Source organism: Saccharothrix luteola (assembly GCF_020859565.1).
Taxonomy (GTDB): Bacteria; Actinomycetota; Actinomycetes; order Mycobacteriales; family Pseudonocardiaceae; genus Actinosynnema; species Actinosynnema luteola.
This window is the reverse complement of the sequence record NZ_JAJHUO010000008.1, coordinates 230,622-287,108: the sequence shown is the minus strand read 5'-3', so window position 1 is coordinate 287,108 and position 56,487 is coordinate 230,622. Positions and strand designations below refer to the sequence as shown.

General features: G+C 72.3%; 58 protein-coding genes, 1 tRNA gene and 1 pseudogene (2 of these 60 running past the window's edge). 33 read left to right on the top strand and 27 right to left on the bottom strand.

Annotated elements, in window-relative coordinates:
* The 5 genes from mfd to LNK82_RS14135 all read left to right on the top strand — a co-directional run.
* On the top strand, window positions 1–784 hold the end of the coding sequence (mfd, locus tag LNK82_RS14155) for a transcription-repair coupling factor (protein ID WP_230567417.1). Its footprint begins 2,780 nt before the window's first position; only the last 784 of its 3,564 coding nucleotides appear in the window; the start codon falls outside the window, past its left edge; it ends in the stop codon at window positions 782–784.
* Window positions 785–797: 13 nt separating this feature from the next.
* Window positions 798–1,733, top strand: a complete 936-nt coding sequence (locus tag LNK82_RS14150; protein WP_230567416.1) for a SurA N-terminal domain-containing protein — start codon at window positions 798–800, stop codon at window positions 1,731–1,733.
* Window positions 1,730–2,644 carry a nucleoside triphosphate pyrophosphohydrolase gene (locus LNK82_RS14145; RefSeq protein WP_230567415.1) on the top strand — a complete coding sequence of 305 codons (915 nt, stop codon included), beginning with the start codon at window positions 1,730–1,732 and terminating at the stop codon, window positions 2,642–2,644. Before LNK82_RS14150 ends, LNK82_RS14145 begins: the two co-directional genes overlap by 4 nt.
* Window positions 2,645–3,024: 380 nt before the next feature.
* Window positions 3,025–6,195 (top strand): S41 family peptidase, encoded by a 3,171-nt coding sequence (locus tag LNK82_RS14140; protein ID WP_230567414.1) that lies wholly within the window; start codon window positions 3,025–3,027, stop codon window positions 6,193–6,195.
* An 813-nt stretch (window positions 6,196–7,008) separates the two neighbouring features.
* On the top strand, window positions 7,009–7,860 hold the full coding sequence (locus LNK82_RS14135) for a lytic transglycosylase domain-containing protein (RefSeq protein WP_230567413.1): 852 nt from the start codon (window positions 7,009–7,011) through the stop codon (window positions 7,858–7,860).
* 57 nt (window positions 7,861–7,917) lie between these two features.
* On the opposite strand, the gene LNK82_RS14130 is transcribed toward LNK82_RS14135, so the two are convergent.
* The 3 genes from LNK82_RS14130 to LNK82_RS14120 all read right to left on the bottom strand — a co-directional run bounded on the left by LNK82_RS14130 (window position 7,918) and on the right by LNK82_RS14120 (window position 9,409).
* Entirely contained in the window at window positions 7,918–8,253 is a 336-nt protein-coding gene (locus tag LNK82_RS14130) for a DUF6968 family protein (protein WP_230567412.1), read from the bottom strand.
* Window positions 8,250–8,627: a tetratricopeptide repeat protein gene (locus LNK82_RS14125; RefSeq protein ID WP_230567411.1), complete on the bottom strand. Its 378-nt coding sequence runs from the start codon at window positions 8,625–8,627 to the stop codon at window positions 8,250–8,252. The genes LNK82_RS14130 and LNK82_RS14125 overlap by 4 nt, the downstream gene beginning before the upstream one ends.
* 68 nt (window positions 8,628–8,695) lie before the next feature.
* Window positions 8,696–9,409: an alpha/beta fold hydrolase gene (locus LNK82_RS14120; protein ID WP_230567410.1), complete on the bottom strand. Its 714-nt coding sequence runs from the start codon at window positions 9,407–9,409 to the stop codon at window positions 8,696–8,698.
* Between the two features lie 206 nt (window positions 9,410–9,615).
* Here LNK82_RS14120 and eno point away from each other — a divergent pair, with 206 nt between their 5' ends.
* From eno to LNK82_RS14090, 6 genes are all read left to right on the top strand, one after another.
* Window positions 9,616–10,902, top strand: coding sequence for a phosphopyruvate hydratase (gene eno / locus LNK82_RS14115; protein ID WP_123744164.1), 1,287 nt, complete (start codon window positions 9,616–9,618; stop codon window positions 10,900–10,902).
* Window positions 10,902–11,489: an FtsB family cell division protein gene (locus LNK82_RS14110; RefSeq protein WP_230567409.1), complete on the top strand. Its 588-nt coding sequence runs from the start codon at window positions 10,902–10,904 to the stop codon at window positions 11,487–11,489. Before eno ends, LNK82_RS14110 begins: the two co-directional genes overlap by 1 nt.
* Complete coding sequence (locus tag LNK82_RS14105; protein ID WP_230567463.1) at window positions 11,486–11,977, top strand: DUF501 domain-containing protein; 492 nt, start codon at window positions 11,486–11,488, stop codon at window positions 11,975–11,977. Before LNK82_RS14110 ends, LNK82_RS14105 begins: the two co-directional genes overlap by 4 nt.
* Before the next feature lie 166 nt (window positions 11,978–12,143).
* Entirely contained in the window at window positions 12,144–13,469 is a 1,326-nt protein-coding gene (locus LNK82_RS14100) for a lytic transglycosylase domain-containing protein (protein ID WP_230567408.1), read from the top strand.
* Between the two features lie 471 nt (window positions 13,470–13,940).
* Window positions 13,941–15,680, top strand: a complete 1,740-nt coding sequence (locus LNK82_RS14095; protein ID WP_230567407.1) for a cellulose-binding domain-containing protein — start codon at window positions 13,941–13,943, stop codon at window positions 15,678–15,680.
* 693 nt (window positions 15,681–16,373) lie between these two features.
* Window positions 16,374–17,324 carry a Ppx/GppA phosphatase family protein gene (locus tag LNK82_RS14090; RefSeq protein ID WP_230567406.1) on the top strand — a complete coding sequence of 317 codons (951 nt, stop codon included), beginning with the start codon at window positions 16,374–16,376 and terminating at the stop codon, window positions 17,322–17,324.
* Window positions 17,325–17,351: 27 nt separating this feature from the next.
* Here the strand turns inward: LNK82_RS14090 and LNK82_RS14085 are convergent, their stop codons facing one another.
* Together LNK82_RS14085 and LNK82_RS14080 are read right to left on the bottom strand one after the other, a co-directional pair.
* Entirely contained in the window at window positions 17,352–17,612 is a 261-nt protein-coding gene (locus LNK82_RS14085; RefSeq protein ID WP_230567405.1) for a hypothetical protein, read from the bottom strand.
* Window positions 17,613–17,701: 89 nt separating this feature from the next.
* Window positions 17,702–19,186, bottom strand: coding sequence for a S10 family peptidase (locus LNK82_RS14080; protein ID WP_230567404.1), 1,485 nt, complete (start codon window positions 19,184–19,186; stop codon window positions 17,702–17,704).
* Between the two features lie 30 nt (window positions 19,187–19,216).
* On the opposite strand from LNK82_RS14080, the gene LNK82_RS14075 reads away from it, so the two are divergent.
* The 13 genes from LNK82_RS14075 to LNK82_RS14020 all read left to right on the top strand — a co-directional run bounded on the left by LNK82_RS14075 (window position 19,217) and on the right by LNK82_RS14020 (window position 29,021).
* Window positions 19,217–19,918: a uracil-DNA glycosylase gene (locus LNK82_RS14075; protein ID WP_230567403.1), complete on the top strand. Its 702-nt coding sequence runs from the start codon at window positions 19,217–19,219 to the stop codon at window positions 19,916–19,918.
* Window positions 19,919–19,921: 3 nt separating this feature from the next.
* Window positions 19,922–20,353, top strand: coding sequence for a hypothetical protein (locus LNK82_RS14070; RefSeq protein WP_230567402.1), 432 nt, complete (start codon window positions 19,922–19,924; stop codon window positions 20,351–20,353).
* Window positions 20,311–20,766: a hypothetical protein gene (locus LNK82_RS14065; protein ID WP_230567401.1), complete on the top strand. Its 456-nt coding sequence runs from the start codon at window positions 20,311–20,313 to the stop codon at window positions 20,764–20,766. Before LNK82_RS14070 ends, LNK82_RS14065 begins: the two co-directional genes overlap by 43 nt.
* Window positions 20,763–21,425 (top strand): DUF4129 domain-containing protein, encoded by a 663-nt coding sequence (locus LNK82_RS14060; RefSeq protein WP_230567400.1) that lies wholly within the window; start codon window positions 20,763–20,765, stop codon window positions 21,423–21,425. Before LNK82_RS14065 ends, LNK82_RS14060 begins: the two co-directional genes overlap by 4 nt.
* Window positions 21,422–21,889, top strand: coding sequence for a hypothetical protein (locus LNK82_RS14055; RefSeq protein WP_230567399.1), 468 nt, complete (start codon window positions 21,422–21,424; stop codon window positions 21,887–21,889). Before LNK82_RS14060 ends, LNK82_RS14055 begins: the two co-directional genes overlap by 4 nt.
* Window positions 21,886–22,857, top strand: coding sequence for an AAA family ATPase (locus LNK82_RS14050; protein ID WP_230567398.1), 972 nt, complete (start codon window positions 21,886–21,888; stop codon window positions 22,855–22,857). Before LNK82_RS14055 ends, LNK82_RS14050 begins: the two co-directional genes overlap by 4 nt.
* Window positions 22,854–24,248, top strand: a complete 1,395-nt coding sequence (locus LNK82_RS14045) for a DUF58 domain-containing protein (RefSeq protein ID WP_230567397.1) — start codon at window positions 22,854–22,856, stop codon at window positions 24,246–24,248. The genes LNK82_RS14050 and LNK82_RS14045 overlap by 4 nt, the downstream gene beginning before the upstream one ends.
* A 94-nt stretch (window positions 24,249–24,342) precedes the next feature.
* Window positions 24,343–24,873 (top strand): hypothetical protein, encoded by a 531-nt coding sequence (locus LNK82_RS14040; protein WP_230567396.1) that lies wholly within the window; start codon window positions 24,343–24,345, stop codon window positions 24,871–24,873.
* Between the two features lie 170 nt (window positions 24,874–25,043).
* The gene (locus LNK82_RS14035; RefSeq protein WP_230567395.1) at window positions 25,044–26,369 is read left to right on the top strand and encodes an NAD(P)/FAD-dependent oxidoreductase; all 1,326 of its coding nucleotides are present in this window, start codon (window positions 25,044–25,046) and stop codon (window positions 26,367–26,369) included.
* 195 nt (window positions 26,370–26,564) lie between these two features.
* The gene (locus tag LNK82_RS46720; RefSeq protein WP_267935188.1) at window positions 26,565–26,687 is read left to right on the top strand and encodes a hypothetical protein; all 123 of its coding nucleotides are present in this window, start codon (window positions 26,565–26,567) and stop codon (window positions 26,685–26,687) included.
* Between the two features lie 3 nt (window positions 26,688–26,690).
* Window positions 26,691–27,809 carry an ATP-grasp domain-containing protein gene (locus LNK82_RS14030; RefSeq protein WP_230567394.1) on the top strand — a complete coding sequence of 373 codons (1,119 nt, stop codon included), beginning with the start codon at window positions 26,691–26,693 and terminating at the stop codon, window positions 27,807–27,809.
* Window positions 27,790–28,860 carry a SagB family peptide dehydrogenase gene (locus LNK82_RS14025; protein ID WP_230567393.1) on the top strand — a complete coding sequence of 357 codons (1,071 nt, stop codon included), beginning with the start codon at window positions 27,790–27,792 and terminating at the stop codon, window positions 28,858–28,860. The genes LNK82_RS14030 and LNK82_RS14025 overlap by 20 nt, the downstream gene beginning before the upstream one ends.
* Before the next feature lie 87 nt (window positions 28,861–28,947).
* Window positions 28,948–29,021, top strand: a tRNA-Leu gene (locus LNK82_RS14020).
* 193 nt (window positions 29,022–29,214) lie between these two features.
* Here LNK82_RS14020 and LNK82_RS14015 read toward each other — a convergent pair.
* From LNK82_RS14015 to LNK82_RS13965, 11 genes are all read right to left on the bottom strand, one after another.
* Window positions 29,215–30,843, bottom strand: a complete 1,629-nt coding sequence (locus tag LNK82_RS14015; RefSeq protein ID WP_230567392.1) for a DUF885 domain-containing protein — start codon at window positions 30,841–30,843, stop codon at window positions 29,215–29,217.
* Between the two features lie 53 nt (window positions 30,844–30,896).
* The gene (locus LNK82_RS14010) at window positions 30,897–31,544 is read right to left on the bottom strand and encodes a LuxR C-terminal-related transcriptional regulator (RefSeq protein ID WP_230567391.1); all 648 of its coding nucleotides are present in this window, start codon (window positions 31,542–31,544) and stop codon (window positions 30,897–30,899) included.
* On the bottom strand, window positions 31,496–32,773 hold the full coding sequence (locus LNK82_RS14005) for a sensor histidine kinase (RefSeq protein WP_230567390.1): 1,278 nt from the start codon (window positions 32,771–32,773) through the stop codon (window positions 31,496–31,498). Before LNK82_RS14005 ends, LNK82_RS14010 begins: the two co-directional genes overlap by 49 nt.
* Before the next feature lie 59 nt (window positions 32,774–32,832).
* On the bottom strand, window positions 32,833–33,708 hold the full coding sequence (gene pqqB, locus LNK82_RS14000; RefSeq protein WP_230567389.1) for a pyrroloquinoline quinone biosynthesis protein PqqB: 876 nt from the start codon (window positions 33,706–33,708) through the stop codon (window positions 32,833–32,835).
* A gap of 203 nt (window positions 33,709–33,911) precedes the next feature.
* Window positions 33,912–34,967, bottom strand: a complete 1,056-nt coding sequence (gene pqqE / locus LNK82_RS13995) for a pyrroloquinoline quinone biosynthesis protein PqqE (RefSeq protein ID WP_230567388.1) — start codon at window positions 34,965–34,967, stop codon at window positions 33,912–33,914.
* On the bottom strand, window positions 34,960–35,229 hold the full coding sequence (pqqD, locus tag LNK82_RS13990) for a pyrroloquinoline quinone biosynthesis peptide chaperone PqqD (RefSeq protein WP_230567387.1): 270 nt from the start codon (window positions 35,227–35,229) through the stop codon (window positions 34,960–34,962). Before pqqD ends, pqqE begins: the two co-directional genes overlap by 8 nt.
* The gene (pqqC, locus tag LNK82_RS13985; RefSeq protein WP_268996393.1) at window positions 35,226–35,897 is read right to left on the bottom strand and encodes a pyrroloquinoline-quinone synthase PqqC; all 672 of its coding nucleotides are present in this window, start codon (window positions 35,895–35,897) and stop codon (window positions 35,226–35,228) included. The genes pqqD and pqqC overlap by 4 nt, the downstream gene beginning before the upstream one ends.
* Window positions 35,898–35,998: 101 nt before the next feature.
* Window positions 35,999–36,094, bottom strand: a complete 96-nt coding sequence (pqqA, locus tag LNK82_RS13980; protein WP_077008179.1) for a pyrroloquinoline quinone precursor peptide PqqA — start codon at window positions 36,092–36,094, stop codon at window positions 35,999–36,001.
* A gap of 78 nt (window positions 36,095–36,172) precedes the next feature.
* A complete protein-coding gene (locus LNK82_RS13975) occupies window positions 36,173–37,342 on the bottom strand; it encodes a polysaccharide deacetylase family protein (protein ID WP_230567386.1) in 1,170 nt (389 codons plus the stop codon).
* A 61-nt stretch (window positions 37,343–37,403) separates the two neighbouring features.
* The gene (locus LNK82_RS13970) at window positions 37,404–38,105 is read right to left on the bottom strand and encodes a class F sortase (protein WP_230567385.1); all 702 of its coding nucleotides are present in this window, start codon (window positions 38,103–38,105) and stop codon (window positions 37,404–37,406) included.
* Window positions 38,106–38,119: 14 nt separating this feature from the next.
* Entirely contained in the window at window positions 38,120–39,541 is a 1,422-nt protein-coding gene (locus tag LNK82_RS13965) for an MSCRAMM family protein (protein WP_230567384.1), read from the bottom strand.
* 249 nt (window positions 39,542–39,790) lie between these two features.
* Between LNK82_RS13965 and LNK82_RS13960 the strand changes: the two genes are divergently transcribed.
* Window positions 39,791–40,591 (top strand): Bax inhibitor-1/YccA family protein, encoded by an 801-nt coding sequence (locus LNK82_RS13960; RefSeq protein ID WP_230567383.1) that lies wholly within the window; start codon window positions 39,791–39,793, stop codon window positions 40,589–40,591.
* A gap of 132 nt (window positions 40,592–40,723) precedes the next feature.
* On the opposite strand, the gene LNK82_RS13955 is transcribed toward LNK82_RS13960, so the two are convergent.
* From LNK82_RS13955 to LNK82_RS13945, 3 genes are read right to left on the bottom strand one after another with little or no spacing between them, the layout of a single operon-like run.
* Window positions 40,724–40,936, bottom strand: coding sequence for a hypothetical protein (locus LNK82_RS13955; protein WP_230567382.1), 213 nt, complete (start codon window positions 40,934–40,936; stop codon window positions 40,724–40,726).
* 55 nt (window positions 40,937–40,991) lie between these two features.
* Complete coding sequence (locus LNK82_RS13950; RefSeq protein WP_230567381.1) at window positions 40,992–42,212, bottom strand: acetyl-CoA C-acetyltransferase; 1,221 nt, start codon at window positions 42,210–42,212, stop codon at window positions 40,992–40,994.
* Window positions 42,213–42,268: 56 nt separating this feature from the next.
* A complete protein-coding gene (locus LNK82_RS13945) occupies window positions 42,269–43,048 on the bottom strand; it encodes an SGNH/GDSL hydrolase family protein (RefSeq protein ID WP_230567380.1) in 780 nt (259 codons plus the stop codon).
* A gap of 98 nt (window positions 43,049–43,146) precedes the next feature.
* Between LNK82_RS13945 and LNK82_RS13940 the strand changes: the two genes are divergently transcribed.
* From LNK82_RS13940 to LNK82_RS13930, 3 genes are all read left to right on the top strand, one after another.
* On the top strand, window positions 43,147–44,517 hold the full coding sequence (locus LNK82_RS13940; protein WP_230567379.1) for a cystathionine beta-synthase: 1,371 nt from the start codon (window positions 43,147–43,149) through the stop codon (window positions 44,515–44,517).
* Between the two features lie 161 nt (window positions 44,518–44,678).
* Complete coding sequence (locus LNK82_RS13935) at window positions 44,679–45,764, top strand: RDD family protein (RefSeq protein ID WP_230567378.1); 1,086 nt, start codon at window positions 44,679–44,681, stop codon at window positions 45,762–45,764.
* 86 nt (window positions 45,765–45,850) lie between these two features.
* A complete protein-coding gene (locus LNK82_RS13930; protein WP_230567377.1) occupies window positions 45,851–47,002 on the top strand; it encodes a cystathionine gamma-synthase in 1,152 nt (383 codons plus the stop codon).
* A gap of 224 nt (window positions 47,003–47,226) precedes the next feature.
* On the opposite strand, the gene LNK82_RS13925 is transcribed toward LNK82_RS13930, so the two are convergent.
* From LNK82_RS13925 to hppD, 3 genes are all read right to left on the bottom strand, one after another.
* Complete coding sequence (locus tag LNK82_RS13925; RefSeq protein WP_230567376.1) at window positions 47,227–47,499, bottom strand: DUF2277 domain-containing protein; 273 nt, start codon at window positions 47,497–47,499, stop codon at window positions 47,227–47,229.
* Between the two features lie 31 nt (window positions 47,500–47,530).
* Window positions 47,531–47,761 carry a hypothetical protein gene (locus LNK82_RS13920; RefSeq protein WP_230567375.1) on the bottom strand — a complete coding sequence of 77 codons (231 nt, stop codon included), beginning with the start codon at window positions 47,759–47,761 and terminating at the stop codon, window positions 47,531–47,533.
* 194 nt (window positions 47,762–47,955) lie between these two features.
* On the bottom strand, window positions 47,956–49,137 hold the full coding sequence (hppD, locus tag LNK82_RS13915; RefSeq protein WP_230567374.1) for a 4-hydroxyphenylpyruvate dioxygenase: 1,182 nt from the start codon (window positions 49,135–49,137) through the stop codon (window positions 47,956–47,958).
* Between the two features lie 75 nt (window positions 49,138–49,212).
* Here hppD and LNK82_RS13910 point away from each other — a divergent pair, with 75 nt between their 5' ends.
* Complete coding sequence (locus LNK82_RS13910; protein WP_230567373.1) at window positions 49,213–49,707, top strand: Lrp/AsnC family transcriptional regulator; 495 nt, start codon at window positions 49,213–49,215, stop codon at window positions 49,705–49,707.
* Between the two features lie 222 nt (window positions 49,708–49,929).
* Here the strand turns inward: LNK82_RS13910 and greA are convergent, their stop codons facing one another.
* Window positions 49,930–50,424 carry a transcription elongation factor GreA gene (gene greA / locus LNK82_RS13905; protein WP_053719387.1) on the bottom strand — a complete coding sequence of 165 codons (495 nt, stop codon included), beginning with the start codon at window positions 50,422–50,424 and terminating at the stop codon, window positions 49,930–49,932.
* Window positions 50,425–50,609: 185 nt separating this feature from the next.
* Window positions 50,610–51,020: a DUF4307 domain-containing protein gene (locus LNK82_RS13900; RefSeq protein ID WP_230567372.1), complete on the bottom strand. Its 411-nt coding sequence runs from the start codon at window positions 51,018–51,020 to the stop codon at window positions 50,610–50,612.
* A gap of 110 nt (window positions 51,021–51,130) precedes the next feature.
* Between LNK82_RS13900 and mca the strand changes: the two genes are divergently transcribed.
* On the top strand, window positions 51,131–52,012 hold the full coding sequence (mca, locus tag LNK82_RS13895) for a mycothiol conjugate amidase Mca (RefSeq protein WP_230567371.1): 882 nt from the start codon (window positions 51,131–51,133) through the stop codon (window positions 52,010–52,012).
* Window positions 52,009–52,296, top strand: a complete 288-nt coding sequence (locus LNK82_RS13890) for a hypothetical protein (protein WP_372470485.1) — start codon at window positions 52,009–52,011, stop codon at window positions 52,294–52,296. The genes mca and LNK82_RS13890 overlap by 4 nt, the downstream gene beginning before the upstream one ends.
* Here LNK82_RS13890 and LNK82_RS13885 read toward each other — a convergent pair.
* On the bottom strand, window positions 52,293–52,889 hold the full coding sequence (locus tag LNK82_RS13885) for a trypsin-like peptidase domain-containing protein (RefSeq protein ID WP_230567370.1): 597 nt from the start codon (window positions 52,887–52,889) through the stop codon (window positions 52,293–52,295). The genes LNK82_RS13890 and LNK82_RS13885 overlap by 4 nt on opposite strands.
* 11 nt (window positions 52,890–52,900) lie before the next feature.
* Window positions 52,901–53,673: pseudogene (locus tag LNK82_RS13880) on the bottom strand (metallophosphoesterase); the annotation flags it as partial.
* Between the two features lie 68 nt (window positions 53,674–53,741).
* Here LNK82_RS13880 and LNK82_RS13875 point away from each other — a divergent pair.
* Window positions 53,742–55,709: a thioredoxin domain-containing protein gene (locus LNK82_RS13875; RefSeq protein ID WP_230567369.1), complete on the top strand. Its 1,968-nt coding sequence runs from the start codon at window positions 53,742–53,744 to the stop codon at window positions 55,707–55,709.
* 75 nt (window positions 55,710–55,784) lie between these two features.
* Window positions 55,785–56,342: an ATP-binding transcription factor AbmR gene (gene abmR, locus LNK82_RS13870; RefSeq protein ID WP_230567368.1), complete on the top strand. Its 558-nt coding sequence runs from the start codon at window positions 55,785–55,787 to the stop codon at window positions 56,340–56,342.
* A gap of 52 nt (window positions 56,343–56,394) precedes the next feature.
* Here abmR and trhA read toward each other — a convergent pair whose 3' ends face one another.
* On the bottom strand, window positions 56,395–56,487 hold the final stretch of the coding sequence (trhA, locus tag LNK82_RS13865) for a PAQR family membrane homeostasis protein TrhA (protein WP_230567367.1). It continues 579 nt past the right edge of the window; only the last 93 of its 672 coding nucleotides appear in the window; the start codon falls outside the window, past its right edge; it ends in the stop codon at window positions 56,395–56,397.

Sequence of the window (56,487 nt, the reverse complement as noted above, 5' to 3'; positions counted from 1 at the left end):
CGGCCGCGGCCGGGAACGCGGCTACGCCTACTTCCTCTACCCGCCCGAGGCGCCGCTCACCGAGACCGCGCACGACCGGCTCGCCACGATCGCGCAGAACACCGAGCTCGGCGCGGGCATGGCGGTGGCCATGAAGGACCTCGAGATCCGCGGCGCGGGCAACATCCTCGGCGCCGAGCAGTCCGGGCACATCGCGGGCGTCGGCTTCGACCTGTACGTGCGGCTCGTCGGCGAGGCCGTCGAGGCGTTCCGCAAGCACGCCGGCGCCGACGGCGAGGTCGAGGAGGAACTGGCCGAGGTCCGCGTCGACCTGCCCGTCGACGCGCACATCCCGCACGACTACGTGCCCGGCGAGCGGCTCCGGCTGGAGGCCTACCGCAAGATCGCCGCCGCGAGCGACGCCGAGGCGCTGCAGAGCGTGTGGGACGAGCTGAAGGACCGCTACGGCACCCCGCCGCTGCCCGTCGAACGGCTGCTCGCGGTGGCCCGGTTCCGGCAGACGTGCCGCGCGCACGGCGTCACCGAGGTCGCCACCCAGGGCCAGACGATCCGCTTCGCGCCGCTGGAGCTCAAGGACAGCCAGCTCGTGCGGCTGCGCCGGCTGTTCCCCAAGGCGGTCCACAAGCCGGCCGCGCACACCGTCAGCGTGCCCCGGCCGACGGAGGGAGCGGCCGGCGGCCGGATGGGCGCACCCCAGCTGCGTGACCAGGAATTGCTGGATTGGTGCGCGCACTTCCTGGAGTCTTTGGCGGGGACTCCCGTGAGCGGCGTCACGAGGACGTGAGAAGGTACTGGTCGTGAGGACTGTGCAGAGGCGCTTCACCCTGATCGGCGCGGCGGTGGCACTCCTGGTCGCGGGCTGCGGCACGGGGCCGAGCCACGTCGGCTCGGCCGCGATCGTCGGCGACACCGTGCTGCCGCTGGAGCAGGTGCAGCAGCGGCTGGACGTCGTGCTCAAGAAGGAGCCCGAGGCCCAGAAGCTGCACGACCAGCGCAAGCTCGACCAGGTCGCCCGGCAGCTGGTGACCCTGGGCGTGCAGCACGAGCTGATCGAGCAGGCGGCCCGGCGCGAGGGCGTGACCGTGTCCGAGGAGGCCGTGACCGAGTCGGTCGAGCAGGCCGGCGGGGCGGAACTGGCCTCGCAGAACACCGTGTACGACGCGGCGACGTTCCGCGAGCGGGCCAAGGACCAGCTGCTGCTGGTCGAGCTGGCGCGCAAGTACGTGGACCGGATGGAAGTCACGTTCGACTACTTCTTCACCAAGGACAACGCGGACGCGATCGCGAAGGCCAAGCAGGTCGCGGCCGACCCGGCGAAGATGGCCGAGTTCGTGGCCGACGCGCCGGCAGGCACCCAGGGCCAGACCCTGTCCAAGGAGGGCCAGCGGGTGCGGTCGGCCGAGTCGCCGCAGGCCGCCCAGTCGCCGCTGTTCGGCGTGCCGGCGGGCACCGTGGTGGCGTTCGCGCCGGACCCGAGCAGCGCGCAGTGGATCGTGGCCTACGTGACCGACCGCAAGACCGACGTGCGGGCGTCCGGCGAGTCGTCCACCGAGCAGTTGACGCCGCAGGTGCTGGAGCAGATCGGCCTGCGGCTCGTGCAGACGCTGGCCGGCGACCCCGAGATCCAGGTCAACCCCCGTTACGGCCTGTGGGACGGCACCGCCCTCTCGCTGGCGGCGAGCGAGGGCGAGCTGAGCGGCTACCAGGCGACGGTGCGGCAGAAGTCGTCGTGACCGTTGTCGTCGTAGGCGCCACCCCGGTTCTGCCCGCCGCCGCGCTACCCGCTCTGCGGGGCGCGGCGGCGGTGTACGCGGGGGAGGGCGTGGACGCGGCGCTGTGGTCGGCCGAGCCGGTGTCGGAGCTGGTCGCGGGCCCGTCGCTGGTGTTGATCACCACGAACCCGGACGAGCCCGCCGCGCGGGAGCTGATCTCGGCCGGGTCCGACGTGATCCGCACACCGGCCGTGCCGCTGCTGGACGCGGCGGCCGTGATGGACCGCCTGCGCTCGCCCGGCGGGTGCCCGTGGGACGCCGAGCAGGACCACAAGTCGCTGCGCCAGTACCTGGTCGAGGAGACCTACGAGCTGCTGGAGGCCATCGAGGACGGCGACCGGGCGGCGTTGCGCGAGGAGCTGGGCGACGTGCTGCTCCAGGTCCTGTTCCACGCGCGGATCGCGGCGGAGGACGCCGAGGAGCCGTTCGGGATCGACGAGGTGGCGGGCGACCTGGTGGCCAAGCTGGTCGGACGGCACCCGCACGTGTTCGCCGGCCACGACCCGGCCGTGCACGACGCGACGTCCCAGCAGCACCGGTGGGAAGAGCTCAAGCAGGTCGAGAAGCAGCGCGAGTCCAGTGTGGACGGCGTGGCGAGCGGGCAGCCCGCGGTGGCGCTGGCGGGGAAGCTGGCGCAGCGGGTGGCGCGGGCCGGGTTCCCGGTGGACCTGCTGCCGGAGGGCGACGACACCGGCACGACGCTGTTCGCGGTGGCGGCGCTGGCGAAGCTGGCCGGTGAGGACCCGGAGACGGAGCTGCGCGCGGTGGCGCGGCGGTTCGAGGCGAACGTGCGCGCGGCGGAGCGGTCGGCCCGCGCGGCGGGTCTCACCACCCTGACCGCCGCGGACTGGCGAGCCCACTGGCCAGCCTGAGGCCACTGGCCTGCCTGAGCCTGCCTGCTGAGCCCACTTGCCCGAGCACACTGGCCCACCCGAGTCTGCCTGCTGAGCCCGGTGGTGGCCCACCTGCCCGCCTGAGCCTGCTTGCCTGCCCGCCCGAGCCGGCCCGGCCTGAGCTCACCCGCTCCCAGCTCACTCACCCGAGTGCTTCCTCCCGCCCGCCAGTCCTCCCCGCCGCCGTGGCCGCCGTTTTTCCCGGCTAACGTGAGAAATGCGATTCGGGTTGTCCTGGGTTGCACGATTCGCCTGTCCGAGTGATCCGGGCGCCCCCGTGCCGACCGTTGATCTCGATGCCGCAGCGACCTGCCCGGGGCGGGTCGGGTGTGGATGATCCGAGCGCTAACGTCGAAGAGGTGACCGAGGCCTACCTCCGCTTCCCGCACCTGCACGGCAACCTCGTGACCTTCGTGGCCGAGGACGACGTGTGGCTCGCCCCCCTCGACGGCGGCCGGGCCTGGCGGGTGACCGCCGACCAGGTGCCCGTCTCCTTCCCGCGCTTCGACCCGACCGGAACCCGGTTGGCCTGGACCAGCCGCCGCGACGGCGCGCCCGAGGTCCACCTGGCCCCGGCGGACGGCGGCGAGGCCACCCGGCTCACCTACTGGGGCGACTACTCCACCGGTGTGCGCGGCTGGACGTCCGACGGCGAGGTCGTCGCCGTCACGTCCACCGGCCAGGCGACCACGAACCGGCAGTGGGCGCACGCCGTGCCCACCGACGGCGGCCCGCCGCGACGGCTGCCGTACGGCTGGGTGGACGACGTGGCGTTCGGTCCGTCCGGGCAGGTGGTCGTGACCTCCGTGTACGGCCGCGACCCGGCCTGGTGGAAGCGCTACCGGGGCGGTGCGGCGGCCAAGCTGTGGGTCGACGTGGACGGTGACGGCGAGTTCGCGCGCATCCTGCCCGAGCTGACCTCGTCGTTGACCTCGCCGATGTGGATCGGGGACCGGATCGCGTTCCTGTCCGACCACGACGGCGTCGGCAGCCTGTACTCCGCGCTGCCCGACGGGTCGGACCTGCGGCGGCACACCGAGCAGGAGTTCTACGCCCGGGTCGCGTCGAGCGACGGCGAGCGGATCGTCTGGCAGCACGCGGGCGAGTTGTGGGTCCTGGACGGCCTGGAGGCCGAGCCGCGGCGGTTGGAGATCGCGCTCGGCGGGCCACGCACGGCGCGCAGGCCGCGGCCGGTGCCGTCGCGGCCCGACGGCTTCCACCCCGACAAGACCGGCCGCGGGAGCGTGGTCGAGGTGCGCGGCACCGTGCACTGGGTGACCCACCGGGACGGTCCGGTGCGCGCGTTGGCCGAGCAGCCCGGCGTCCGGGCCAGGCTGCCGCGCGTGGTCGGCGACAGCGTGGTGTGGGTGACCGACGCGGACGGCGAGGAGGGCCTGGAGTTCTCCCCGATCGGCGGCGTGGAGCCGGGCAACGAGCCGCGCCGGGTCGCGGTCGGCAAGGTCGGGCGGGTGCTGGAGCTGGCCGTCTCACCGGACGGTCGCAGGCTCGCCGTGGCCACGCACGACGGTCGGCTGCTGCTCGTCGACGTCGAATCCGGCGAGGTGCGCGAGGTGCTGAAGGGGGCGAACCCGCACGTCAGCGACCTGGCGTTCGCCCCGGACTCGAACTGGCTCGCCTGGTCGCACCCCGGTCCGCGCCCGTTGCAGCACATCCGGATGACCAACACCACCGACCTGTCCGTGGTGGACGTGACGCCGCTGCGGTTCTCCGACTTCTCGCCGACGTTCACCGAGGACGGCCGCTACCTGGCGTTCCTGTCGGTGCGCAGCTTCGACCCGGTGTACGACGCGCACGTGTTCGACCTGTCGTTCCCGACCGGGTGCCGGCCCTACCTGCTGCCGCTGGCCGCGACCACGCCGTCGCCGTTCGACCCGCTGCGCCTCGGCCGACCCGTGGGCGACGACTCGTCGGACAAGGACAAGGAGAAGGACGACGAGAACCCGATCACGGTCGTCGACCTGGACGGGCTGGCCGACCGGGTGGTGACGGTGCCGGTCGCCGCCGCCCGCTACGCGGGCCTCACCGCCGCCAAGGGCGGGCTGCTGTGGCTGCGGTCGCCGTTGCGCGGGGTGCTCGGCGACAACCAGGCGAGCCCGACGGCCCGACCGCCGAGGTCCGTGCTGGAGCGGTTCGACCTGGTCAAGTCGCGCACCGAGACGCTGGTGGACGGCGTCGACGCGTTCGACGTGACCGGCGACGGGCAGCGGGTGGTCGTGCAGGACGGCGGTGACCTGCGGGTCGTGCCGGCGGACCGGAAGGTCGACTCCGACGACCACGACTCGGTGGACGTCGACCTGTCCCGGGTGCGGGTGGTGGTGGACCGGGCGGCCGAGTGGCGGCAGGCGTACGCCGAGGCCGGGCGGCTGATGCGCGACCACTTCTGGCGCACCGACATGGGCGGCGTCGACTGGGCGGGCGTGCTGGAGCGCTACCGGCCGCTGGTGGACCGGCTCGGCAGCTACAACGACCTGGTCGACCTGCTGTGGGAGGTGCAGGGCGAGCTGGGCACGTCGCACGCCTACGTCATCCCGGCGCACGGGTCGCGCGGGCGTGCCGTGGGGTTGCTCGGGGCGGACCTGGAGCGGGACGAGGCGGGCGCGTGGCGGATCACGCGGGTGATCCCGGGCGAGACGTCGGACCCGGCGGCGCGGTCGCCGTTGGCGGCTCCCGGTGTCGCGGTGCGGGTCGGTGACGCGATCGTGGGGGTCGACGGGCGGCAGGTGGACCCGTTGACCGGGCCCGCGCCGCTGCTCGTCGGCACGGCGGGCAAGCCGGTGGAGCTGACCGTGCGGCCCGGCGGCGGTGGCGAGCCGCGCCGGGTCGTGGTCGTGCCGCTGGAGGACGACGAGCCGTTGCGCTACCACGCGTGGGTGGCGGACCGGCGGGCGCGCGTGCACGAGCTGTCCGACGGGCGGGTCGGGTACCTGCACGTGCCGGACATGACGGGCGCGGGCTGGGCGCAGCTGCACCGCGACCTGCGGGTGGAGCTGGCGCGTGAGGCCGTGGTGCTGGACGTGCGGGAGAACGGCGGCGGGCACACGTCCGAGCTGGTGGTGGAGAAGCTGGGCAGGCGGATCATCGGCTGGTCGGTGGCGCGCGGCTACTCCACGGCCGACAGCTACCCCGGCGACGCGCCGCGCGGGCCGGTGGTCGCGATCGCGGACGAGTTCGCCGGGTCCGACGGCGACATCGTCAACGTGGCGATCAAGGAGATGGGCATCGGGCCGGTGGTCGGCACCCGCACGTGGGGCGGGGTGATCGGCATCGACATGCAGTACCACCTGGTCGACGGGACGTTGGTGACGCAGCCCCGGTACGCGACGTGGTTCGCCGGGCCGGGGTGGGGCGTGGAGAACCACGGCGTCGACCCGGATGTCGAGGTGGTCGTCACGCCGCAGGACCGGGTGGCGGGGCGCGACCCGCAGTTGGACACGGCGGTGCGGCTGGCCCTGGAGGCGTTGGAGGAGCGGCCGGCGGCCGTTCCGCCGGAGCTACCGCCCCTCGCCTGATCGAGTTCACCCGGGCGTGTGACGGCGTGGTGGTTGCGGCCGGTGGTCCGAAACCGACCAATGGGTACCACGCAAGATCGGGTCCGGGGGGCGGGATAACGGGTGAGTCATCGTGAGACGCCGCGCAGTGGGCGCGGGTGCCTGACGGCGGTCGTGGTGGTGCCGCTGGCGGCGGTGGGCGGGGTGGCGGCGCTGGTGCTGACGTTCGGTCAGCCGGCGCCGCCACCGTCGGGCCAGGCGCCCCCGACCGGCCGCCAGACCTTGGTCAGCGTCCGGACCCAGGCCCCACCCGTCCCGTTGCCGGACTGGACCGAGACCATCACCTCGGAGCCTCCGTCGACGCCGGCCCCGTCACCGGACCCCACCCCGTCCGCGGACCGCCGCGCCCTGCCCCAACCACCGCTCCCACCGCCCACCACGACGCGCGCCATCACCGCCCGCGCTCGAACGGGCGCCGAACTCCTCCCACACCCGTCCCCATCACCGACTCCCACCAGCCCGACCCCCACCTCTTCCTCACCCGACCCCACCACCACCTCCTCCTCACCCGACCCGACAACCCCAACCCCACTCCCACCGGACCCGACCACCACCATCACCGCACCGCCGCCGCCGACCACCACCCCGGCGTGAGTCCTACGTTCAGAACGCGTGTGTCCTACGTCCAGGACCCCCGAATTCAACGCTCAGCACACGCCGAACCGGCCCCGCCGGTTGGAATCCCGGCGGTCTCAGGGCGTCTGACCGGCGGTTTCGGGCTGTGCCGGTGGCGAGCACGCCCGAGCACTCGTGTTCAGCACGTAGCCTGGGGCGGTGGTCGTTCCGCCGCCGTCCAAGACCGAGTCGCGCCCGCCGTCGCGCGGCCGTGCCGGCAACCTCGCCGGACGCCTGGCGCTGGTGTTGCTGCTGCTGGCGTTCGTGGCCGGGGGAGCCTGGGCCCTGAGCACGTTCAACCGCCCCGCGCCCCGGACCGCCGCGGACCCGCCGTTCCCCGTGCCGTTCCTCGAAGTCGAACCGGGCGCCGCCGCGCCGGGCTCGGCGGGTGACGTGCCGGCCGGCGAACCGCAAGCGTCACCGGCCGCCGCGGGCGGCGCCGAACCGCTGACCGCGTGGGCCACGGCGTTGTCGGAGAAGACCGACATCCCGGTCCGCGCCCTGCGCGCGTACGCCGTCGCCGACCTGGTGATGCGGTCGCAGAACCCGGCGTGCCGGGTGTCGTGGGCGACGCTGGCCGGCATCGGCCGCATCGAGTCGCACCACGGCACGATCGGCGGCCTGCGCCTCGGCGAGGACGGCCGGCCGTCACGCCCGATCATCGGCATCCCGCTGGACGGCTCACCGGGCGTGAAGGCGATCGCGGACAGCGACGGCGGCGCGCTCGACGGCGACACCCGCTGGGACCGCGCGGTCGGCCCGATGCAGTTCATCCCGACCACGTGGGCCCGCTACGCGGTGCGCGCGAACGGCGACGGCCGGACCCCCGACCCGCAGAACATCGACGACGCCGCCCTCGCCGCCGCCCGCTACCTGTGCTCGGGCGGACGTGACCTGGGCACGGGCGAGGGCTGGTGGACGGCCGTGCTGGCCTACAACAACTCGACCGAGTACGGCCAGAACGTCTACAGCGGAGCCGACGCCTACGCCCGCGCCAGCATCGGCGGCTGAACAATCAGGGTGGCCGGTCAGCTCGACCAGTCACACTGGCCTGTCAGATCGACCGCGTCAGGCGCGCACGGGCGGGTCGACGGTCAGGCCCAGCTCCGGCAGGCCGAGCCAGTCGAGCTCGACCGACGCCTCCGCCGCGCGCGCGGCCAGGTCCAGCCGCACGCGGTACACGCTGAGCAGCAGGGCCTGCAGGGAGTCGACGCCGAACGCCGCGCCGACGGCCTCGTCGCCGAGCCCGAGGACCTGGTGGGGGCAGCACCAGTCGCCGTTCGAGCTGAGCGGGTCCGGGTGGGGCGTCCCGATCCTGATCACGACCACCGCGCGGGCGCCGTCGCGGGCCACGCACTCCAGCCGACGTTCGGCCACCACCGGCCCGAGCTCGTACGCCGTCATCGGTCCCGTTCCACCGCGAGACGGGCGCTGACCTCGCCCAACGCCTCCTGGTACTCCGGTGACGGGTTCATCGCCGCCGCCATCCGCAGCTGCGCCAGCGCCTCGGGCAACCGGCTCTGCCGCTGCAACGTGCGACCGAGCGCGAACCTCGCGTAGTGGTCGCTGGGGTCCAGGTCGAGCACCTTCCGGAACGCCGCCTCGGCGCGCTTGAGCTGGGCCGAACCGAGGTAGGCCCGACCCGCGAGCAGCTGCACGCCCACCTGGTCCGGCGCTGCTTCGAGCACGACTCGCAGCTCGCGCAGCGCCTCCAGCGGTCGGCGCTCCGCGAGCAGCGCCTCGGCTCGGCGGAACGCCTCGAAGGTGCTGTCCGTCATGGTTCGATCAACGCTACCCGGCCATCCGGCCGCTACACGACAGCCGACCGGATGACGGGATCGGTGTGTCACGCCACGAGAGCGCCGTGCAGCCGGTCGAGCACCGGCTTGATCGACAGCGGTCGCTCCACGTGGGCGTTGTGCCCCACCCCGGGCAGCACCAACCCACCCGCCTGCGCGGCGAGCAGGTGCTCCGGCGGGCACATCGCGTCGGCCTCGCCCGCCGCCAGCACGACGGGCGCCTTCGCCACCGCCAGCAGCCCCGCCACGTCCGGCGCGCCGACCCCGAACGCCGCCGGGTCCAGCGCCGCCCGCCAGCCGCCGTCCACCTCGACCACGCCGTCCTCCAACGGCACGCCGGCCAGCTTCGACGCCCACGCCGACGCCTCCTCGCGCGTCGGGAACACCCGCGCGGGCTTCGCGGCCAGCGAGGCGGCCCGCGCCAGCTCCTCCGCCGTCCACCGCAGCTTGACCCCGAGCCCGCCGACCGCCCGCACGTCCACCCCGAACCACCCGCTGGCCAGGGTCAACGCGACCACGCCGCCCAACGAGTGCCCGAGCACCGCCACCGGCCCCGAACCGACCGCGGCGGCCACCGACGCCGCCAGCGACCCGAACGAGTACCGCGCCGCGGGCCCCGACCGACCGTGACCGGGCAGGTCGACCGCCAACCACGCCCCGGGCCAGGCCTCCACGGCCCCGCGCCACACCGAGCCGGTCGCGCCGAGCCCGTGCAGCAGCACCAGCAGCGGTCCGTCCCCACCCCGCGCCACGTGAACCACGCGTGCACCGTCCTAACGTCGACGAGTCCGATCCGGATCACCGGCCATTGTCCGGCCACCGCGCGCATCGCGAACGCCGCCCGGCCGGCCGTCGCCCGAGCGAACGGCAGGCGAACGCCGCTCGAACAGGCGAGCCGGGGCCGTCCCATACCGTGCACCAACTAGGCTCGGCACCGATACACAGATGGTCTGACGAGGGAGCGCACGTGGCGGTCATCGAGCAGGTCGGCGCCCGCGAGATCCTGGACTCGCGAGGAAACCCGACCGTCGAGGTAGAGGTGGCGTTGGACGACGGCACGCTGGAGCGCGCCGCGGTTCCGTCCGGCGCGTCGACCGGCGAGCACGAGGCGGTCGAGCTGAGGGACGGCGACGCCAAGCGCTACCTGGGCAAGGGCGTCGAGCGCGCGGTCACGGCGGTGCTCGACGAGATCGGTCCCGAACTGGTCGGCATCGAGGCCGTCGAGCAGCGGGTTGTCGACCAGAAGCTGGTCGACCTGGACGGCACGCCGGACAAGTCCCGCCTGGGCGCGAACGCCATCCTCGGCGTCTCGCTCGCGGTGGCGAAGGCGGCGGCGGCCTCCAGCGGCCTGGAGCTGTTCCGGTACATCGGCGGCCCGAACGCGCACGTGCTGCCGGTGCCGATGCTGAACATCCTCAACGGTGGCGCGCACGCCGACACCGACGTGGACATCCAGGAGTTCATGATCGCGCCGATCGGCGCGGAGACCTTCCGCGAGGCCCTGCGCTGGGGCGCGGAGACCTACCACGCGCTGAAGTCGGTGCTGAAGTCCAAGGGCCTGGGCACGGGCCTGGGCGACGAGGGCGGCTTCGCGCCGTCCCTGTCGAGCAACCGCGACGCGCTGGACCTGATCCTGGTCGCGATCGAGAAGGCGGGCTTCACGCCCGGCCGCGACATCGCGCTGGCCCTGGACGTGGCCGCCACGGAGTTCTACGCCGACGGCGCCTACACGTTCGAGAAGACCAAGCGCAGCGCCGAGCAGATGACCGGCTACTACACCGAGCTGGTCGACGCCTACCCGATGGTGTCGATCGAGGACCCGCTGTCCGAGGACGACTGGGACGGCTGGGTGCAGATGACCGCCGAGCTCGGCGAGCGCGTGCAGATCGTCGGCGACGACCTGTTCGTGACCAACCCGGAGCGGCTGGAGGAGGGCATCTCCCGCCGCGCGGCCAACGCGCTGCTGGTGAAGGTCAACCAGATCGGCACGCTGTCCGAGACGCTGGACGCGGTCGCGCTGGCCACGTCCTACGGCTACAAGTCGATGATGTCGCACCGGTCCGGCGAGACCGAGGACACCACGATCGCCGACCTGGCCGTGGCCGTCGGCGCGGGCCAGATCAAGACCGGCGCGCCCGCCCGCGGCGAGCGCACCGCGAAGTACAACCAGCTCCTGCGCATCGAGGAGGCCCTGGGCGACGCCGCGCGCTACGCCGGCGACCTGGCCTTCCCGCGGTACACGCCGGAGAGCTGATGGCGCGACGGGAACGGGAACCCCGGCGTGGTCGCGAGGCCACGCCGGGGTCCCGTCCTGCGCGGGCCCGTGACGGCCGGCCTCGCAAGGGCGAGGCTCGCAAGCCGGAACCGCGCACGGGCCGGGCCGACGGGACGCCGCGCACCACCCGGCCGGCGGCGCGCAAGCCGCAGTCGAGGGCGCGGACGAGGGCGGGCGCGGGCACTGGCGGCGCGTTCGGCATGACCGGCACGCGGAGGGCCGCGTTGCTGGCGATGGTGGTGTGCGCGTTGGCGTTGAGCATCGCCGTGCCGCTGAGGACGTACCTGGCGCAGCGCGAGGAGCTGCGCGAGGTCACCGCCTCGCAGGAGACGCTGCGCGCCGAGGTGGGGCAGCTGGAGCAGCGCAAGCGGGAACTGGCCGACCCGGCGCACGTGGAGGCCGAGGCCCGGCGCAGGCTGCACTACGTGCGGCCCGGCGAGACGCCCTACATCGTGCAGCTCCCCGGTGACGCGGAGCGTGAACTGGACCAACAGCGACCGGAGACCAAACCGGCCGAGGACAAGGCGTGGTACGAGCAGTTGTGGGATTCGGCGGCGGCACGATGACGGTGAGCGACGAGGACCGGGCGGCGGTCGAGGCGCAGTTGGGCCGCGCGCCGCGGGGGATGCGCGAGGTGGCCGCGCGCTGCCCCAGCGGGCACCCGGCGGTCGTGCAGACCAGCCCGCGGCTGGAGGACGGCACGCCGTTCCCGACCCTGTACTACCTGACCTGCTCCCGGTTGAACTCCTACGTCAGCAGGCTCGAAGGCGCCGGGCTGATGAAGGAGATGACCGACCGGTTGGCCGCGGATGAGCAGTTGGCCGAGCGCTACCTCCGGGCGCACGAGGCGTACCTGGCCGAGCGGGACGCGATCGAACCGCTCGGCACGACCGTCACCGCCGGTGGCATGCCGACCCGGGTCAAGTGCCTGCACGTGCACGTGGCGCACTCGCTGGCCGTCGGCCGGGGCGTGAACCCGTTCGGCGACGAGGCGCTCGACCTGCTCGCGCAGTGGTGGCCGAGCGGGGAATGCGCGTCAAAGGTGAAAAACTGACCGTCCGGGCAGTTCTTCGGGCACAAAGCTCGGCCGTGCCCGTGACACCGCCGTTCGGATCAGGCAGGCTGGTCTGCAGGCCGGGTGACGAGTCGATGGGGAGTTCGTGGCTGTGCCGAAGTCGAAGCGTCGGGGGCGGAAGCGGACCAAGGTCCATCCGGGCACGATGACGCCTCGGCAATGGGGCTTCGCGGCCACCGCGACGGCCGCGATGCTCGTGCCGGCGCTGCTGCACACGGCCGCGCCGATGGACTGGTTCTCCCTCACCGACCGCGCCGACGTCGAAGCCGTGCCGCCCGGTCCGGGCGACGTGCTGGGCACGCTCGCGCTGGACGCCGAGGGCAAGCTCGGCGCCACCGGCCGGCTGCCCGAGACCGACGAGCTGAGCGCGGCGCTGCTGGCCGACGTCGACGACCCGTCCGAGTTCGAGGACGACCTGCCCCCGTTGGAGGGCGGTTTCCTGCGCGAGGGCCAGCACGGCATCCCCGGCGTCATGCTCGACGCGTACATGCGCGCGGCCGACCGGCTGGGGCGGACCACGCCCGGCTGCAAGCTGGACTGGCCGCTGCTGGCGAGCATCGGCCGCATCGAGTCCGGGCACGCCCGCGGCGGCCGGGTCACCGAGAGCGGCACCACGGTCGAACCGATCGTGGGTCCCGTGCTCGACGGCTCGCCCGGCGTGGCCGCGATCCGCGACACCGACGGCGGCCGGTTCGACGGCGACCGCACCTGGGACCGGGCCGTGGGCCCGATGCAGTTCATCCCGTCCACGTGGGCCGGTTACGCGGCCGACGGCAACGAGGACGGCGACCGGAACCCGAACAACATCTACGACGCCACCATCGGCGCGGGCAACTACCTGTGCGCGAACAACGCGGACGTGAGCGATCCGGTGCAGCGCGCGCGTTCGGTGTTCCGCTACAACCAGTCCAACGAGTACGTGGCCACGGTGCTGTACTGGGCGGACGTGTACGCCAGCGGCGTGCCGGTGCTGCCGGACATCATCGGCTCGGACGACGACTTCGGGCCCGAGCCGGGCAACGGCAACACCCCGTCGGACAACAACAACGCCTCGCCGCCCGGCAACACGACGCCGCCGTCCTCCGGCACGTCGAACCCGACGACGACGTCGACCACGACGACGACCCGGCCCGGCGTGACGATCACGTTCACCCCGACCGTGCCGACGAGTCCGACGACGACGACGCCGACGTGCCCCACGCCGCCGACGGAGACGACGACCAGCACGCCGACGACGACGCCCACCACGACGCCGTCGATCCCGCCCGGCTGCCCCACGCCGACCACCACCACGACGACGACCACCACCACGACGACCGAGGCGCCCGCGACCACGCCCGCCGAGACGACCTCGGCCGGCACGTCGCCCGGGAGCACCTCGGGTGGCACTTCCGGTGGCACGTCGAGCGGCACGTCCTCAAGCGGTTCAGGTCCGACGTATCCGACGTCGTCGTCCATGCGGGCCACCTGAGAGCCACGTCCGACCCTGGTCGGGCCCGGCGGTGAATCCGGAGTTCGCTTAACGGATTAAGACGGGCGATTTCGCAACGTTTCGACACTCGTTGACAACGCCGTGGAGTCGGTCGAACACTACCCGCACCGGCAGATCCCATCCGCCGGTCCGGTCCCCGCCGCGTTTCGGTGATCCGGTCGTCGGGCCGCACGACGACCGACCGAGCCCGCCGCGGCGCATGGCACCGGTGCGCGGCGGCCGCCACCCGCCACCGGTCGACAAGGCTCGCCGAGTGCTGTCCCGCTGTCCTCAACGAGGAGGAAGCATGCCCGTGGACGACGCCGCCGGTCGCCCGACCAGGCGCGAGAGGTCCCGCTGTGGCCCCCGCGCTTCCCGCCGTTGACGGCAACCCGATTCCCCATCACCCCGCGATGCCCTGAGCAGCCGCCGCCGCACAACCGGCCACACCTGATGGAGGGCAGAAAGACCATGCGCAGATACAGGTTCAGATTCTTATCGGCAGCGGCGGTCGCCGCGGTCGGCGTGGGCAGCACGGTGTTCGTGGCGCAAGCCGCCGCGACGGGCTGCGGCGTCACCTACTCCGTCCCGTCGCAGTGGAACAACGGCTTCACCGCGAACGTGAGCGTGACGAACCTGGGCGATCCGATCAGCTCGTGGACGCTGACCTGGAGCTTCGCCTCCGGCCAGCAGGTCACGCAGGCGTGGAACGCCACCGCGACCCAGAGCGGCGCCCAGGTGACCGCGCGCGGCGTCAGCCACAACGCCACCCTCGCGACCGGCGCCACCGCGACGTTCGGCTTCAACGGCTCGTGGAGCGGCAGCAACCCGGCGCCGACCTCGTTCGCCCTCAACGGCACCGCGTGCACCGGCGCGCCGGTGACCACCACGACGTCCTCGCCGACCAGCGGGCCGACGTCGACCACGTCGACCACGTCCGTGCCGCCGACCGACAACCCCGCGTGGGGCAAGTCGCTGCCGCCGGCGGACGCGCAGACGAGCATGGCGTACGACATCGTCGTGTCGGAGAGCGGCAGCGGCTACACGCCGAAGGCCGGCGAGTGCTCGCGCGAGCTCCACGCCCGGTACTGGGCGTACGGTCCGGACGGCAAGGTCTACCCGACGTGGCACCCGCCGCGCGACGCGAGCGGCTGCGCGTTCGGCCACGAGCACGGCGACGACCCGCGCACCTCGGACCTGTTCGCCGACGCGAAGTGGCCGTACTTCGGCTACACCAGCGAAGTCATGATGTCGAGCAACCCCGGTGGCGCGCACCGGCACGAGGACCACGTCGGCCACAAGGTCCTCGCGGTCGACAACTCGAACGTCATCCAGGGCGACAACGGGACCAGCTTCTTCCCGCCGCAGGGCACCACCATCGCCACGTGCGACGTCCTGCTGAAGTTCCACCAGGGCACGCACTCGCCCGACGCGTTCACCAACAACGTGCACGAGCTCATCTACAACAACAAGTGCACGCACCGGGACAACAACCAGGTCACCGAGGCCAAGTTCACCGCGCTGATCCCGAACGGCCGCCCGGGCGGCTTCGGCGCGACCGACTGCCCCGGCCCGTTCAACAACAAGTTCACCACCGTCGGCCCGGCCGTCCCGGCGGACTCGCCCTCCGACACGCGCTCGCTCGGCCGGCTCATCACCGACGCCTCGTGCGTCCAGGCCATCCGTGAGGGCAAGACGCACTTCGAGGTCATCACCGGCACCGAGGTGCCGTTCGACACGAACGACCTGCACGAGTTCTGGTTCTCCGACGTCACGATCAGCACTTCGCAGCTGTCGTTCAATATCCAGCCGCTGTTCTACGTGCTGAACCCGGCGCGCTACTACGACGCCTCGAAGCCGAACAAGCTGGCCCGCCAGGTCGACCTCTGCTACGAGGGCATCCGGGGCGACTACTGCAACACGGTCCGGCGGATCACCGAGCAGACCGGCCAACGGGTGGCGTGGGACGACCCGCGCTCGCCGTTCAAGGGCACTCTGCGGGAGTTCCGGGCGGGCGGCTTCAAACTGCGCAACTCCGGCCCGACCACTGTGTACACGGATGTGTACGGCCGCAACGCTTCCACCACGCCGTTCAACGGCTCGATCAAGCAGTACTTCTCCGGCAACCACGCCGAGCAGAACATGTTCGTGCGCGGGGCGACGAGGGACTACGCGGCCAACTCCGCCGACCAGATCCACGCGCCGAACTGATCGGGGATGGGGCGGGATTAAGAGCCTCAAGAGCTTAAAAGCATGTCCTCGCCGGACGGGCAGATCAGCAGGATGACCCCAACTACCGCTGGATGTTGCGGGTCCGTTGTTGGTCCGGGTTTCGTGTCATCCCACCGACCTCCCTCCGGGCTACCACACGCGTCAAGGGGGCGGTTCCAGCCCAGTGTTCCTGTTGGGGTGGTGGGTGCCCCCTTGACCCGTGCGGTAGGGCTCTGCCAGGTCGGCGGGATGACACGAAGCCCTTCTTTTCGGGAAGAGCCTGTCAGTGGCCGGGAGCGGCGGGCCTGGCGCGGGTCGTGTGGAGCGGCGTCACCATGGGCTCGGTGCCGGCCTTTTCTGCAAGACGAGGGGTTCGTGTCATCCCGCCGACCTGGCTTTGCCCTACCGCGCGTGTCAAGGGGGCTGTGCGTCCCTTGCCTGGTCGTTCACTGATGTCCGCCCCCTTGATACGTGTGGTAGCCCGGAGGGAGGTCGGTGGGATGACACGGGCCCCGGACCAACGACGGACCCGGAGCCTGACCACCCAACCCCGTCATCCTGCTGATCTGCCCGTCCGGCGAGGACGCTCTTGGTCTTTCCGTTTGTATGCCCACTGGCCGGCCGTCTTCGGCGTACGACCCCACCACTAGTCTCCTGAGGGGCAGCACTCATCACCGGGGAAGGACATCGGGCATGGCACGCGTGGCCGCGATCGACTGCGGGACCAACTCGATCCGCCTCCTGGTCGCCGACGTGACCACATCGGACGGTGGGGAGCGGTGGTTGCGGGACGTGCACCGGGAGATGAGGGTGGTCCGGCTCGGCCAGGGCGTCGACGCGACCGGTGAGCTGCACCCCGACGCCATCGCCCGCACCCGGGCCGCGCTCGTCGACTACACGAACATCCTGCGCCGCAAGGGAACCGAGCGCGTGCGCATGGTGGCGACGTCCGCCACCCGCGACGCCGCCAACAAGGCCGCCTTCTTCGACATGACCCGCGAGGTGCTCGGCGTGGAGGCCGAGGTCATCACCGGCGACGAGGAGGCCCGCCTCTCGTTCACCGGCGCGGTCTCCGACCTGGACGCCGACGAAGGCCCGTTCCTCGTCTCCGACATCGGCGGCGGGTCGACCGAGCTGGTCCTGGGCACGTGGAACGGCGTGCGCGGCGAGGTCGAGGCCGCCCGGTCGGTCGACATCGGCTGCGTCCGGCTCACCGAACGCTGCCTGCACAGCGACCCGCCGACCGAGGCCCAGGTCGAGGAGGCGGTGCGGGTCACGCGGGACGTGCTCGCCGAGGCGTTCGCAGCCGTGCCCACCGCCAAGGCCAAGACCTGGATCGGCGTGGCCGGCACCGTCACGACCCTCGTCGCGCTGGCCAAGGAACTGCCGCAGTACGACCCGCAGGAGATCCACCTGGCCCGCCTCGGCCTCGACCGGATCCGCGAGGTCACCGCGAAGCTGCTCACCATGGGTCACGACGAGCGCGCCGCCCTCGGCCCGATGCACCCCGGCCGGGTCGACGTGATCTGCGGCGGCGCGCTGGTCGTCCGCACGCTCGCCGACCACCTGGAGTCGCAGGGCGTCACCGAGCTCGTCGCCAGCGAGCACGACATCCTCGACGGCATCGCGTTCGCCCTGGCCTGAGGCTCCTTGAGCCGTCCTGCGCCACTGTCAGGCCTTCCCCAGGTCACTCACCCCGGCCCTGGACGCGGACGATCGTGGCGAACACCCGCCGTACCGCGCCACCAGCTCGGCGGTCACCGGCTGCACGGCGACGTGCAGGTGCCGCCGCGCGGCCGGCCCGTGCGACCAGAGGCACACGGAGGTCTGCTCGGGCCGGCAGACGGCCTCCACCACGCGGGCCGTGTCGCGCAGCAACGGGCCCATCTCCGCCACCGCCTCGTCGCGCGGCGACCGGTCAACAGGTCGCAACCGAGGCACCCCCACGACGTCCATGTCCGTTCCGGAATGCTCGTTCGCCGCCGCGGGCCGGGCGAATCGGCCCGCGGCGGGACATCGGTCTAGCGGTTCGAGGCGGACTGGACGAAGTCGGCCAGGTCCTTCGACTGCTGCACCCGTGACGGCTCGTGGACGTACATCATGTGCCCCGCCGGGTAGTAGGCCGCTTCGATGTTGGCGTGCAGCTCCTCGGGGATCTGCAAGTGCGCCACCACGTGCTCGGCCGCGTAGTACGGCGTCGCGCCGTCCAGGTAGCCGTACGCGACGTGCACCTTCAGGTGCGGGTTGGCGCGCATCGCCGACGCCAGCTTGTTCGCCACCGTCACGTGCGTGCCCTCGAACTCCTTGTACGACCAGGGCCGCACGTTCACCGTCAGGATCTCGTACGGCAGGTCGTTCTCGTACTCCAGCTCCGCCCGCACGTAGTGGTTCAGCGCCGCCGTGTACGGGCCGAGGATCGCCGAGTACGACGGGTCCTCGCTGAAGTGCTCGCGGCCGTAGTCCGCGTCCGCGCCGGTGAACCGGGAGTCCAGCCGGCCGACGACCTTGCGCTCCGACCGCAGCAGCTCGGTGAAGAACCGCACGTGCTCGACCCGCAGGTCGACCCGGTCGACGTAGTCCTCGCTGAGCCCGGTCAACCCGGCCAGCCGCGTCACCGCCGCCGCGCGCTCCTCGGTGGACAGGCGGTTGCCGCGCGCCAGCGCCCACGGGTAGTCGCGGGACGCGAAGTCCTCCGCGTCGGCCAGCACGTCCTCCAGCGAACGGTCGCCGTGCAGCCCGTGGTAGTGCGCGATCGCCGCGTACGTCGGCAGGAACAGCGTGTGCGGCAGGTCGTTGTTCTCGCTGAAGTCCAGCGTGGTGAAGTCCAGCACGGACGAGATCAGCATCAGCCCGTTGAGGTACATGCCGTACCGCGACTGGAGGTAGTCGGCCAGGCCCGCCGCGCGCGTGGTCCCGTAAGACTCGCCGGCCAGGAACTTCGGCGACATCCACCGCCCGTTGCGCGAGGTCCACAGCCGGATCACCTCGCCGACCGACTCCAGGTCGCCCTGGAAACCGTGGTACTGGCCGGGCTTCTCGCCCTTCACCGCCCGCGAGTAGCCGGTCGACACCGGGTCGATGAACACCAGGTCGCTGTGCGCGAGCAGCGTCTCGGCGTTGTCGACCAGGTCGTACGGCGGCGGCGTGAGGGCGCCGACGTCACCGGAGACGACCCGGCGCGGTCCGAGCAGGCCCAGGTGCAGCCACACGCTGGACGAGCCGGGACCGCCGTTGAACGCGAACGTCACCGGCCGCCTCGCCGGGTCCGCGCCGTCCAGCGTGTACGCGGTGACGAAGACCTCGGCCTTCGGCAGGTGCCCGTCGAACTTGCCCTCGGTCAGCACCTCCTGGCGCAGCACCACCCGACCGGTGGTCGTGGTGTAGTTCAGCTTGCGCCGCTTGACGGTGATGCTGTGCTGGGTGGTGACGAGGTCGTCGGCAGGGAGGTCCTTCTCGTCGCCGTTGTCCTTGGCGGCCTGCTCGTCGCCGTTGTCCTTGTCGGTCATGGTCGAACTCTACGATCGGAGTCGCCGCCGGTGCTCCCGCTTTCCGCTCTTGACGAACGGGTTACCAGTTGCCGGGCGTGCCCGCGGCTGGTGGCGTGGCGCGAGGAGGTGGCGCGGGTCAAGCGGGCGGCGTTCCGCGACCAGGAGTACTGGGGACGCCCGGTGCCGGGGTTCGGGCCGGCCGACGCGTCGCTGGCGATCATCGGCCTGGCCCCGGCCGCGCACGGCGCCAACCGCACGGGCCGGATGTTCACCGGCGACCGTTCCGGCGACTTCCTGTACGCGGCGATGCACGCGGTGGGCCTGGCGACCCAACCGACGGCCACGCACCCGGGCGACGGCCTGGAGCTGATCGGCACGCGCATCACGGCCCCGGTGAAGTGCGCGCCGCCGGAGAACAAGCCGACCCCGGAGGAGCGCGACAACTGCCGCCCGTGGCTGATCAGGGAGCTGGAACTGCTGCGGCCGACGTTGCGCGCGGTGCTCGTGCTGGGCGCGTTCGGCTGGCAGGCGGTGCTCCCGGTGCTGGCCGCGGTCTGGCAGATCCCCCGCCCGCGTCCCGTCTTCGGCCACGGAGCGCAGGCCACCCTCCCCGCGCAGGACGGCGGCGAGCCGCTGCACCTGTTCGGCTGCTACCACGTGAGCCAGCAGAACACGTTCACCGGCAAGCTGACCCAGCCCATGCTGCAGGACGTCCTTCGCGCGGCCGGAACCGCGGCGGGCATCCTGTAGCCCGTGGGCAGCCGGGCCAACTACGTGATCGCCGGGGACGACGGCTTCGAGCTGTTCTACTCCCGCGGGGGCGCGGTCACGATGCTCGCCGACCTCGCCCGGGGACCGGCCGGGATCGAGCAGATCCGAGGGCTGGACCCGGCCGAGCACTGGCTGGACGACGTCTGGTGCGAGGGCGCGGCGCTGGTCGACACGGCGAACGAGGTCCTGCTCCACTTCACCTGGCACCACGACGGCGTCGCCGACCGGGCCCGGCGGCTGGCGGAGATCCGGCACGCCTGGTCCGGCTGGGACGTCCGCTGGGCGTACGGCGGCATCGAGGACGCGGTGGCCTACCTGGGCATCGACCGGCTGAGCGTGCGGACCGAACGCGGGAGACCGGGTCGCCGAACGTGCCGGACGGGACCTGCCCGGAGGACGGCTCGTGCGTGGTGACGGTCCGCGACGCCGGCGGCGAGCTGCGCGGGTACTGGTTCCACCACCTGTTCGGCGAGGCGCTGTGGGCCGGTCCGGTGTTGGTGGACCTGGTCGCGCCGGTGACCCCGGTGACGGACCGGAGCGTGCTGTCGAACGACCTCGTCGACCTCGGCGTGCACGTCGACGTGGCGCGGCGCGAGGTCGGCTTCTGGACGGCCGCGACCTTCAAGGGGACGGTCGACGAGCTGGCCGGGCCGGCGGTTCGAGTTCTGGGAGGACCGCCACGAGGAGCAGGCGCGGCGGTGCGCCGGCGAGTCCGAGGTGTTCCCGTTCCGACCGCGCCGGCCTGGACCGGACCGTTGGCCCGGATGGCCGTGTCGACGTCAAACCGGCCGCACCGGACGTGGCCGACAGGCATCCTTGGTCCATGAAGCCCCGACTCGCGCTCGTCCTCGCGATCGGGTCCGCGCTCGTCCTCATCGCGCTCGCGGCACGCGGCACCTCACCCGTGAGCTACCAGGACCGCCCCGCCGGCGACGACGAGGCCCCGCCGCCGACCGCCGAATCGGGCCCACCGCTCGACACCGAGGTGGGCCCGTCCGTGGCGGCCGGGTCGCTGCTGGTCTTCGTGATCATCTTCATCGCGGTGGCGCTGGTCGGCATGGTTTCGCTGCTCATCTCGCTCGGCGTGTTCCGGCGCCGACGGCGGCGGCGGGGTGTGGGCGCCGCGGTCGACGCGCCCGACCTGCCCGAGGAGCACGCGACCCCGCCGCCGATCCTCGTCCGCCGTGCCGCCGAGGCCCTCGAAGAGCTGCGCGACCACGCGAGCGGACCACCCGGCGACGCCGTGATCGCCGCCTGGCTCACCCTCGAACGGGCCGCGCAGGACAGCGGCGTGCCGCGCCAGGGCCACCAGACGGCCACCGAGTTCACCGGCGACCTGCTGCGCCGCTACCACGTGGACGAGGCCGCGGCCGGCACGCTGCGCCGCGCCTACCAGCGGGCCCGGTTCGGCACCGCCGAGGTCACCGCGGCCGATGCCCGCACCGCCACCGAGGCGTTGGAGCACATCGTGCGTGACCTCCGGTGAACGCCCTCGTCGACGGCATGGGACGCGCGGTCGCGCTGGCGGTGGCGGTCGCGGCCGGCACCGCGTTCGTGCTGGTCCGCGTGGGCGCACCGTGGCTGTGGGCGGTGGTGATCGCACTGCCCGTCGGCGGGTTGGCGCTGCTCGCCACCCGCCTGCCGCGCGCGACGGACGTCGTGTGGGCGCAGCAGCCCCCCACCCTCTCCACCGCCACGTCCGTGCAGGCCAGCACGCTCGCGAGCCGGCTCGCCGAGGCCGCCGTCGACCAGGACCGGTTCGTCGTCCGCGTCCAGCCCCGGCTGCGCAGGCTCGCCGAGGCACGGCTGCGGCAGGTGCACGGCATCCACGACATCCACCACCCGCAAGCGCGCGAGGCGCTCGGCGCCGACCTGCACCGCCTGCTCACCGACCCGAAAGCGCCGCTGCCCGAGCCGTCGAAGCTCGCCGACCTGTTGGAGAACCTGTGACCGAAACCGACGTGGGCGTCGAGGCGATCGCGGCCGAGGCGAAGGCGGTGCTGGCCGCCGTCGGCACCGTCGTGGTCGGCCGGGAGCGGTCGTTGCGGCTGGCGCTGGCGGCGATCCTCGCGGGCGGGCACGTGCTGCTGGAGGACGTGCCGGGCCTGGGCAAGACGTTGATGGCGCGGTCGCTGGCGCAGGCGTTGAAGCTGGACTTCAAGCGCCTGCAGTGCACGCCCGACCTGCTGCCCGCCGACGTCACCGGCTCGTTCCTCTACAACCCGGGCGACCGCGAGTTCACGTTCCGCGAGGGGCCGCTGTTCACCGGCCTGCTGCTGGCCGACGAGATCAACCGCACGCCGCCGAAGACGCAGTCCGCGCTGCTGGAGGCCATGCAGGAGCGGCAGGTCACGGTCGAGGGCCGCACGTTCGCCCTGCCCCGCCCGTTCCACGTGCTGGCGACCGCGAACCCGGTGGAGTACGAGGGCACCTACCCGCTGCCGGAGGCGCAGCTGGACCGGTTCCTGCTGCGGCTGGACATCGGCTACCCGCCGCCCGCCGAGGAGGTCGAGGTGCTGCGCCGCAGGCTCACCCGCCAACGCGAGGAGACCGAGGTCGAGCCCGTGCTGGACGCCGCACGGCTGCGTCGGCTCCAGCACGGCGTCGAGCAGGTGTCCGTGGACGACGACGTGCTGCGGTACTGCGTGGACCTGGCGTCCGCGACCCGCGCGCACAACGCCGTCGAGGTCGGCGCGTCACCGCGCGGCGCGCAGGCGTTGGTGCTGGTCGGGCGGGCCCTCGCGGTGCTGGACGGGCGGGACTTCGTGCTGCCCGAGGACGTCAAGGAGTGCGCCGTGCCCGCCCTCGCGCACCGGCTCACGCTGCGCCCCGAGACGTGGACGTCCGGCGTGACCGGCGTGGAGGTCGTGACCGAGCTGCTGGGCCGGGTGGCCGGTCCCGCGAGCGCCCGCTCGTGAACCGGGCACAACGGCTGCGCGCGGCGTTCACCAGCGGGCGCGGGGCGCACTGGCACCCGACCGACGCGTTGGTGCGCGGCCTCGCGCTCGGCGTCGGGATGGTGGTGCTCGGCGGCCTGCTGCACGAGGTCGAGCTGGTCCTGTTCGGCGCGCCGTTGCTGATCTCGACGCTGCTGGCCCTGGTCACGCCGGTCGTCGGCACGCCGGAGGTCCGGGTGCGCGGGCTGCCGCGCACCGGCGAGATCGGTGCGGCCAAGTCGGTGGTGGAGGTCGACCCGGGCCTGGGCGCCGAGGTGATGGCGATCCGGCTGCCCGGCATCGGCGAGGGCATCGGCCCGGTGCACTTGGTGGCGGCGACGGCGCGGGAGATCGAGGTCGTGCTGCGGCGTGACGCGTGGGGCGAGGGCGTCGACCTGCGGCCGGACCACCTGGTGGCGGGGCCGGACGCGTTGTTCGTGCACGGTCCGGTGACGGCGCCCGAGCGCGGCCGGGTGATCCTGCCGCCCGTCGAGGCGCTGCCCGCCGGTCTGCTGCCCGCGCGGGCCGTCGGCCTGGTCGGCGCGCACCGGGCGCGGCGGCCGGGCGACTCGGTGGAGCTGCGCGACATCCGGGCGTTCCAGCCGGGCGACCGGCTGCGGCGGATCGACTGGCGGGTGTCGCTGCGGGCGGGCGCCGGCGCCGCGGAGGGCACGAACCTGCACGTCCGCGAGCACCACGCGGAGGCGGACGCGGACGTCGTGCTGGCGCTGGACACGCGGCACGACGTCGGCGCGGAGCTGGGTGACTGGTCGTCGCCGGTGCGGGCGACGCCGGGCCTGGTCTCCGGCCGGTCGCTGGGCGAGTGGTCGTTGACGTCGCGCGGCACGACGGCCCGGCCCGGCGGCAGCCTCGACCTGGCCGTGCGGGCGGCGGCGTCGTTGGCGGCGGGGTACCTGCGGCAGGGCGACCGGGTCGGCCTGGTCGACCTCGGTCGGCCGCAGCTCGGGGCGCGGCCGGGCGCGGGGCGGCGGCAGCTGCTGCGGCTGCGCAACCAGCTCGTGGTGTGCGCGCGGTCGGCCGGGTGGGCTCAGCGGCCCGTGCTGCGGCCCGAGCAGGTGCCGCACGGCGCGCTCGTGGTGGTGCTGTCGCCGTTCCTGGACGCCGAGGTGGTGGAGCTGGCCGTGCACGCGGCGCGGCGGGGCAACCTCGTGCTGGCGGTGGACGTGCTGCCGTCGCCGTTGGTCGCCGATCGTGAGACACCGTGGGGCGAGAGCGCTCTCAAGGTCATCCGGCTGGAGCACGACGTGCGGCTGGAGGCGATGCGGCAGCACGGCGTGGCCGTGGTCCCGTGGGGCGCTCCGATCGCGGGCGTCCTCCGCGCCGCCCGCACCTCCCGCCGGGTGTCCCGATGACGCGAACGTTGAGTTCAGGCCGCGCGTGTCGAACGCTCAGGTCCCGCGTGTCGAACACTCAGAACGGGCGTGTCCTACGTTCAGGACAGGTGAGTTGAACGCTCAGGACGGGGGAGCGGTGCGGGTCGAGCTGGGGGCCGGGCTGCCGGCGTGGGTGTTGCGGGCGTCCATCGGGGTCGTCGGGGGCGCTGTGGCGGCGGTCCTCGCGGCCAACGGGGTCGAGTGGCCCGCGCTCGCGCTCTACGGCGCGCTGGTGGTCGTGGCGGCGGCCATCCCGGCGTCCGCCGCGGTCGCGCTGATCATCGGGTACCCGGCGGCGGCGATGGTGGTCGCCACCGACGAGCCGTCGTGGCCCGGCGTGTTCGCGCTGGTCGTGCTGCTGCACCTGCTGCACGTCCTGTCCGCCTACGCGGCGCTCGTCCCGGTCGGGTCGCGCGTTCACCCGGACGCGCTAAGAGCACCCGCGAAGAGGTTCGCCGCCGTTCAACTCCCCGTGCTCGCCCTCGGTGTCGTGCTGCTCCTCCTGCCGGGCGGCCGAACGGACGCCGCGGTCGAGGTGGTCGGCCTCGTCTGCGCCGTCGGACTGGTCGTCGGCACGGTCCTGCTGATGCGCCGGAAAGGCTGAGGAACACCCCCTCCCGGCTCAGCTCCAGCTGACCGTCTGGATCGTTCCTCTCAGCACGTTCACCCAGCCGTGCAGGTCAGCGGCTGCGTGTCGCCAATCACGCGGCGACTGTGGTCACAACGGGCCTGCTCGATGCGCCGGAAAGCCCTGCCCGGTGCGACCATGTGTGTATGGCTGCTGTGAAGTCGCAACCCACACGGATCGTGATCGTCGGCGGTGGGTACGTCGGCATGTACACCGCGCTGGGCTTGCAGAAGAAGCTGCGTTCCGGCGAGGCGTCCGTCACGGTGATCGACCCCCAGCCGCACATGACCTACCAGCCGTTCCTCCCCGAGGCGGCGGCCGGCTCCATCGAACCGCGCCACGTCGTCGTGCCGCTGCGCAAGGTCCTCAAGCGCTGCCACGTCGTCACCGGCCGCGCCACGCGCATCGAGCACGAGCGCAAGGCCGTCACGGTCGAGCTCGCCGACGGTCACGTCGAGGAGTTCGAGTACGACGTGCTCGTCTCGGCGCTCGGCGCCATCTCGCGCACGCTGCCCATCCCGGGCCTGCCCGAGGTCGGCATCGGCATGAAGACCATCGGCGAGGCCATCTACCTGCGCAACCACGTGCTGTCGCGGCTCGACCAGGCCGCCAGCACGAACGACCCGGAGCTGCGCAAGCGGCTGCTGAGCTTCGTCGTCATCGGCGGTGGCTTCGCGGGCATCGAGACGCTGGCGGAGCTGGAGGACATGGCCCGCTACGCGCTGCGGTACTACGAGGGCCTCGCGCAGTCCGACATGCACTGGGTGCTGGTCGAGGCCACCGGCCGGATCATGCCCGAGGTGAGCGCGCGGCTCGGCGTCTACACCGTCGAGCAGCTCGAGAAGCGCGGCATCAAGTGCTACCTCGACACGCGCGTCAAGAGCATGGAGGGCGGCCACGTCGTCCTGGACGACGGCACCGAGTTCGACTCGGACACCATCATCTGGACCGCGGGCATGAAGGCCAACCCGATGCTGCGCAACACCGACCTGCCGCTCGACGAGCGCGGCCGGGTCCGCTGCACGGCGGCGATGCAGGTCGTCGGCCTGCCGGGCGTGTGGGCCGCGGGCGACTGCTCGGCCGTGCCGGACCTGTCGCGCACCGAGGAGGACCCGACGGCGACCTGCGTGCCCAACGCGCAGCACGCCATCCGGCAGTCCAAGCTCCTGGCCAAGAACATCATCGCCACCCTGCGCGGCAAGCAGCCCAAGGAGTACTTCCACAAGTACCTGGGCTCGGTCGCGGGCCTCGGCCTCTACAAGGGCGTGGCCGACGTGTTCGGCCTGCGGTTCAAGGGCGTCGTCGCCTGGTTCATGCACCGCAGCTACCACGTGATGTTCATGCCCACGGTCAACCGCAAGTTCCGGGTGTTCGTCGACTGGACCCAGGCGCTGTTCTCGGGCCGCGAGGTCGTCGCCCTCGGCCAGATCCACGAGCCGAAGGCCGAGTTCGACCGGGCCACCAAGAGCTGAGCGCGAACGGCCCCGCGCACGCTGCGCCGTTCGGGCGGAGCGGGCGCGGGGCCGTCCGGAGTAGCCTTCTCACTTGAGCCCCCAGACGGGCTAACGCGCTGCGCGTCGTCTTGACATTGCGTAACGTGAACCCGAGAATACAGCTGGTGTATCGCCTGAATGTGTGATGCATCAGTGGGGAGAGAGGTGACCGCGATGTCTCTCGAGGAGCTGGCCGCACAGCTTCGCCGCGGTGAGATCGAGGATCGTGCGCTGGCGGAGTACTCCGCGGAGTACGCCACCGCCGAAAAGCGTTTTTGCAGCAAGAAAGACGACTGAGTCATGACCGTCTCCGGGTGGGGGAACGAGACCGTCCCCCCACCCGAGGCCGCCAGACCGGCGAAACCCACCCCGCTATTGCTCCAAGGCCAGGACTACCTCTTCCGGTCGCAACCCAAGTGCCTGGACTTCCAGGAGCAGGTCCACCGCCTCGGCATGGTGGACGAGGGCGACGGCAGCCCCGTGCCCTGCGTGCTGGTCCTCGCCCGGGCCGCCGACATGGAGATGAACGAGCTCTCCATCGCGCTCGCCGAACGCGGCATCCGGATGGCCCGCATCGACGCCGACCGCTCGGTCGACCTGCCGCTCACCGTCTACACCGACCAGCCGCTGCTGGAGCTCGACCGCTGGCTGCTGCGCCCGCTGCTGGTGTGGCGCAGGCACTTCGAGCTGACCGCCCTGCCGCTGGAACCCGGCACGCTGGCCGGCGCGTACGCCGTGGACCAGTGGGGCGCGGTCGCCGACTGGCTGTCCAGCCGCGGCGACTGGGCGCACGTCAACCCCAGCCGCAACACCTCCCACCTCAACCGGCTCACCCAGCTCGCCGACGCCGCCGCGTTCGGCCTGAAGGTGCCGCGCACCACGGTCACCACCCGACCCGGCCGCACCCGGCCCGGCGGCGGGCGGTGCATCGTCAAGACCTCCGGCCGCCACCTGCTGGAACCGCGCCCGGGCATGCAGCACGGCCTGTTCCCGCGCCCGCTCGAGACCAGCCGGTCCGGTGACGTGCCCGAGTCCGCGCCGGTGATCGTGCAGGAGTACGTGCCCTCCGACACCGAGGTGCGCGTGTTCGTGGTCGGCGAGCGGTGCCTGGCGTTCCAGGTCGACAAGCTCGACCCGGCGCAGCTGTGGGTCGACCCCGAGGCGGTCCGCGTCACGCCCGTCGACGTGCCGAGCGGGCTGACCGACCGGCTGCTCGCGCTGGCCAGGCACTGGCGGCTCCAGGTGGCCGCGTTCGACCTGCTGGTCTCAGGCGGGGACCACGTGTTCCTGGAGGTCAACGTCAACTGCGACTGGCGGTGGTTCGAGCACCGGGCGCAGGACTCGCGGGTGTCCGACGCCGTGCACGACTGGGTGGCGACGCGCTTCAAGGAGCTGCTGGGTGCGGGCAAAGGTCGCTGAGCACGCGACGCTGTTCTACTCCGACGGCGCCGTGGTGTGGGACGACTACCTCAACCACCGCCAGTTCGCCATCAGCGAGACCGCCGAGCTGCTGTGCCGCAAGTTCACCGGGTTCACCGACGTCGACGCGCTGCTCGCGCCGCTGGCCGAGGACGACCGGGTGGCGCTGCGCAAGGTGATCGAGGAGCTCCTCGAAGCCGGTGTGCTGATCGTGGAGGGCTCGCCCGAGCACGAGCGGGAACGGCGGCTGCTCGCCGGCTGGCGCGACTGGGGCACGTCGGCCCGGCACTTCCACTTCGCCAGCCGCACCCTCGCCGACGCGCCGTACCAGGGCACGGAGGAGCACGACGCCGTGCTGGACGCCAAGCTGACCGCCGAACCGCCGCCCGCGCCGTTCCGCAGCCTCGGGCGCACCGCCGTGCTGCTGCCGCGCCTGGACGGCACGTCGAGGTGGGCGTCGGCGGGGCTGCTCGACGTGCTGCTGGCCCGCCGCACGACCCGCGGGTTCGGGCCGGGGCCGATGTCGTTGACGCGGGTCGCCGAACTGCTGGCGGTGCTGGCCGGCCCGTCGCCCGCGCGACCGCGGATCGGGCGGTCCGGCACGGTGTTCAAGACCAGCCCGTCCGGCGGCGGCCGGCACCCGGTCGAGCTGTACGCGCACGTGCGTGGTGTCGAGGCGTTGGAGCCGGGCTGGTACCACTACGACGGGCTCGCGCACGCGCTGGAGCCGATCGGGGTGACGTGGGGGCCGGCCGAGATGACCGCCGCGGCGGGTGACCAGGACTGGGTCGGGCAGGCGCCGTTGGTCCTCGCGTACACGGGAGTACTCGAACGGACCAGATGGCGTTACGACACGTCACGTGCTTACCGCGTTGTGCAAATGGACGTAGGACACCTGTCCCAAACGGCTTATCTGGTTGCTACGGCAATGGGTTTTGGTATCGGCTTCACCGCAGCATTGCGGGATGAGCTCGTCGAACAAGCACTCGGCTGTGATGCTTATCACGAAGTCGTACTCGGTCTGAGCGCCTTGGGGCCATTACCCGAATGAGCGCAATAGCGGATCGCATTGAGCCGTGCGGGCGACTTCTTCTGAAGTAGCCCCACGAACGCTCGGTAACCGCTTAGGCTCCCCGCTGCCCCCGTAGCCCAACCGGTAGAGGCAGGCTCCTTAAAAGAGTCACAGTACGGGTTCGAATCCCGTCGGGGGCACGTTCGGCGCCAGAGCGACTTCACCCATCTGCCGGGTGAACCCAAAACGGTGCGTCGTGCCGGTCGGCATCGAGCCGGCATCGGGTCACCCGATCGGACCCGCGAACGCGGTGCGGCGCCGTGAACAGGCATACCGCATCGGATGAGTCGCGGAGTCCGATCGGATGACTCGTGCCGGATGACTCGCGCCGGTTCAGCGGTCGCGCGCCCATTCCGCGACGACGTCGGCCAACACCGCGAGCGGCAGCGGCCCGCCGCCGAGCAGCACGTCGTGGAACTCGCGGATGTCGAAGCGCTCGCCCAACGCCTCCTCGGCCGCCGCCCGGATCCGCAGGATCTCCAGCCGGCCGACCATGTACGCCAGCGCCTGGCCCGGCGCGGCGATGTAGCGGTCGACCTCGTTCTCGATCTCGACCAGCGCCAGCGGCGTGTTCTCGCGCAGGTACTCGACGGCCTGCGCGCGGCTCCACCCGTGCGCGTGCAGACCCGTGTCCGCGACGAGCCGGCCGGCCCGCATCGAGTCCATCGCCAGCATCCCGAGCCGCGCCACGTCGCCGGAGTACAGGCCCATCTCGTCGGCCAGCCGCTCGGTGTAGAGCCCCCAGCCCTCCAGGTACGCGGTGATGTGCGCGACCCGCCGCAGCACCGGCAGCTCGGTGAGCTGCTGCGCCAGCGTGATCTGGAAGTGGTGCCCGGGCACGGCCTCGTGGAACGCGATCGCCTCGGCCTGGTAGCGGAACCGCTCCTCGACCCGGTGGGTGTTCGCGTAGTACGTGCCGTGCCGCAGCCCGTCCGGCGTCGGCGCCGAGTAGTAGGCGATCGGCGCGCCCGGCGCGTCGGCCGCGGGCACCGGCTCGACCTGGCAGCGCTGCTCGGGCACCCGGCCGAACCAGCGCGGCGCGGCCCGCTCCGCCCTGGCCACGGCCTCGCGCGCGGCGGTGATCAGCTCGTCCTCGGTGTTCCAGCGCAGGTCGGGGTCGGTGCGCATGCGCTGGAGCACCTCGGCCACGTCGGAGGTGCCGAACACCCTCTGCCCGAGCTCGGCGTACTCCCGCGCCAGGCCCGCCATCACGTCCAGGCCGGTCCGGTGCAGCTCCTCGGGGGTGCGGTCGGTCGTGGTCTGGATCCGCGTGAGCGCCGCGTACATCGCCTCGCCACCCGGCAGCGCGCACAGGCCGACCCGGTCGTCCGGGCGGCCCTCGATGCCCGAGATCACGTCCCGGTAGGCGGCGAGCGCCGGGTGCACCACCTCGGCCAGCAGGCGCTCGCGCTCGGCGTCGAACGCCTCACCGCCGGTCGGGCGGGCCAGCGGGTCCTCGTCGGCGGCCAGGTAGCGGTCCAGGTGCGCCACGGCGGCGTCCACGAGGCGCTGGACGGGCGTGCGGCCCGCCGCCGCGCCGGCGAGCTGCCGTTCGGCGAGCCGGCGCAGGAAGTCGGGGATCGCGGCGAGCCGGTCCAGGTAGGCCCGCTCGGAGTCCGGCCCGGACAGCACGGTCGTCGGCAGGACCGACAGCAACTCGCCCGCGGGCGCGAAGAACGAGTCGGTGATCGTGTACTCGACGCCGAGCGCGTCGATCTCGTCCACGAGCGCCTCGGCCTGCTGCACGACCACCGCACGCGTCACCGGGTCGTCGTCCGCGGGCAGGGCGCGCGCCCGGTCCGCGATGTCCACCGCCCGCGCCCGCGCGGATTCCCCCGCCTCCACCCGGTGGTCGGCGAGCAGGTGGTCGTACCCCGGCACGCCGTAGACGGTCGCGCCCAACGGCGCCCGCGAGAACATCAGGTCGAGCAGTTCGTCGGCCAACTCCGCCGTCGTGCCCATGCGCACCCCCTGGTCGTCGTGAAACCAAGATGGTACTTAGCCTAAGAAACGATTTACACCCGGTCCAAATAGGCCAGCACGGCGAGCACGCGCCGGTTGTCGTCCTCGGACATCGGCAGGTCCAACTTGCCGAAGATGTTCGCGATGTGTTTGCCGACCGCTTTCTCGGTGACGAACAGCCGGCCCGCGATCGCGCCGTTCGAACGGCCCTCCGCCATCAACGACAGCACTTCCCGCTCACGCGGCGTCAACGTGGTCAGCGGCTGGTCGCGAGCGCCGCGCGCGAGCAGTTGGTCGATGACCTCGGGGTCCATCGCGGTGCCGCCCGCGGCGACCCGGCGAATGGCGTCCACGAACTGCTTGACGTCCGACACCCGGTCCTTGAGCAGGTATCCCACCGCGCCACCCCGGTCGGACAGCAGTTCCCGCGCGTAGAGCTGCTCCACGTACTGCGAGAGCACCAGGACCGGCAGGCCGGGCACCCGCTTGCGGGCCTCGATCGCGGCCCGCAGCCCCTCGTCGGTGAACGTCGGGGGCAGCCGGACGTCGACCACCGCCACGTCCGGGCGGTGGTCGACCAGGGCCTTGAGCAGGGCGGGACCGGAGTCGACCGCCTCGACCACGTCGAAGTCGTAGGCCTCCAGGAGCCGGATCAGCCCGTCCCGGAGGAGGACGAGGTCTTCACCGAGGACAACTCGCACGGCAGCTCCATGGTCACGATGGTCGGCCCGCCCACCGGGCTCGCGATGCCGAGTGTGCCGTCGAACGCCGCGAGCCGGCGCTCGATCCCGCGCAACCCACCGTTCTCCGACGGCTCCGCGCCGCCGCGCCCGTTGTCCCCGATCATCAACGACAACCGGCCGTCGTCGTGCCGCACCCGCACCCACGCGCTCGTCGCCCCGCTGTGCTTGGCCACGTTCGTCAGCGTCTCGGCCACCGCGAAGTACGCGGCCGACTCGACCGGCGCCTCCGGCCGGCCGGTCAGCTCCAGGTCGACCTCCACCGGCAGCGGGTGCGCCAGCGCCAACGCGCGCAGCGCGCCGTCCAGCCCGCGGTCGGCCAGCACCGGCGGGTGGATGCCGCGCACCAGGTCCCGCAGCTCGGCCAACGCCTGGGAGGACGACTGGCGCGCCTCGGCCAGCAGCTCCTGCGCCGCCCGGGGGTCCTGGGCCAGCAGCTCCTCGGCCATGCCGAGGCTCAGCCCGAGCGCGACCAGCCTGGCCTGCGCGCCGTCGTGCAGGTCCCGTTCGATCCGGCGCAGCTCGGCGGCCTGCGCGTCGACCGTGTCGGCCCGCGAGTCGGACAGCACGCGCACCCGGTCGGTGAGGGCGGCGGTCGCGCTGGGCGCGAGCAGCCGCTTGGCGACGGTCGCGTGCAGCCGGGCGGCGCGGGGCGTGGCCCACCACGCCAGCACCAGGAAGGCGATGCCGAGCAGCGGCGCGAGCACGAAGTTGCCGGGCGTCTTGTTGTCGATCAGGACGTACTCGACGTCCCCGTGGTCGAGCCAGATCAGCGGCACCACGAAGCCCAGCACGCCGTTGATCCAGAACGCGACCGGCAGCACGCCGCAGAGGATCCCGAGGATCGCGTTGACGGGCAGGAACGCCAGGTCGCGCCACGTCGCCGGGTCGGTGGCGATGGTGCGGACCCTGGTCATCGGGCCGCGGTTCGCGGGGACCCGGTACGGCGCCGGGATCTCCACCTCCAGCACCCGCGAGGCCCACCAGCGGAAGAAGCCGGTGTAGCGGCGGGCCAGCGCGGTGAACACCAGCAGCAGCGGCACGCCGATGGTCACCAGGATCAGCGGGTAGGCGTAGAGCTGGAGCGGGATCAGCAGCAGCCCCGCCACGCACAGCGGCGTCCGGGCCAGCCCCAGTCCGGCCTGCGTCAGCCGGGTGCGGGCGGCGCGTACCAGGTCGCGGTCCGTCATGGCGCCGATTCTTCCGGCTGACCCCCGGCAAATCGGTGGGTTTAACCCCCCAATGCGATCTACAGATCGATCACGGTCCCGTCCGCGACGACCTCCACGCCCGCCTCGGCGATCTTCGCGTGCTCCGGCGACGCCGGGTCCAGCACCGGGTTGGTGTTGTTGAGGTGGGTGTAGATCCGCCTGGTCGCCGGGTGCCCGCGCAGCTCCGGCAGGCTGTGCGCGATCGGCAGGTGGCCCATCGCGGCCTGCCCGCTCGGCCTGCCGGTGGCCGCGCCCATCTCCGACGGCGCGTAGAACGTGCCGTCCAGCAGCACGACGTCGGCCTCCGCCACCAACGCGTCGAACCCGGACGGCCAGGACGCCAGGCACGGCGCGTACAGCAGCACCCCGCCGGTGGCCGGGTCGTGGAACCGGTAGGCCACCACCCAGTGGCCCGCCACCGGCGAGTCGACGGCGTAGCGCGGGCGCTTGCCGCTCACCGGGAACGCGGTGACCTCCAGCCCACCCGCGAGCACGACCGCCTGCTCCGGCTCCACCTGCCGCCACGAGCACTCGCCGTACGTGGCCAGCACGGCACGCGTGGGCGCGAGGGCGTGCAGCACGGTCGCGGGCGCGTGGACCCGCAACCCCGGCGCGCCGCGCAGCACCGCCAAGCCCAGCGTGTGGTCCAGCTCGGCGTCGGTGAACAGCACCCCGCGCACCGGCGTGTCCCGCGGGCCGGGGCCGGGCGCGAGCTCGGGCGTCGCGGCGAGCTGCGCGCCGATGTCCGGCGAGGCGTTGACCAACCACCAGTCCACGCCGTTCGCGCTCACCGCCACCGCGTCCTGCGTGCGCACCGGCAACCGACCGGCCCGCACCGCCCCGCACGGCCCGCACGCGCAGTTCCACTGCGGCACCCCACCCCCGGCGGCCGTCCCGAGGACCACGACCTTCACCGCTCACCTGCCCGCTTCTCGCCGGCCGGGCGCGGTCCGCGCCCGCGGAAGTGCCCGAAATTGTCGTACCCCTGGGGCAGAATAAAAGCAGGGGTCCCCTGGGCGAGGACCCCTGCGGAGCGCGCCCGCAGTGCCCGCGCTCGCCGTGTCCGAGACGTCCGAGGCGGGCGTGTCCGAGACCGCCGTGTCCGCGACCCGCACCTTCACCGCACGACCGCCCGGTGCTCCACGTCGGCGGGAGGGCCGGCCAGGATCAGGTCGACCAAGCCCCGGTGCGGCGAGAGCGTGCACACCGGGTCGGTCGCCGACGCGTCGCCCGTCAGCTGGAACGCCTGGCAGCGGCACCCGCCGAAGTCCAGCTCACGGCGCGCGCACGAACGGCACGGGTCGCGCATCCAGTCGAAGCCCCGGAACGCGGTGAACGCGGGCGAGGTGTGCCAGATGTCGGCCAACGACCGGTCCTTCACGTTCTCCACCCCGAGCCCGTCGATCACCCCGGCCGCCGGGCACGGCAGCACGTCGCCGTTCGGCGCCACGGTCAGCTGCCGCGCCCCCCACCCGTGCATGCACGGCTTCGGGTGCGCCTCGTGGTAGTCGGCGATCACGTACACGATCTCCATCGCCGACCGCGCCTGCGCGGCGGCCACCACCTCACCCGCCCGCGCCAGCTGCTCCCTCGTCGGCAGCAGCGCGGCCCGGTTGCGCAGCGCCCAGCCGTAGTACTGGGTGTTGGCCAGCTCCAACCGGTCCGCCCCCATGCGCTCCGCGAGCGCGACGATCTCGCCCACGTGGTCGAGGTTGAGCCGGTGCAGCACCACGTTCACGGTCAGCGGCAGCCCCGCGTCCCGGATCGCCTCGGCGGCGCGGAGCTTCGGCTCGAACGCCTTCACCCCGGCGATCCGGTTCGCACCGGCCTCGCTCGCGTCCTGCACGGACAGCTGCACGTGGTCGACACCGCGCAACCCCGCGAGCCGCTCGGGGGTCAGCCCGAGCCCGCTGGTCACCAGGTTCACGTAGCAGCCGAGCCCGGCCGCGTGCTCGACCAGCTCCGGCAGGTCCTTGCGCGCCAACGGCTCGCCGCCGGACAGGTGGACCTGGAGCACGCCCAACGCGCGGGCCTGGTCGAACACCTCGCGCCACGACGCGGTGTCCAGCTCGTCACCCCTCCCGACCAGGTCGACCGGGTTGGAGCAGTACCCGCAGCGCAGCGGGCACCGGTGGGTCAGCTCGGCGAGCAGCCCGAACGGCGCCTCAGCCATCGACGTCCACCACCCGGCGCGCCACCAGCCGTGCGACGAGCTCGGCCACGTCGTCCGCCTCCACCCCGTCGAACTCCTCGGTCAGCCGGCGCGCGATGCCCTCGACGGACGTGCGCCCGTCGCACAGCGCGACCACCGCCGCCGCGGTCTCGTTGAGCACCAGCACGCCTTCCGGGAACAGCACCACGTGGCTGTCCCGCGTCTCGTCGTACGCCGTCTTCACGCCCCGGCGCAGGCGCGGCACCGCGTCCAGGCCGATCACGAGTAGTAGTCCACGGCGTCCAGCACCGCTCGCAGCACGTCGCACTTGAACGCCAGCGCGGCGACCGCCGCCTCCTGCTGCTCGCGCGTGCGGCAGTTGCGCACCACGATGTCCACAGTGGACTTCCCTTCGTCGGCGATCACCTTGAGCCGGGCGGTGAAGTACGCGAAGCCCTCCTCGGCGATCCACGGGTAGTGCTCGCGCATGTCCACCAGCCGGCGCGCCATCAGCCCGCGGGAGAACATCTCGGTCAGCCCGGACGCCACCGCCTCCACCCACGGGCGCGTGCGGGCGAACGTCACGTAGGCGTCCACGGCGAACCGCACGCCCGGCAGCACGTGCCGCTCGTCCAGCACCTCCTCGCGGGTCAGCCCGACGGCCTCCGCCAGGCGCAGCCAGTTCTCCGCACCGCCCTCGCCCGGTCCGCCGCCGTCGTGCCAGACGATCCGCTCCCGCCACGCCCGCCGGACCTCGACGTCGGGGCAGTTGGCCAGGATCGCGGCGTCCTTGCGCGGGATCGCCTGCTGGTAGTACCAGCGGTTGGCCGCCCAGAGCTGCAGTTCGTGCTTGCTCAACCGGCCCTCGTGCAGCCGGAGGTGGAAGGGGTGGCGGTCCCAGTAGCGGGGTGCCAGGGCGCGCAGGCGCGCGGTGAACTCGTCCGGCGTCAACGTCGAGCCGGACGACTCGGGAGTGGGCACGGCGGCGGGCACCTCTCGGTACGCGGGCGCCGCGCCCGCCGACGCGCGGCCGGCGGGACGCGGCGGCGGGCTCAACTGCGAGCGGCGTAAGCGGTGACTTCCATGGGGGTGTCGACGTCCCGGAAATCGGGCTTGACCCAGGTGCGCTTCTCGGGCTCGGTGGTCATGCGCTCTACTCCTCGGATGGGTGGTGCTTCTCCGTGGGGCGGCGGTAACCCACCGTAGAGCTTGCGGCGGCTACCGCGCTAGTTCCAGTTCCGCGCGGCGGGTATGCGCCTCAACTGTTCCAGCACCACCGGATCTTGCAACTGCATCCACTGGATCACCTCCGTGTAGGTGGCGCACACCGTTTCGGGCTTGACGCACACCTCGGCGAGGAACCCCTCCACCGCGTTGCTGAACGCGCCGCCGGCCCACTCGTTGAAGTGGTTGCCGATCACGATCGGCGCGCGGTTGCCGTTGACCGCCGACTGGTACACCGAGCGGTACGTGTCCAGCACGATCCGGGTGTAGTCACCGGCCTTGTCGGGCTCCTCCTTGGCGCCGTTGAGCGCGAACCAGAGGTTGAAGTCCATCATCACGACCTGCTTGCCCAGCGCGGGCACGCGCACCTCCGGCATGGGGAACTCCCACATGCCCTCGTGCACGAACGGCCACACCACCCCGAGGCTCACGTGGCTGGTGTCGTAGGCCAGGCCGTGACCGAGCATCGCCGGGAACGCCTGGCCCCACTGGCCCTCCAGGCAGGGCGTGCGCCCGCCGCGCACGGCCGCCGGGTCCAGCTTGAACCCGCGCTGCCTCGCCTTCTCCACGATCGCGAAGAACTGGTCGAGCTCCCGGTTCCACTGGTCGGTGTTCCAGGTGCCGACGTTGGGCTCGTCGCCGAGGCAGTAGTGGCCGTTGTAGTGCGTGCCGATCTCGTGGCCCGCGTCGATGGCCGCGTTGAGGTAGCCGATGCGCAGGTCCACGTCCGCGCGGCTGCCGCCGAACCCGATGGAGGAGTAGCCCGGCCGGTGCCCGGGGCCGGTGTAGGTGCGGCCGTCCTCGTCCGGCACCAGGTACACGCCCGACAACAGGCCGGTGACGTGCGCGTTCGCCTGCTTGGCGATCGGCATGATCCGGTCCCAGTGCGGTTTGGACGCGGCGCCGTCGAACGAGAACAGCACGAACTGCGGCGGCTTCTCGCCGGGCTGCATGCGCCGCATCCACGCCGGGGGTGACGCCGCGGCGGGCACGGCGGGCGCGGCGGCGGCGCTGGTGCTGCTGGTCGCGCGCGGCGCCATCGGCAGCGGCGCGGCCAGGTCGCCCGCGACGTTGCCCGGTCTGGGTTCGCGGGCTCCCAGGACGGCCAGCACCACCAGGGTGAGTGCCAGCGCGACGCCCGTGCTCAGCCAGCCCCATCGCTTCACAACCACAGGACGACGGGAAGTAGCCGGAGGTTGCCTCTTCGTGACGTGACTACCAAGCGTGGCCGCGTCACGACACGGGTGTGGCGGTGACGACCTGGTTCTCCTCGTAGCCGGTGTCGCCGCCGACCCACCGCCCGCCGCACGTCACCAGCACCAGCCGGTGCCCGCCGCGCGGACCGAACAGCTCGACCGCCCGCGACGGCAGGGCGTCCTTGCGGACCGCCTCGACCCGGCTGACCCGGAACCGGAACGCCCGGCCCGCCGTGTCGACCACGGTCACCTCCTGCCCGACCGCCATGCGCCACAGCTCGTCGAACGGCCCGGTCACGCCCTTCCAGTCCACGTGCCCGGCCAGCACCGTCGCGCCCTCCGCCGCGCCGAGGTCCACGCCCCACCACGTGGCCTCGCCGACGCCCTCCGGGATCGGCAGCGCGCCGTCCGCGGTGACCTCCTCGCGCACCAGGGTCGCCAACCCGCCCTCGGGCAGCCGCACGGTCCCCGGCTGCTGCTTGGGCGGTTCGGCGGGCGGCGGGGGAGCCGTGGTGGTGGTCGTGGCCGGCGGAGGTGACGCGGGCGGGTTCGCGCCGGCCGGCATGCCCGCCAGGTCGACGCCGCGCCCGGAGCGCGCGCTGTCGCCCAACGGGTGCGGCACGACCGCGTCACCGGGGATCGGCAGGCCGGCCGCCACGACGTCCGGCGGCCGGGTGGCGACGAGCGCGGCGGAGGCGAGCAGAGCCGCCACCGCCGCGCCCGTCAGCAGAGCCTTCATCACGGACGTGGACCTCACCGGCGGGCGGTCGCCCGTCGCCGCACGAGCAGGCCGACCAGCGTCGCGCCGATCAGGACCACGCCGCCGAACCCGACCAGCGCGCCGGCCGACACCTCGGTGGTGTACGCGGCCTTCGCGACCACGCCGGCGCCCTGGGAACCGGCGGCGATCGTGATCGGGACGACCGGTTTGTCCGGTTTGTTGGTCAACGCCAGCGCCAGCGTCTGGCCCGCCTCGACCGTCCCGCACACCTTGGGCGGCGCGTTGGGGTCGAAGAACTCCTCGTAGCCCTTGACCGGCGCGACCTCGACCACGCAGATCTCCTGCGGCGTGCGCAGGTCGGGCACGGCCGCGGTGCCGTCGGCGGCGGTCTGGAGCACGACCGGCGTGCCCTCGGGCCCGGTCAGGGCGGTGTCGTCCTGCCGCTTCGCGGGCGTCTGGCCGTCGGCCCCGGTCACCTTCAGCGCCACGCCGGCGATCGCCTTGCCGGTCTCGGCGTCGGTCTTGGCGACCTTCACCGCGCCCGGCGCGGTCTTCGCGGTGGTCGACGCGTTCGCGGTCAGCTTCTTCTCGCCGCCGGTGGTGACGATCCGCTGCATGTCGTTGTCAGCGGGCACGTGGACCTTGGGCCGGTCGGCCGGGCTGTCCAGCTTCACCGTGACCGACGGGTTGGGACCGGTCGGCACGACCTGCACCGCCAGCGCCTTGCCGTCGGTGGAGGTGGTGAGCTCCCCGGTGGCGGCGCCGGACTCCAGCGTCGCGTCGGCCAGCTCCACGCTCACCGGCGCGCCGGCCACCTGCGCGCCGTCGGTCTTGGTGATGTCCACCACCCACGTGTCGGGCGTGCCGATGACCTGCTCCTTGGTCGGAGCGCTCACCTTGGCCGTCCACGGGCCGCGGTTGGCCGCGGCCTCCTCCTCCAGCCGCTTCACGGCCTGCTGGGCCTGGCCGAAGCGCCCGAGCTGCCGGAAGTGGAAGTCCGCGTTGTAGGCGATGTGCCGGAAGTCGCTGTTCGGGTCGAGGGAGATGCCCTTGGCGGGGTCCTCGTAGGCCGTCCAGGTGTGCAGCAAATGCGCCAGCGCCGCCGCCTCGTCATTCGACTGGGTGTTCGCGTACCTCAACAGGAGGTACGAGATGCTGCCCGCCACGTCGTCGGACAGGCGTGCGCCGCCCTTGGAGAGCAGCTCGTCGCCCTCCTTGTACTCCACCCTGCTGTCCGGCGCGAGCAACGAGTACTGCACGCACCACACCAGCTGGCCGCGCCACTTGTAGGCGCCGAGCCAGTCGCCGCCCGCCGGCTTGTTGCGGTACCCCTGCGCCTCGGTCTCGTACCCCGGACCCTTCTCCACCAGCGGGGGCTGTGCGCCCGCGGCGGGTGCGGCGAGCAGGGCCAGACCGGCCGCGAGCGCCGCGCCGGCGAGTCGTCTCCACACCATGATGTCCTGAACCCCTCGGGCGCGCCGGTGGGCGTCGCCGGTCGGTGAGAGCTGCCGGGACTGAGCCTTACGGGTCCGAGATCACGTCGACAAGCCACCAGCGGGGTGGAACGCCGACTACGCTCCGCAGCGCGGGGTGTGGATTCGAGATCGACAGCCCGAGTAAAGTCGCTTTTACCCGACGGGAACCGATCGACTCGTGTGGTCGTTGAACCCCGTGACGGCGTCAGCACGCCACAGGAGGACGAGGTGCGTACCACCAGCAACCCCGCGTTCCGCAACCTGCCGACCAGCGGCGGTGGCGGTAACTACGCAGGCTTCGGCCAGCCCTACGAGGCGCAGCAGTACGGCGGCTACCAGGGCGCGCCGCCGACCACCGGCGAGCGCCCCATCACGATCGACGACGTGGTCACCAAGACCGCGACCACGCTCGGCGTGGCCATCCTCACCGGGTTCGTCTCGGCGTGGCTGGTGCTCTCCGGCCAGGTCGCGCCGTTCGCGCTCGCCGTGCCCGGCATGCTCATCGGGCTGGTCCTGGCCCTGATCATCATCTTCAAGCGCACGCCCAGCGGTCCGATGGTGCTCGCCTACTCGGCGGCGGAGGGCGTGTTCCTCGGCGCCATCACCGGCGTGTTCGAGGCGATCTTCCCGGGCATCGCCTGGCAGGCGATCCTGGGCACGTTCGGCGTCTTCGGCGCGATGCTCGTGGTCTACAAGACCGGTGCGATCCGCGTCACCCCGCGCCTGACCAAGTGGATCATCGGCGCCACCGTCGGCGTGGTCGTGCTCATGCTCGGCAACCTGGTCATGGGCCTGTTCGGCGTGAACATGGGCCTGCGCGACGGCGGCACCCTGGCGATCATCTTCAGCCTGGTGGTCATCGGCATCGCGGCGTTCAGCTTCCTGCTGGACTTCGAGGCGGCCAACGAGATGATCCGCGGCGCGATGCCCGCCAAGTACGCCTGGCTCGCCGCGTTCGGCCTGATGACCACGCTCGTCTGGCTGTACCTGGAGATCCTGCGCCTGCTGTCCTACTTCCAGAACGACTAGCACCACCCGCACGCGCGAAGGGCGCCCCGGCCACCGCCGGCGGCGCCCTTCGCGCGTGTCCTACGTTCAGGACCCGAGAGTCCTACGTTCAGGACCCCCGAGTTCAACGCTCAGAACATGCCGGTCGGGCGTTCAGCCGCACCACGCGTGGTCGTCCTCCATCGTCGAACCGACCTCGACCAGGCACGGCACGCACAACGCCCCGGTCCGCGACCGCAGCACGTGCTCCGGCGGCACGGAGTGGGCGCAGGCCGCCTCGAAGTACGCCTCCGAGGCCTGGTCCACGGCGAACGCGTGGCACAGCCGGTCGTACCCGCTGTGCCACCACACGTACGGCATCGTCACCCGACACCTCCCTACTCAAGGGTAGGACGACGGGTAACGGCATCCGTGACGCGGTTCAGCTCAACCGTTCGACGACCATCGCCATGCCCTGGCCACCGCCGACGCACATGGTCTCCAGGCCGAACTGCTTGTCGTGGAACTGCAGCGAGTTGATCAACGTCGTGGTGATCCGCGCGCCGGTCATCCCGAACGGGTGACCCACGGCGATCGCGCCGCCGTTGACGTTGAGCCGGTCCAGGTCGATGCCGAGGTCCCGGTACGACGGGATGACCTGCGCCGCGAACGCCTCGTTGATCTCCACCAGGTCGATGTCCGAGACCGACATCCCGGCCAGCGCCAACGCCCGCTTCGACGCCTCCACCGGCCCGAGCCCCATGATCTCCGGCGACAGCCCGGACACGCCGGTCGACACGATCCGCGCCAACGGCGTGATGCCCAGCTCCTTCGCCTTCACGTCGCTCATGATCACGAGCGCCGCCGCGCCGTCGTTCAACGGGCAGCAGTTGCCCGCCGTCACGCGGCCGTCCGGCCGGAACACCGGCTTGAGCCCCGACACGCCCTCGATCGTCACGCCGGGCCGCGGGCCGTCGTCGGTCGACACGACCGTGCCGTCCGGCAGCGTCACGGGCGTGATCTCCCGCGCCCAGAAGCCGTTGGCGATGGCCTTCTCGGCGAGGTTCTGCGACCGCACGCCGAACTCGTCCATCTCCTGCCGCGTCACGCCCTTGGCCAGCGCCAGGTTCTCCGCCGTCTGACCCATGGCGATGTAGATGTCGGGCACCTGCCCGTTCACCCGCGGGTCCACCCACTCCGGCGCCCCGGACTCCGCCACGGCCGCCGTGCGGGCCTCCGCGTCGGCGAACAGCGGGTTGTGCGTGCCCGGCCACGAGTCGGACGACCCGCGCGCGAAGCTCGACACGGTCTCCACGCCCGCGCTGATGAACACGTCGCCCTCGCCGGCCTTGATCGCGTGCAGCGCCATCCGGGTCGTCTGGACGCTCGACGCGCAGTAACGGGTCACCGTCGTGCCGGGCACGTTGTCGTACCCCGCGAGCACGGACACCACGCGGCCCATGTTGAAGCCCTGCTCGCCGCCGGGCAGGCCGCAGCCGAGCATGAGGTCGTCGATGTCGTTCGGGTCGAGCTGCGGCACCTTCGCCAGCGCGGCCTTGAGGACCTGCACGGTCAGGTCGTCGCCCCGCACGTCCTTGAGCGAGCCCTTGCCCGCGCGCCCGATGGGCGACCGGGCGGTGGAGACGATCACGGCCTCAGGCATTACGGAACTCCTTTGTTTCGCCGCAACGTGTGACGTGCAGCCTAGTTAACGCCCGTTCAGCGCGGCCACCACTCGTGACGAAGGACGCCGCACAGCGGCGCCAGCAGGATCGAGGTCGCCGCCTCGTACCCGGCCGCGCTCGGGTGGAACCGGTCCCGGCTGAAGTAGTCGGCGTGCCGCGCCCGGAACTCCGCCGCGAGCAGGTCGCCCATCGCCACCGCCACGCCGCCCGCCCGTTCCACCTCGACCCGCTGCGCCCGCGCCAACCGCCGCGACCACTCCCGCGCCACCGACCGCGCCGGTTCCGCGATCGGCCGCACCGTGCCCAGGTCGGGGCACGTGCCGACGACCACGCCGACCCCTGCCGCACGCAGCCGCCGCACCTGCGCGCCCAGCAACACCGCCGACCCCGCGATCGACAGCCGCGTCGTCACGTCGTTCGCGCCGATGATCACCAGCGCCACGTCCGGCGGGTCGGCCACCACCCGGTCCACCTGCGCCGCCAAGTCACGGGACGTCGACCCGGAGATCGCGTACGTCTCCAGCCGCACGGGCACGCCCACCTCGTCGGCCATCCCGGTCGCCAGCACCACGCCCGGCAGCTCGGCCGGGTCGTCCACCCCCAGCCCTGCCGCCATCGAGTCGCCGAGCACGGCGAACCGCACCGGCGTCCCGTCGCCGTCCCCGTACACGGCGTCGGCGCGCAACGGCGGCGCGTGGGGCGCCCCGATCACCACCCGCGCCCGCCGGGACTGCTCGGTGACCAGCCCGTACGCCACTCCGGTCAACCCGCCCAACGCCCCCGCGACCACCGCGAGGAGCCGAAACCCCCGCATCGGACCCTCCCCTCTCCCGACACCCATCGTCCACCCGGCCGAACACCGCGCCACCGATATACGCTCAGCGCGTCATCTCAAGAAGTGGAAGGTCCGTCGTGGAGTACGTCGAGAGCGTCGTAGACCTGGTCGGCAACACGCCGCTGGTGAAGTTGAACGCGGTGGCCGAGGGCCGCCGGCCGCTCATCCTCGCCAAGGTCGAGTACCTCAACCCCGGCGGCAGCGTGAAGGACCGCATCGCGCTGCGCATGGTCGAGGCGGCGGAGCGCAGCGGCGAGCTCGAGCCCGGCGGCACGATCGTCGAGCCCACCTCGGGCAACACCGGCGTCGGCCTCGCGCTCGTGGCCCAGCAGAAGGGCTACAAGTGCGTCTTCGTCTGCCCGGACAAGGTCAGCGTGGACAAGCGCAACGTGCTCAAGGCCTACGGGGCCGAGGTCGTGGTGTGCCCGACCGCGGTCGCGCCGGAGCACCCCGACTCCTACTACAACGTCTCCGACCGCCTGGTCGCCGAGATCCCCGGCGCGTGGAAGCCCAACCAGTACGCCAACCCGGAGAACCCGGCCAGCCACTACCACGGCACGGGTCCGGAGGTGTGGCGGCAGACCGAGGGCCGGATCACGCACTTCGTCGCGGGCGTCGGCACCGGCGGCACGATCTCCGGCACGGGCAAGTACCTCAAGGAGGTCTCCGAGGGTCGCGTGAAGATCATCGGCGCGGACCCCGAGGGCTCGGTCTACTCCGGCGGCACCGGCCGGCCGTACCTGGTGGAGGGCGTCGGCGAGGACTTCTGGCCGGACGCCTACGACCGGGACGTGTGCGACGAGATCGTCGCGGTGAGCGACGGCGACTCGTTCGAGATCACCCGGCGCCTGGCCCGTGAGGAGGGGCTGCTCGTCGGCGGCTCGTGCGGCATGGCCGTCGCGGCGGCGCTGCGGGTCGCCGAGACCGCGGGGCCGGACGACGTGATCGTCGTGCTGCTGCCCGACGGCGGGCGCGGCTACCTGTCGAGCGTGTTCAACGACAAGTGGATGGCGCAGTACGGGTTCCTGTCGCCCGACACGTCCGGCGCGACGGTCGGCGACGTGTTGCGGCGCAAGGACGGCACCGTGCCCGACCTCGTGCACGGCCATCCGAATGAGACGGTCGCCGAGGCGGTCGCGATCATGCGCGAGTACGGCGTCTCCCAGATGCCGGTCGTCAACGCCGAGCCGCCCGTGATGGCGGCCGAGGTGGCGGGCGCGGTCAACGAGCGCGACCTGCTCGACGCGCTGTTCACCGGCAAGGCGCAGCTGACCGACCGGCTCGACCGGCACATGTCGTTGAAGCTGCCCACGATCGGCGCCGGCGAGTCGATCAGCTCCGCCATGGCGGCACTGTCCTCAGCGGACGGTGCGCTGGTGCTGGAGGACGGCAAGCCGGCCGGAGTCGTCACCCGGCAGGACATCCTGGGTTTCCTCGCCGGTCGCTGATCGGCTGCCGGCCGGCCCCCGGAACGCGGTCGACGTGTCCTGCCCCTCATCGCGGATCGGGACAGGTTGACCGGTTGTGCGTGGCCGAGGGGGCGGCATCCGCTAGCGTTGGCCACCGACTCATACACCTACGGCCCGTGCCAAGGGGGTTGGAAACTCCGATGAACGCTCCGCAGCCGCCAGGGAACCAGCAGTTCGGCGGTCAAAACCAGCAGGAGCAGGGGCAGGGTGCCCAGCCCCCGAACGCCGACGCGACGCAGGTCGTGCCCGGCGGCGGCCAGCCCCCTGCTTTCCCGCCGCCGGAGGCGACCCAGGTCGTGCCCTCCGGACCGCAGCAGCCCCAGTCGAACCCGGACGCGACCCAGGTCGTGCCGCCGGGCGCGACGCAGCAGCCCGGGTCCAACCCGTACGGTCAGCCGGCGCAGCAGCCCGGCTCCGGCGCGTTCCCGGCCCAGCAGCCGCCCCAGTACGGGCAGCAGCAGCCCGCCCAGTACGGCCAGCAGCAGGCTTACGGGCAGCAGCCGCCGTCCAACCCGTACGGCCAGCCGCAGCAGCCGCAGCAGTACGGCCAGCAGCAGCCCAACCCGTACGGCCAGGCGCCCACGTCGAACCCGTACGGCCAGCCGCAGCAACAGCAGCAGCAGGCGTGGGGCGCCCAGCAGGCGTACGCCGCGCAGCCCGCTTACGGTGCGCCGTCAGGGGGTTACGCGGAGTGGGGCAGTCGGGCCGTCGGCGCGTTGATCGACTACGTCGCGCCGGGCGTGATCGTCGGCATCCTCGCCGGCATCGGCGCGGCGACCGGTGACCCGACGCTCTACCTGATCCTCATGGGTGTCGGGTACGTGGGCCTGCTCGGCTTCATGATCTACAACTCCTGGTACCTGGCCGGCACCACGGGCCAGTCGATGGGCAAGAAGGTCGCGAAGATCAAGCTCATCAAGGAGGAGACGGGGCAGCCGATCGGTTTCGGCAACGCCTTCGTGCGCCACCTGTGCCACTTCGTCGATTCGCTGCCCTGCTACGCGGGCTGGTTCGCGCCGTTGTGGGAAGCGAAGAAGCAGACGTGGGCCGACAAGATCCTGGGCACCATCGTGGTCAACGCCCCCGCGGGCGCGGCTCCCGGCGGCTACCCCGGTGGCTACGGCCAGCAGCAGCCCAACCCGTACGGCCAGGCGCCCGCGTCGAACCCGTACGGCCAGCCGCAGCAGCAGAACCCGTACGGCCAGCAGCCGCCGCAGCAGTGGTGACTTAGGTCGGACACCGATTCACCCGACCGCCCGTCGGCCTTCCGGTCGACGGGCGGTTGCGTTTTGGGCCGCCGTACCCTAGACGCATGACGGACACCGGCCACTACGGTTTCGCGACCAGGGCTATCCACGCCGGGCAGGACCCCGACCCGACCACGGGCTCGGTCATCGTGCCGATCCACGCCACCTCCACCTACGCGCAGGACGGCGTCGGGGGGCTGCGCGGCGGTTTCGAGTACTCCCGCACCGGCAACCCGACCCGTGCCGCGCTGGAGGAGTGCCTGGCGGCGCTCGAAGGCGGGCGGCACGCGCGCGCGTTCGCCTCCGGCATGGGCGCGACCGACACGGCCCTGCGCGCGATGTGCCGGCCCGGCGACCACGTCGTCATCCCGAACGACGCGTACGGCGGCACGTTCCGGCTGATCGACAAGGTGCTGTCGCACTGGGGCGTCGAGCACACGCCGGCCGCGCTGTCCGACGTCGACGCGGTGCGCGCGGCGATCCGGCCGAACACCAAGGTCGTCTGGATCGAGACGCCGACCAACCCGTTGCTCAACATCGCCGACATCGCGCTGCTCGCGCAGGTGGCGCACTCGGCGGGCGCGCTGCTCGTGGTGGACAACACGTTCGCCTCGCCGTACCTGCAGAGCCCGTTGGAGCTGGGCGCGGACGTCGTGCTGCACTCGACGACCAAGTACGTCGGCGGGCACTCGGACGTCGTCGGCGGGGCGTTGATCACGTCGGACGACGAGCTCGACGCGCAGTTCGGCTTCCTGCAGAACGGTGCGGGCGCCGTGCCGGGGCCGTTCGACGCGTGGTTGACGTTGCGGGGCATCAAGACGCTCGAAGTGCGCATGGAGAAGCACTCGGACAACGCCGAGAAGGTCGTCGAGGCCCTGGTCCGGCACCCGAAGGTGACGCGCGTGTACTACCCGGGCCTGCCCGAGCACCCAGGCCACGAGGTCGCGGCGAAGCAGATGCGCCGGTTCGGCGGGATGATCTCGTTCTGCGTGGCGGGCGGCGAGCAAGCGGCCCTCGACGTCTGCTCCCGCACCCGCCTGTTCACCCTGGCCGAGTCGCTGGGCGGCGTCGAATCCCTGATCGAGCACCCCGGCCGCATGACCCACGCCAGCACGGCCGGCTCGCTCCTGGAGGTCCCCGCCGACCTGATCCGCCTCTCCGTGGGCATCGAATCGGCCGACGACCTGATCACCGACCTCCTGACCGCCCTCGACTAACCCCCGAGAGTCCTACCTCCAGCCCTCGAGAGTCCTACGTTCGCGTCGCGCGTGTCCTACGTTCAGAACACCTGAATTCAACGCTCAGCACACCGAACCCCGCGCTCAGTCACCACGGGCGCGGGGTTTCGCGCTGTGCTGAGCGTTCAACTCGGGGTACGTGAACGTAGGACTCTCGCGCCCTGAACGTAGGACTCTCGCGTTCTGGACGTGGGACACGCGGGTCAGCGGGGGCCGAAGCGGGCGGCGGAGCGTTCCTTCGCCTTGGCGGCCTCGACCTCGCGGTCACGGGGTGGGGCCTGCGTGACCAGCGATTCGAGCAGCACGCGAGTGGCCTCGGCCACCGCCTCGACGGCCGCGTCGAACGCCGCCTGGTTCGCCGCCGACGGACGCGTCGACCCGCTCACCTTGCGCACGTACTGAACGGCCGCCGCACGGACCTCGTCCTCGGTGGCGGGCGGTTCGAAGTTGTGGAGCACCCTGATGTTGCGACACATGGGTCCACTATCGCCCACGAGCCCGCGAACGTCAGGGCTTCACGTCGTACCGCGCGTTCTCCACCCGCGGCACGGCGGGCAGGTCGTGCCCGTCCACGCACCCGCCGACGAACTCCACCACGCCGTCGCGCTCCACGAACCGGCCCGTGTCCGCGCACCCCGCGTGGGCCACGGTGAAGAACGCCGCGCCGGTCAACGCCACGGCGGTGGCCACCGCTCCGACGAGCGGGAGCACCGCGGTGACCCGTGCCGCGAGCGCCATGCCACCCTCCAGGTGAATGCTGTGTGAGCTGACCCCGCACCGAGAGTACCGGTCCCGGCGCGTGCCGTACGGGCATCGTCAGCGTTCCGACAGGATCCGACGCGAAAGGCCGGCCCGGGGGTGCCCGGACCGGCCCGTCGCCGTCACAACGCGAGACGCCGCCCGACGGTTCCCGCCGCGGCGACGCCGAGGGGTCAGAGGTTGCCCCGGCGCTCCTGCTCGCGCTCGATCGCCTCGAACAGCGCCTTGAAGTTGCCCTTGCCGAAGCCGAGCGACCCGTGCCGCTCGATCAGCTCGTAGAACACGGTCGGCCGGTCGCCGATCGGCTTGGTGAAGATCTGGAGCAGGTAGCCGTCCTCGTCCCGGTCGACCAGGATCCGGTGCTCCTTGAGCACCTCGATCGGCACGCGCACCTCACCGATGCGCGCCCGCAGCTCCGGGTCGTCGTAGTACGAGTCGGGCGTCTCCAGGAACTCCACGCCCGCCGCGCGCATCGCGGTCAACGTGGCCACGATGTCGTTGGTCGCCAGCGCGATGTGCTGCACGCCGGCGCCCTCGTAGAACTCCAGGTACTCGTCGATCTGCGACTTGCGCTTGGCCACGGCGGGCTCGTTGAGCGGGAACTTCACCCGGTGGTTGCCGTTGGAGACGACCTTGCTCATCAACGCCGAGTAGTCGGTGGCGATGTCGTCGCCGATGAACTCCGCCATGTTCACGAAGCCCATCACCCGGTTGTAGAACTCCACCCAGTGGTCCATCCGGCCGAGCTCGACGTTGCCCACGCAGTGGTCGACCGCCTGGAACAGGCGCTTCGGCGCGCCCGCCGGCCGCACGACCGTGCTCTCCCGCGCCACGTACCCGGGCAGGTACGGCCCGCGGTAGCCCGACCGGTCGACCAGCGTGTGGCGGGTCTCGCCGTAGGTCGCGATGGCCGCGACCCGGACGGTGCCGTGCTCGTCGGTGAGGTCGTGCGGCTCTTCGAGGACGGTCGCGCCCTGGGCGCGCGCGTGCTCGACGCACCGGTCCACGTCGGCGACCTCCAGCGCGAGGTCCACCACGCCGTCACCGTGCTTGCGGTGGTGGTCGAGCAGCGGGCTGTCCGGCCGCACGCCGCCGTTGATCACGAACCGCGCCGAGCCGGACTTGAGCACGAAGGACTTGTGGTCCCGCTGCCCGGTCTCCGGCCCGGAGTACGCGACGAGCTGCATCCCGAAGGCGACCTGGTAGAACCACGCGGTCTGGGTCGCGTTGCCGACCACGAAGACCACGGCGTCCATCGAGCGGACGGGGAACGGGTCGCGCGTCCCGTCGTAGTCGACCAGGCCCACGAGTTGGCGGAGCTGGTCGTAGCTCACGTCGTCAAGCTGCTGCGTCATACCTCACAGCATGTGGAATGCTGGTCAGGGTGAGCAACACTCCGGAGTTCCGCTGGACATCTTGTACAGTGGTTCATGCCTTCCGACCCGCAAACTGAACACTCTGACCAGGCCGTCGACGCCCTGGACGCACGGCTGTTGCTGCTGCTCACCGACGAGCCCCGGCTGGGGGTGCTGGAGTGCTCGCGGCGCCTCGGCGTGGCCCGCGGCACGGTGCAGGCCCGGCTGGACCGGCTGGTGGCGCGCGGCGTGCTGACGGGCTTCCCGCCCGCGCTCGACCTGGCCGCGATGGGCTACGGGCTGACCGCGTTCGCCGTGCTGGAGATCGCCCAGGGACGGCGGCACGAGGTGTCGCAGGGGCTGGCCGCGATCAACGAGGTGTGCGAGGTGCACGCGACGACCGGGCCGGGCGACCTGTTCGCGCGGGTCGTGGCCCGGTCCAACGCCGACCTGCAACGGGTGATCGACTCGATCGTGGACGTGCCGGGCGTGCAGCGGCTGTCCACGTCGATCGCGCTCTCCACCCCCGTCCCGCCCCGCGTGCGGCCCCTGCTGGAACGCGTCACGTGACCGGATCGGGCGGTACGACATCAGGTGATACGACAACAGGTGGCACGACAGCAGAAGGGCGGGCCCCCCCCCGGGGGGGCGCCCCCCCGGGGGGGGGGGGGGCGCCCGCGGACCGCACCGCCGAGATAAGGGGTCTCCCACATTGGGGCCCCCCCCCCCCCGCGCCCCCCCCGGGGGGGGGCCCCCCCGGGGGGGGGGGCCCCCCCTCCTGGTGTCTGGGGGTCAGCCGGCGTACGGCACGGCCTTGATCAGCGTGACTTTCATCGTGCTGCCGTTGGGCAGCTCGTACTGACGCGCCTCGCCCTCCTTCGCGCCGAGCAACGCCTTGCCCAGCGGCGACGACGGGGAGTAGACCTCGAGGGCGCCGTGCGCGCCCTCCTCACGGGTGGCGAGCAGGAACTCCTCGGTCTCGTCATCACCGTCGTAACGCACAGTGAGCACCATGCCGGGCGCCGCGACGCCCGTCACCGTGGGCGCCTCGCCGACCTTGGCGACCCTCAGCAGCTCCTGCAGCTGGCGGATGCGGGCCTCCTGCTTGCCCTGCTCCTCGCGGGCCGCGTGGTACCCGCCGTTCTCGCGGAGGTCACCCTCCTCGCGACGCGCGTTGATCTCCGCAGCAATGACCGGGCGATTCTCGATCATCTCGTCCAGCTCCCCCTTGAGCCGGTCGTAGGCCTCCTGGGTCAGCCAGGTCACCTCAGTGTCGCTCACGGTCACCAACTCCTCGTCTTGCTCCGGCCCACGGCGTGGGCTGGCAGTTCCCGGGCGCACCAGCCCGGAACGGAAAAACACGGCCCGCGTCGGGGCCGTGCTGAAAGGCCAGAGTAACAGACCCAGAACGTTCGGCGACGGCGTTTTGTTCCCGGATCCGCCACTAAACCCGCAGATCACCCGCTTGGCCGCTACCTCGTGGACAGGTACGCCGGAACCTGGTAGGAGCAGCCGAAGACCTCGCCGGTGACGGGTGGTTTGGACGTCCGCAGCACGGTCGTGGCGCGCACCGTGTCGGCTCCCGGCGCGACCAGGACCTCCCGCCGGCCGGCCTCGTCGCCGTCCTGGGAACGCGCGCGCACGATGCACACCACGGGCTGCTCCGGGGTCTGCCTGACCACCTCGAACGTGATCTCGACCGTGCTGTCGCCGACCACCGTGAACGCGGTCTGCTTGGCCTCGACGGGCATCGTGCCGAGGTTGCGGTAGCCGACCCACGCGACGACCCCGCCGACCAGCACCGCGATCACGGGGAGTGACCACCGCGCCCACCTGGGCAGGGACCTGCGCGGTGCGCCGTACCGACCCTCCGGCAGTGCCACTGTCCGAAACCTTCCCGCCCGTGGGGAACAATGTCCCTCGACCACCGCGTTGAGTGTCGCAGGGGCTGGACCAGACAGGTTCGGCAGGGGCGAGGAGGAGCACCACCGTCATGGTTGAGAAGCTGCGCCTGATGGCGGTGCACGCGCACCCCGACGACGAGTCCAGCAAGGGCGCCGCCACGATGGCCCGCTACGTGGCCGAGGGCCACGAGGTCATGGTCGTGACCTGCACGGGCGGTGAGGCGGGCAGCATCCTCAACCCCGCCATGGAGCGCCCGGACGTGCTGGAGAACATCGCCGAGATCCGCCGCGGCGAGATGGCCCGCGCCGCCGAGATCCTCGGCGTGCAGCACCGCTGGCTGGGCTTCGTCGACTCCGGCCTGCCCGAGGGCGACCCGCTGCCGCCGCTGCCCGAGGGCTGCTTCGCGCTCGTGCCGCTGGAGGAGTCCACGCCGCCGCTGGTCGAGGTGATCCGCGAGTTCCGCCCGCACGTGATCGTCACCTACGACGAGAACGGCGGCTACCCGCACCCCGACCACATCCGCTGCCACGAGGTGTCGGTCGCCGCGTTCGACGCGGCCGGCGACCCCGAGCGCTACCCCGAGCTGGGCGAGCCGTGGCAGCCGCTGAAGCTGTACTACTCGCACGGCTTCTCCCGCGCGAAGCTGATGGCGTTCCACGAGGCCCTGATCGCCGTGGGCGAGGAGTCCCCGTACGCCGAGTGGCTGGCGGGCTGGGACGCCGACAAGCCGGACGTGATCGAGCGGGTCACCACCCGCGTCGAGTGCGCCGACTTCTTCCCGGTGCGCGACGAGGCCCTCAAGGCCCACGCCACCCAGATCGACCCTGAGAGCCGCTGGTTCGCCGTGCCGCTGGAGATGCAGCGCTCGGTGTGGCCGACGGAGGAGTACGAGCTGGCGCGGTCGCTGGTCGACAGCACCGTGCCGGAGGACGACCTGTTCGCGGGCGTCCGGGAAAGGGTGACCGCGTGACCTCGTTCGACCCGATCCCGTGGGAGCAGACCACGGCGATCGTCCTGGCCCAGCAGCCGCCCTCCACGGACAAGGACCCGGGCGGCCAGCAGGAGGACTTCGGCAAGTCCTCCCCGCTGGGCCTGCTGGTGCTGGTGCTGTTCTTCATCGCCGTGGTGTTCCTGGTCAAGTCGATGAGCAAGCACCTGAAGAAGCTGCCCGCGTCGTTCGACGAGCCCGAGGCCGACGCCAAGCCCGAGGCGAAGGCGGGCAACGGCAACGGCGGCGCGAAGAAGGACGACTAGCCGAAGTCGAGCTTGAGCACCCCGGACCGGCACCACACCACGAGCGTGCCGTCCGGGTGCCGGATCAGGTCGGTCACCGGCGAGTCCAGGTCGAGCGCCGCGAGGGTGCGGGCCCGGCCGCCGGGCGGGCAGGACCACACCGCCGGCCGTCCGCCGTCGTCGCCGGTCGCGACAAACGCCCGACCGTCCCGCAACGCCGTCGCCGCCTTGGTGCTCGGGCCGGCGACCCCCGGCCACGGTGGAGCCCACGGCGTCAGGTGGCCGGAGGTGTGCTCCAGCTGCACCCAGCCCGGGCCGACCCGGCCGCCCAGCCGCCCGCGCGACTCGGTGTGGTGACCGCCCGCGAACCCCTGCACCACGTACGGGTGGTCGCTCAACGCGGACGGCGCGCGCAGCGGCGCGCACACCGCGTCCACCGGCCGGTCCAGGCGCAGCACGGCCAGGTCACCGTCGTCTTCCCGGAACTCCACCGACGCGGCGACCGCCACCCCGGGGTGGACGAGCGTCACGTCCACCCGGTCGTGCGGCACGACGTGCGAGCAGGTGAGCACCAGCTCCGGTGCGACGAGCACGCCGGCGCCGATGTCACCCACCCGGGCTAACCAGGGCGGGCGTTCCCGGTAGCTCGCGCGCACCCCGCCGACCTTACTGCTCGTACCAGGTCCGACGGGCGGGGACGGAGACCAGTTCCCGCTCGGGGTAGCGCAGCGCGGTGAGCCTGCCGCCGAACACGCAGCCCGTGTCCAGGCACAGCGTCCCGTTCACCCACTCCGGTTCCTCGACCGGTGTGTGTCCATAAAGGACCATGGCGGCGCCCCGGTAGTCCTGCGCCCACGGGTAGCGGACGGGGAAGCCGCGCGAGTCGCGCTCGCCCGTGCCGACGCCCCACAGCGCCAGCGACCGCATCCGCGCCGACTCACTGCCGTGGTAGCGCTCGGGCAGGCCGGCGTGGGCGATGACGAGCTTGCCGCCGTCCAGGACGTAGTGCGGCACCAGGGAGTCGCAGAACGCCAGCACCTCGGCCCGGAACTGCGCGGTCTCGCGGGCCAGTTGGTCCAACGAGTGCTCCAGGCCGTGGCTGACGTGGACCTGGTGCCCCCGCAACGCGCGCACCAGCTTCTCCTCGTGGTTGCCGCGCACGGAGACGGCGTTGCCCGCCGCCACCATGGCCATCACGAGCCGCAGCACGCCCGGCGTGTCCGGGCCCCGGTCCACGAGGTCGCCGAGGAACGCCACCTTGCGCCCCTCCGGGTGCGTCCCTTCGGCGGAGTAGCCCAGTTCGCGCAGCAGGTGGACTAGCTCCGCGTGGCACCCGTGCACGTCACCGACCACGTCGAACGGCCCGGTTTCGTGGCGCAGGTCGTGCGGCGGCGGCTCGGGGGAGGGCTCCATGACCCCAGTCTGGTCGACGAGTCCGGCGGTTGTCCGGGATTTACTGTGGAGCTATGACGAACCGGCTCGCGTCCTCGACCAGCCCGTACCTCCTCCAACACGCCGACAACCCGGTGCACTGGCGCCCGTGGTCGCCGGAGGCGTTCGAGGAGGCGCGCGAACGGGGCGTGCCGGTGCTGCTCTCGGTCGGGTACGCGGCGTGCCACTGGTGCCACGTGATGGCGCACGAGTCGTTCGAGGACGAGGTCACCGCGGCGTACATGAACGAGCACTTCGTGAACGTGAAGGTGGACCGCGAGGAGCGGCCGGACGTGGACGCGGTCTACATGGCCGTCACGCAGGCGCTCAGCGGGCACGGCGGCTGGCCCATGACGTGCTTCCTGACGCCCGATGGCGAGCCGTTCTACGCGGGCACGTACTACCCGCCGTCGCCGCGCCAGGGCATGCCGTCGTTCCGCCAGGTGCTGGAGGCGATCGACCACGCGTGGCGCGAGCAGGGCGACGAGGTGCGCGAGTCGGCGGCGGGGATCGTGGCGCAGCTGGCGTTCAAGCCGCTACCGCAGTCCACAGTGGACGAGGAGGTGCTGTCCGGGGCGGTGGTGTCGTTGCTCGGGCACTTCGACCGGACCAACGCCGGTTTCGGCGGCGCGCCGAAGTTCCCGCCGTCGATGGTGCTGGAGTTCCTGCTGCGCCACCACGAGCGGACCGGGTCGGTCGAGGCGCTGTCGATGGCGCGGACGACGTGCGACGCGATGGCGAACGGCGGGCTGTACGACCAGCTGGCGGGCGGGTTCGCGCGGTACGGCGTGGACGCGGCGTGGGTCGTGCCGCACTTCGAGAAGATGTTGTACGACAACGCTTTGCTGCTGCGCGCGTACACGCATTTGAGCCGCCGTGACGACAACCCGCGCTACCGCCAAGTGGTCCGTGAGACGGCCGAGTTCCTGATCCGCGACCTCGGCACGGCGGAGGGCGGGTTCGCGGCGTCGTTGGACGCGGACACCGACGGCGTCGAGGGGTCCACGTACGTGTGGACGCCCGCGCAGCTCGTCGAGGTGCTGGGGATGGCGGCCGGGGCGCGCGCCGCCGAGCTGTACGGCGTGACGGACGAGGGCACGTTCGAGCACGGCGCGTCGACGTTGCGGATGCTCGGGGTGCCGGACGACGAGATCGCGGCGAAGCTGCTGGCGGCCCGCGACCGCCGGCCGCAGCCGGGACGTGACGACAAGGTCGTGACGGCGTGGAACGGGATGGCGATCGTGGCGCTGGCGGAGGCGGGCGCGGTGTTCGGCGAGCCGCGGTGGGTGGCGGCGGCCGTGCGGGCGGCGTCGCTGGTCCTGGACGTGCACCTGGTCGACGGTCGGCTCCTGCGCACGTCGCGCAACGGTGTCGCGGGCACGGCGGCGGGCGTGCTGGAGGACTACGGCTGCTTCGCCGACGGCCTGCTCGCCCTGCACCAGGCGACCGGCGACGTCAAGTGGTTCACCGCCGCCTGTGGATTGCTGGACACCGCGGTGGCCCGGTTCGCGGGGGAGGAGCCCGGCGTCTACTACGACACCGCGGACGACGCGGAGGCGTTGGTGCAGCGGCCGTCGGACCCGTCGGACAACGCGAGCCCGTCCGGTGCGTCGGCGCTGGCTTCGGCCCTCGTCACGGCGTCCGTGCTGGGCGGGCCGTCGACCTACCGCGACGCCGCCGAGGCCGCTCTCGGCCGCGCCGGCCTGCTGGCCGCCCGGGAACCCCGGTTCGCCGGGCACTGGCTGAGCGTGGCCGAGGCGTTGGCGCTCGGGCCCGTGCAGGTCGCCGTGGTCGGTGACGCGTCGGAGCTGGTCAGCGCCGCGTGGGCCGGGGTGCACGGCGGCGGCGTGGTGGTGGCGGGCGCGCCGGACTCCGCGCCGTTGCTCGCCGACCGGCCGCTGGTGGACGGCCGTGCGGCGGCCTACGTGTGCCGCGGGTACGTGTGCGACCGGCCGGTGACGTCCGTGGCCGAGCTGACCGGGGCCCTGGCTGTCCACCGGTAGCGAACCGCCCTTCCGAGGCCTCGTAAGCGGCGTAGCGTCGGCATCGTCGTAATCATGTAATCGAGGTGGTGCGAGATGCGACGTGGATGGGGAGGCCGGGGCGGCTGGCAGCAGGCCGAGCAGCCACCGGCGGACGACGCGGCGGGCTGGTTCGGCGGCAGGCTGCCCGATGAATGGTTCACCGGGGCGCCGGTCGTGACGGTGGACCGGGAGGAGATCCTGGTCGTCGGCACGCTGCCCGCGCTGGAGGGCACGTTCGCGGACGACGCGGAACGCGCGGCGGCCGAATCGGGCCGGATCAGCCGGTTCCGCGAGCAGACGAGGGACGAGCGGATCGAAATCGCGCGCCAAGCCGAACACCGCTACCGGCGCAAGGTCGCGTGGGGAGCACGGCTCGGTGGCACGGAGGAGCTGTTCACCACCCTGTCGGTGCCCGTGATGACGCGCCTGCGGCAACCCGAGCGGATGGTGCTGGACACGCTCGTCGCGGCGGGCGTGGCGCGGTCGCGTTCCGAGGCGCTGGCCTGGGCCGTGCGCCTGGTCGGCGAGCACGCGGACACCTGGCTGACCGAACTGCGTGCCGCGATGACCAGGGTGGACGACCTGCGAGCCCAAGGCCCCGACCTGGCGTGACGAACACCCGTTTCCCGGCGGTCCCGGGAAACGGGTGTTCCCGAATCACGGGTCAGGAGTAGATCGCGAACCAGATGGCGATGTAATGGCACAGCGCCGCCAGCACCGTGGCCGCGTGGAAGAACTCGTGGTAGCCGAAGACCTC

Bases quoted from the DNA above. Each gene is read 5' to 3' on its own strand.
- LNK82_RS13965 (WP_230567384.1), bottom strand. From the start codon at position 39,541: ATGGTGTGGAGACGACTCGCCGGCGCGGCGCTCGCGGCCGGTCTGGCC.
- LNK82_RS13930 (WP_230567377.1), top strand. From the start codon at position 45,851: ATGACGGACACCGGCCACTACGGTTTCGCGACCAGGGCTATCCACGCC.
- mca (WP_230567371.1), top strand. From the start codon at position 51,131: ATGGTTGAGAAGCTGCGCCTGATGGCGGTGCACGCGCACCCCGACGAC.
- LNK82_RS14095 (WP_230567407.1), top strand. From the start codon at position 13,941: ATGCGCAGATACAGGTTCAGATTCTTATCGGCAGCGGCGGTCGCCGCG.
- LNK82_RS13925 (WP_230567376.1), bottom strand. From the start codon at position 47,499: ATGTGTCGCAACATCAGGGTGCTCCACAACTTCGAACCGCCCGCCACC.
- LNK82_RS14090 (WP_230567406.1), top strand. From the start codon at position 16,374: ATGGCACGCGTGGCCGCGATCGACTGCGGGACCAACTCGATCCGCCTC.
- LNK82_RS14015 (WP_230567392.1), bottom strand. From the start codon at position 30,843: ATGGGCACGACGGCGGAGTTGGCCGACGAACTGCTCGACCTGATGTTC.
- pqqA (WP_077008179.1), bottom strand. From the start codon at position 36,094: ATGACCACCGAGCCCGAGAAGCGCACCTGGGTCAAGCCCGATTTCCGG.
- hppD (WP_230567374.1), bottom strand. From the start codon at position 49,137: ATGACGCAGCAGCTTGACGACGTGAGCTACGACCAGCTCCGCCAACTC.
- LNK82_RS13875 (WP_230567369.1), top strand. From the start codon at position 53,742: ATGACGAACCGGCTCGCGTCCTCGACCAGCCCGTACCTCCTCCAACAC.
- LNK82_RS14035 (WP_230567395.1), top strand. From the start codon at position 25,044: ATGGCTGCTGTGAAGTCGCAACCCACACGGATCGTGATCGTCGGCGGT.
- LNK82_RS14060 (WP_230567400.1), top strand. From the start codon at position 20,763: ATGAAGCCCCGACTCGCGCTCGTCCTCGCGATCGGGTCCGCGCTCGTC.
- abmR (WP_230567368.1), top strand. From the start codon at position 55,785: ATGCGACGTGGATGGGGAGGCCGGGGCGGCTGGCAGCAGGCCGAGCAG.
- LNK82_RS14080 (WP_230567404.1), bottom strand. From the start codon at position 19,186: ATGACCGACAAGGACAACGGCGACGAGCAGGCCGCCAAGGACAACGGC.
- LNK82_RS13950 (WP_230567381.1), bottom strand. From the start codon at position 42,212: ATGCCTGAGGCCGTGATCGTCTCCACCGCCCGGTCGCCCATCGGGCGC.
- LNK82_RS13945 (WP_230567380.1), bottom strand. From the start codon at position 43,048: ATGCGGGGGTTTCGGCTCCTCGCGGTGGTCGCGGGGGCGTTGGGCGGG.
- LNK82_RS14100 (WP_230567408.1), top strand. From the start codon at position 12,144: ATGACGCCTCGGCAATGGGGCTTCGCGGCCACCGCGACGGCCGCGATG.
- LNK82_RS13910 (WP_230567373.1), top strand. From the start codon at position 49,213: ATGCCTTCCGACCCGCAAACTGAACACTCTGACCAGGCCGTCGACGCC.
- pqqE (WP_230567388.1), bottom strand. From the start codon at position 34,967: ATGGCTGAGGCGCCGTTCGGGCTGCTCGCCGAGCTGACCCACCGGTGC.
- LNK82_RS14125 (WP_230567411.1), bottom strand. From the start codon at position 8,627: ATGACGGACAGCACCTTCGAGGCGTTCCGCCGAGCCGAGGCGCTGCTC.
- LNK82_RS14030 (WP_230567394.1), top strand. From the start codon at position 26,691: ATGACCGTCTCCGGGTGGGGGAACGAGACCGTCCCCCCACCCGAGGCC.
- LNK82_RS13935 (WP_230567378.1), top strand. From the start codon at position 44,679: ATGAACGCTCCGCAGCCGCCAGGGAACCAGCAGTTCGGCGGTCAAAAC.
- LNK82_RS13970 (WP_230567385.1), bottom strand. From the start codon at position 38,105: ATGAAGGCTCTGCTGACGGGCGCGGCGGTGGCGGCTCTGCTCGCCTCC.
- LNK82_RS14130 (WP_230567412.1), bottom strand. From the start codon at position 8,253: ATGACGGCGTACGAGCTCGGGCCGGTGGTGGCCGAACGTCGGCTGGAG.
- LNK82_RS14005 (WP_230567390.1), bottom strand. From the start codon at position 32,773: ATGACGGACCGCGACCTGGTACGCGCCGCCCGCACCCGGCTGACGCAG.
- LNK82_RS46720 (WP_267935188.1), top strand. From the start codon at position 26,565: ATGTCTCTCGAGGAGCTGGCCGCACAGCTTCGCCGCGGTGAGATCGAG.
- LNK82_RS14110 (WP_230567409.1), top strand. From the start codon at position 10,902: ATGGCGCGACGGGAACGGGAACCCCGGCGTGGTCGCGAGGCCACGCCG.
- LNK82_RS14105 (WP_230567463.1), top strand. From the start codon at position 11,486: ATGACGGTGAGCGACGAGGACCGGGCGGCGGTCGAGGCGCAGTTGGGC.
- LNK82_RS13920 (WP_230567375.1), bottom strand. From the start codon at position 47,761: ATGGCGCTCGCGGCACGGGTCACCGCGGTGCTCCCGCTCGTCGGAGCG.